Source organism: Nostoc sp., from assembly GCF_036917575.1.
Classification (GTDB): Bacteria; Cyanobacteriota; Cyanobacteriia; order Cyanobacteriales; family Nostocaceae; genus Nostoc.
Map to the genome: position 1 here is coordinate 57,672 of NZ_JBALDC010000006.1, position 57,671 is coordinate 115,342.

47 protein-coding genes, 1 tRNA gene and 1 pseudogene (2 of these 49 cut by a window edge) are annotated in these 57,671 nt (G+C 40.8%); 24 read left to right on the forward strand and 25 right to left on the reverse strand.

The window, feature by feature from the left end; all coding sequences use genetic code 11:
• Together cax and V7K79_RS01285 are read left to right on the forward strand one after the other, a co-directional pair.
• A protein-coding gene (cax, locus tag V7K79_RS01280) for a calcium/proton exchanger (RefSeq protein ID WP_335043962.1) crosses the window boundary here: on the forward strand, nt 1–712 show its 3' portion. It extends 386 nt beyond the left edge of the window; the window shows 712 of its 1,098 coding nt (coding positions 387–1,098); the start codon falls outside the window, past its left edge; the stop codon is at nt 710–712.
• Between the two features lie 130 nt (nt 713–842).
• Complete coding sequence (locus tag V7K79_RS01285; RefSeq protein WP_335043964.1) at nt 843–1,979, forward strand: serine/threonine-protein kinase; 1,137 nt, start codon at nt 843–845, stop codon at nt 1,977–1,979.
• 215 nt (nt 1,980–2,194) lie between these two features.
• Here V7K79_RS01285 and gndA read toward each other — a convergent pair whose 3' ends face one another.
• Complete coding sequence (gene gndA / locus V7K79_RS01290) at nt 2,195–3,679, reverse strand: NADP-dependent phosphogluconate dehydrogenase (protein WP_335043966.1); 1,485 nt, start codon at nt 3,677–3,679, stop codon at nt 2,195–2,197.
• Nucleotides 3,680–4,044: 365 nt separating this feature from the next.
• Between gndA and V7K79_RS01295 the strand changes: the two genes are divergently transcribed.
• Entirely contained in the window at nt 4,045–4,782 is a 738-nt protein-coding gene (locus V7K79_RS01295) for a Ycf66 family protein (RefSeq protein WP_335043968.1), read from the forward strand.
• A 135-nt stretch (nt 4,783–4,917) separates the two neighbouring features.
• On the opposite strand, the gene V7K79_RS01300 is transcribed toward V7K79_RS01295, so the two are convergent.
• The 4 genes from V7K79_RS01300 to V7K79_RS01310 form a co-directional block, all read right to left on the reverse strand.
• Nucleotides 4,918–5,298: a nuclease gene (locus tag V7K79_RS01300; RefSeq protein WP_335043970.1), complete on the reverse strand. Its 381-nt coding sequence runs from the start codon at nt 5,296–5,298 to the stop codon at nt 4,918–4,920.
• A complete protein-coding gene (locus V7K79_RS01305) occupies nt 5,295–5,579 on the reverse strand; it encodes a hypothetical protein (RefSeq protein WP_335043972.1) in 285 nt (94 codons plus the stop codon). The genes V7K79_RS01300 and V7K79_RS01305 overlap by 4 nt, the downstream gene beginning before the upstream one ends.
• Before the next feature lie 90 nt (nt 5,580–5,669).
• A complete protein-coding gene (locus tag V7K79_RS29890) occupies nt 5,670–6,005 on the reverse strand; it encodes an HNH endonuclease signature motif containing protein (RefSeq protein ID WP_442938881.1) in 336 nt (111 codons plus the stop codon).
• A gap of 269 nt (nt 6,006–6,274) precedes the next feature.
• Nucleotides 6,275–7,300, reverse strand: coding sequence for a GGDEF domain-containing protein (locus V7K79_RS01310; protein WP_335043974.1), 1,026 nt, complete (start codon nt 7,298–7,300; stop codon nt 6,275–6,277).
• Between the two features lie 1,445 nt (nt 7,301–8,745).
• Here V7K79_RS01310 and alaS point away from each other — a divergent pair.
• The 7 genes from alaS to V7K79_RS01345 all read left to right on the forward strand — a co-directional run bounded on the left by alaS (nt 8,746) and on the right by V7K79_RS01345 (nt 17,191).
• Nucleotides 8,746–11,388: an alanine--tRNA ligase gene (gene alaS, locus V7K79_RS01315; RefSeq protein ID WP_335043976.1), complete on the forward strand. Its 2,643-nt coding sequence runs from the start codon at nt 8,746–8,748 to the stop codon at nt 11,386–11,388.
• A 176-nt stretch (nt 11,389–11,564) separates the two neighbouring features.
• Nucleotides 11,565–12,800 carry a tryptophan synthase subunit beta gene (gene trpB / locus V7K79_RS01320; protein WP_335043978.1) on the forward strand — a complete coding sequence of 412 codons (1,236 nt, stop codon included), beginning with the start codon at nt 11,565–11,567 and terminating at the stop codon, nt 12,798–12,800.
• A 31-nt stretch (nt 12,801–12,831) separates the two neighbouring features.
• Nucleotides 12,832–13,989: a class I SAM-dependent methyltransferase gene (locus V7K79_RS01325; protein WP_335043980.1), complete on the forward strand. Its 1,158-nt coding sequence runs from the start codon at nt 12,832–12,834 to the stop codon at nt 13,987–13,989.
• A 134-nt stretch (nt 13,990–14,123) separates the two neighbouring features.
• Nucleotides 14,124–14,411: a hypothetical protein gene (locus tag V7K79_RS01330; RefSeq protein ID WP_335043982.1), complete on the forward strand. Its 288-nt coding sequence runs from the start codon at nt 14,124–14,126 to the stop codon at nt 14,409–14,411.
• A gap of 429 nt (nt 14,412–14,840) precedes the next feature.
• Nucleotides 14,841–15,371 (forward strand): CAP domain-containing protein, encoded by a 531-nt coding sequence (locus V7K79_RS01335; RefSeq protein WP_335043984.1) that lies wholly within the window; start codon nt 14,841–14,843, stop codon nt 15,369–15,371.
• A gap of 553 nt (nt 15,372–15,924) precedes the next feature.
• Nucleotides 15,925–16,473: a CAP domain-containing protein gene (locus V7K79_RS01340; RefSeq protein WP_335043985.1), complete on the forward strand. Its 549-nt coding sequence runs from the start codon at nt 15,925–15,927 to the stop codon at nt 16,471–16,473.
• An 88-nt stretch (nt 16,474–16,561) separates the two neighbouring features.
• Nucleotides 16,562–17,191 (forward strand): ribonuclease H-like domain-containing protein, encoded by a 630-nt coding sequence (locus V7K79_RS01345; protein WP_335043987.1) that lies wholly within the window; start codon nt 16,562–16,564, stop codon nt 17,189–17,191.
• A gap of 667 nt (nt 17,192–17,858) precedes the next feature.
• Here the strand turns inward: V7K79_RS01345 and V7K79_RS01350 are convergent.
• A pseudogene (locus tag V7K79_RS01350) lies at nt 17,859–18,305 on the reverse strand (rhodanese-like domain-containing protein); the annotation flags it as partial.
• Nucleotides 18,306–19,526: 1,221 nt separating this feature from the next.
• Here V7K79_RS01350 and V7K79_RS01355 point away from each other — a divergent pair.
• On the forward strand, nt 19,527–20,246 hold the full coding sequence (locus V7K79_RS01355) for a response regulator transcription factor (protein WP_335043989.1): 720 nt from the start codon (nt 19,527–19,529) through the stop codon (nt 20,244–20,246).
• A 148-nt stretch (nt 20,247–20,394) separates the two neighbouring features.
• On the forward strand, nt 20,395–21,381 hold the full coding sequence (locus V7K79_RS01360) for a protein rep (RefSeq protein ID WP_335043991.1): 987 nt from the start codon (nt 20,395–20,397) through the stop codon (nt 21,379–21,381).
• Between the two features lie 55 nt (nt 21,382–21,436).
• Here the strand turns inward: V7K79_RS01360 and V7K79_RS01365 are convergent, their stop codons facing one another.
• Nucleotides 21,437–21,928 carry a hypothetical protein gene (locus V7K79_RS01365; protein ID WP_335043993.1) on the reverse strand — a complete coding sequence of 164 codons (492 nt, stop codon included), beginning with the start codon at nt 21,926–21,928 and terminating at the stop codon, nt 21,437–21,439.
• 397 nt (nt 21,929–22,325) lie between these two features.
• The gene (pdxA, locus tag V7K79_RS01370; protein WP_335043995.1) at nt 22,326–23,414 is read right to left on the reverse strand and encodes a 4-hydroxythreonine-4-phosphate dehydrogenase PdxA; all 1,089 of its coding nucleotides are present in this window, start codon (nt 23,412–23,414) and stop codon (nt 22,326–22,328) included.
• 206 nt (nt 23,415–23,620) lie between these two features.
• On the opposite strand from pdxA, the gene petM reads away from it, so the two are divergent.
• From petM to V7K79_RS01400, 6 genes are all read left to right on the forward strand, one after another.
• Nucleotides 23,621–23,725 (forward strand): cytochrome b6-f complex subunit PetM, encoded by a 105-nt coding sequence (gene petM, locus V7K79_RS01375; protein WP_118167852.1) that lies wholly within the window; start codon nt 23,621–23,623, stop codon nt 23,723–23,725.
• 293 nt (nt 23,726–24,018) lie between these two features.
• On the forward strand, nt 24,019–25,017 hold the full coding sequence (locus V7K79_RS01380; protein ID WP_335043997.1) for an SDR family oxidoreductase: 999 nt from the start codon (nt 24,019–24,021) through the stop codon (nt 25,015–25,017).
• A 256-nt stretch (nt 25,018–25,273) separates the two neighbouring features.
• Entirely contained in the window at nt 25,274–26,191 is a 918-nt protein-coding gene (locus V7K79_RS01385) for an NAD(+) kinase (protein WP_335043999.1), read from the forward strand.
• Nucleotides 26,192–26,535: 344 nt separating this feature from the next.
• Nucleotides 26,536–27,222, forward strand: coding sequence for a response regulator transcription factor NblR (gene nblR / locus V7K79_RS01390; protein WP_292858355.1), 687 nt, complete (start codon nt 26,536–26,538; stop codon nt 27,220–27,222).
• Nucleotides 27,223–27,374: 152 nt separating this feature from the next.
• Nucleotides 27,375–27,881 carry a DUF192 domain-containing protein gene (locus tag V7K79_RS01395; protein WP_335044002.1) on the forward strand — a complete coding sequence of 169 codons (507 nt, stop codon included), beginning with the start codon at nt 27,375–27,377 and terminating at the stop codon, nt 27,879–27,881.
• 510 nt (nt 27,882–28,391) lie between these two features.
• Nucleotides 28,392–28,619: a DUF2949 domain-containing protein gene (locus tag V7K79_RS01400; protein WP_335044004.1), complete on the forward strand. Its 228-nt coding sequence runs from the start codon at nt 28,392–28,394 to the stop codon at nt 28,617–28,619.
• A 340-nt stretch (nt 28,620–28,959) separates the two neighbouring features.
• On the opposite strand, the gene V7K79_RS01405 is transcribed toward V7K79_RS01400, so the two are convergent.
• From V7K79_RS01405 to V7K79_RS01420, 4 genes are all read right to left on the reverse strand, one after another.
• Nucleotides 28,960–30,114, reverse strand: a complete 1,155-nt coding sequence (locus tag V7K79_RS01405) for a pyridoxal-phosphate-dependent aminotransferase family protein (protein ID WP_335044006.1) — start codon at nt 30,112–30,114, stop codon at nt 28,960–28,962.
• Between the two features lie 645 nt (nt 30,115–30,759).
• On the reverse strand, nt 30,760–31,794 hold the full coding sequence (locus tag V7K79_RS01410; RefSeq protein ID WP_335044007.1) for an aspartate carbamoyltransferase catalytic subunit: 1,035 nt from the start codon (nt 31,792–31,794) through the stop codon (nt 30,760–30,762).
• A 154-nt stretch (nt 31,795–31,948) separates the two neighbouring features.
• Nucleotides 31,949–33,301 (reverse strand): magnesium transporter, encoded by a 1,353-nt coding sequence (mgtE, locus tag V7K79_RS01415; RefSeq protein WP_335044009.1) that lies wholly within the window; start codon nt 33,299–33,301, stop codon nt 31,949–31,951.
• Between the two features lie 430 nt (nt 33,302–33,731).
• Nucleotides 33,732–34,853 (reverse strand): glycosyltransferase, encoded by a 1,122-nt coding sequence (locus V7K79_RS01420; protein WP_335044011.1) that lies wholly within the window; start codon nt 34,851–34,853, stop codon nt 33,732–33,734.
• A 1,151-nt stretch (nt 34,854–36,004) separates the two neighbouring features.
• Between V7K79_RS01420 and V7K79_RS01425 the strand changes: the two genes are divergently transcribed.
• Entirely contained in the window at nt 36,005–39,211 is a 3,207-nt protein-coding gene (locus tag V7K79_RS01425; protein WP_335044012.1) for a glycoside hydrolase family 15 protein, read from the forward strand.
• A gap of 41 nt (nt 39,212–39,252) precedes the next feature.
• Complete coding sequence (locus V7K79_RS01430) at nt 39,253–39,630, forward strand: GxxExxY protein (RefSeq protein ID WP_335044014.1); 378 nt, start codon at nt 39,253–39,255, stop codon at nt 39,628–39,630.
• 98 nt (nt 39,631–39,728) lie between these two features.
• On the opposite strand, the gene V7K79_RS01435 is transcribed toward V7K79_RS01430, so the two are convergent.
• From V7K79_RS01435 to V7K79_RS01445, 3 genes are all read right to left on the reverse strand, one after another.
• The gene (locus V7K79_RS01435; RefSeq protein WP_335044016.1) at nt 39,729–40,043 is read right to left on the reverse strand and encodes a YkvA family protein; all 315 of its coding nucleotides are present in this window, start codon (nt 40,041–40,043) and stop codon (nt 39,729–39,731) included.
• Between the two features lie 167 nt (nt 40,044–40,210).
• Entirely contained in the window at nt 40,211–42,031 is a 1,821-nt protein-coding gene (locus tag V7K79_RS01440) for a serine/threonine-protein kinase (protein WP_335044017.1), read from the reverse strand.
• Nucleotides 42,032–42,290: 259 nt separating this feature from the next.
• Nucleotides 42,291–43,139, reverse strand: coding sequence for an alpha/beta fold hydrolase (locus V7K79_RS01445; protein ID WP_335044020.1), 849 nt, complete (start codon nt 43,137–43,139; stop codon nt 42,291–42,293).
• Between the two features lie 251 nt (nt 43,140–43,390).
• Here V7K79_RS01445 and V7K79_RS01450 point away from each other — a divergent pair, with 251 nt between their 5' ends.
• Nucleotides 43,391–44,923, forward strand: a complete 1,533-nt coding sequence (locus V7K79_RS01450; protein ID WP_335044136.1) for a SagB/ThcOx family dehydrogenase — start codon at nt 43,391–43,393, stop codon at nt 44,921–44,923.
• A gap of 793 nt (nt 44,924–45,716) precedes the next feature.
• Here the strand turns inward: V7K79_RS01450 and V7K79_RS01455 are convergent.
• The 7 genes from V7K79_RS01455 to V7K79_RS01485 form a co-directional block, all read right to left on the reverse strand.
• Entirely contained in the window at nt 45,717–46,445 is a 729-nt protein-coding gene (locus V7K79_RS01455; protein WP_335044021.1) for an ABC transporter ATP-binding protein, read from the reverse strand.
• A 77-nt stretch (nt 46,446–46,522) separates the two neighbouring features.
• Nucleotides 46,523–46,747, reverse strand: coding sequence for an indolepyruvate ferredoxin oxidoreductase subunit alpha (locus V7K79_RS01460; RefSeq protein ID WP_104907250.1), 225 nt, complete (start codon nt 46,745–46,747; stop codon nt 46,523–46,525).
• A 163-nt stretch (nt 46,748–46,910) separates the two neighbouring features.
• A complete protein-coding gene (locus V7K79_RS01465; RefSeq protein ID WP_335044023.1) occupies nt 46,911–48,125 on the reverse strand; it encodes an ATP phosphoribosyltransferase regulatory subunit in 1,215 nt (404 codons plus the stop codon).
• Nucleotides 48,125–49,078, reverse strand: a complete 954-nt coding sequence (locus tag V7K79_RS01470; RefSeq protein WP_335044025.1) for a J domain-containing protein — start codon at nt 49,076–49,078, stop codon at nt 48,125–48,127. Before V7K79_RS01470 ends, V7K79_RS01465 begins: the two co-directional genes overlap by 1 nt.
• A gap of 73 nt (nt 49,079–49,151) precedes the next feature.
• Entirely contained in the window at nt 49,152–49,964 is an 813-nt protein-coding gene (locus V7K79_RS01475; protein WP_335044026.1) for an inositol monophosphatase family protein, read from the reverse strand.
• Nucleotides 49,965–50,110: 146 nt separating this feature from the next.
• The gene (locus V7K79_RS01480) at nt 50,111–50,656 is read right to left on the reverse strand and encodes a thermonuclease family protein (protein ID WP_335044029.1); all 546 of its coding nucleotides are present in this window, start codon (nt 50,654–50,656) and stop codon (nt 50,111–50,113) included.
• Nucleotides 50,657–50,747: 91 nt separating this feature from the next.
• Nucleotides 50,748–51,116, reverse strand: a complete 369-nt coding sequence (locus V7K79_RS01485; RefSeq protein ID WP_335044030.1) for a 2Fe-2S iron-sulfur cluster-binding protein — start codon at nt 51,114–51,116, stop codon at nt 50,748–50,750.
• 106 nt (nt 51,117–51,222) lie between these two features.
• On the opposite strand from V7K79_RS01485, the gene V7K79_RS01490 reads away from it, so the two are divergent.
• A tRNA-Ser gene (locus V7K79_RS01490) sits at nt 51,223–51,307 on the forward strand.
• Between the two features lie 546 nt (nt 51,308–51,853).
• Here V7K79_RS01490 and V7K79_RS01495 read toward each other — a convergent pair.
• The 3 genes from V7K79_RS01495 to V7K79_RS01505 form a co-directional block, all read right to left on the reverse strand.
• A complete protein-coding gene (locus tag V7K79_RS01495; protein WP_335044032.1) occupies nt 51,854–53,332 on the reverse strand; it encodes an alpha-amylase in 1,479 nt (492 codons plus the stop codon).
• A 112-nt stretch (nt 53,333–53,444) separates the two neighbouring features.
• Nucleotides 53,445–54,071 (reverse strand): DUF1003 domain-containing protein, encoded by a 627-nt coding sequence (locus V7K79_RS01500; protein WP_335044034.1) that lies wholly within the window; start codon nt 54,069–54,071, stop codon nt 53,445–53,447.
• A 422-nt stretch (nt 54,072–54,493) separates the two neighbouring features.
• Nucleotides 54,494–55,939, reverse strand: a complete 1,446-nt coding sequence (locus V7K79_RS01505; RefSeq protein WP_335044036.1) for a DHA2 family efflux MFS transporter permease subunit — start codon at nt 55,937–55,939, stop codon at nt 54,494–54,496.
• A gap of 606 nt (nt 55,940–56,545) precedes the next feature.
• On the opposite strand from V7K79_RS01505, the gene V7K79_RS01510 reads away from it, so the two are divergent.
• Both V7K79_RS01510 and V7K79_RS01515 read left to right on the forward strand, forming a co-directional pair.
• Nucleotides 56,546–57,580 (forward strand): Npun_R2821/Npun_R2822 family protein, encoded by a 1,035-nt coding sequence (locus tag V7K79_RS01510; RefSeq protein WP_335044038.1) that lies wholly within the window; start codon nt 56,546–56,548, stop codon nt 57,578–57,580.
• A 65-nt stretch (nt 57,581–57,645) separates the two neighbouring features.
• Nucleotides 57,646–57,671: the 5' portion of a glycosyltransferase family 2 protein gene (locus V7K79_RS01515; RefSeq protein ID WP_335044040.1), read on the forward strand. It continues 922 nt past the right edge of the window; 26 of the gene's 948 nt are visible here — the first part of the coding sequence; the start codon lies at nt 57,646–57,648; the stop codon falls past the right edge of the window.

The following is a 57,671-nucleotide window of genomic DNA, read 5'->3' on the forward strand; positions in this document are numbered from 1 at the left end:
GAATGCTGCTTCGATGAATTTGGCAGTGATTGCCATTTTGATGCCAACGGCGATGAATTACACGTCTCTTGGTGTTAACCAACAAACACTGCAAAATCTTTCTATTGCTGTTGCTGTAGTATTAATCTTGGTTTATGCCCTAACACTGCTATTTTCGATGAAAACTCACTCTTATCTTTATGATGTGGGTGTAGCGGAGGCAGAAGCAGAAGTTGAGGAAATATCTCATAGTAAACCAAATATGACTTTATGGGTTGGCGTGCTGTTAGTATGTACCTTGCTAGTGGCAATTGAATCAGAAATGTTGGTTGATTCTCTGGAAGTGGCAACATCTCAGCTACATTTAACGGCGCTGTTTACAGGGGTAATTTTGGTTCCCATCGTCGGTAACGCGGCTGAACACGCCACAGCAGTCACCGTGGCGATGAAAAATAAGATGGATCTTTCCCTGTCGGTAGCTGTAGGATCGAGTATGCAGATTGCTCTATTTGTTGCACCCGTGTTAGTTATAGCAGGGCGAGTATTGGGTCAACCAATGGATTTGGATTTTAAACCCTTTGAATTAGTCGCTGTAGTTGTGTCAGTGTTAATTGCCAACAGTATCAGTTCCGATGGTAAATCCAATTGGCTAGAAGGTACTTTGTTATTAGCTGCTTATACAGTCTTAGGATTCGCCTTCTACTTTCATCCAGTGATCGAAGGTATGGGGTAGTTAGCAGTGCTATGGGTGATGACTCGTCTAATTAGCTATTTCACCAGTTTAATAGTGCATAATTGGCAAATCTAAACCCGCTTTTGCCTGGGACAAGAGAAAATAAAGACATATAAGAGCGATCGCCTATATGAGCTACTGCCTTAATCCCCATTGTCCCAAGCCTGAAAATCCCGTTCATGTCAAGTTTTGCGTGACTTGCGGTTCTAAGTTACTCCTCAAAGAACGTTACCGTGCGATTAAACCAATCGGACAAGGTGGTTTTGGCAAAACCTTCTTAGCTGTGGATGAGGATAAACCCTCAAAACCACGCTGTGTAATTAAGCAATTTTATCCCCAATCCCAAGGCACTAACACCCTTGCCAAAGCCGTAGAGTTATTTAACCAAGAAGCGGTGCAGTTGGATGAATTGGGCAAACATCCCCAAATTCCCGAACTACTGGCATATTTTACCCAAGAAGCTCGGCAGTATCTTGTACAAGAATTTATCGACGGGCAAAACTTAGCGCAGGAGTTGGCACATAGAGGTGCTTTTAGTGAAACGCAAATTTGGCAACTATTAAACGATTTATTGTCAGTTTTGCAATTTTGTCATACTAGATACGTAATTCACCGCGATATCAAGCCAGAAAATATTATTCGTGAAAGCAATGCTCAAGGCAAACTCGTATTAGTAGATTTTGGTGCTGCTAAATCTGCTACTGGCGCTGCCTTAAATAAAACTGGTACTAGTATTGGCAGTCCAGAATATGTTGCGCCTGAACAAATGAGAGGTAGGGCTGTTTTTGCCAGCGATATTTATAGTTTGGGTGCGACTTGTATTAATTTATTAACTGGGCGATCGCCCTTCGATTCTTATGATACCAACAACGATACTTGGGTTTGGCAGCAATACTTGCAAACTCCCGTCAGTAATCAGTTGAGTCTCATTCTCAACAAGATGTTAGAAAGTATTCCAATTCGGCGTTATCAAACAGTAGATGAAGTTCTAAAAGACTTAAATCAACAGCCGAAAGTAGCACCAGCGAATACGCCAAAACCTATCTCTCAATCACCACCAAATTCTTCACCCACTTTTGTATCGAAATCTCCTAGTCAACTCGAGCGGGAATTAGAAGAAATGAAAACCCAATTTATGGGTAACAGCAAACCTCAACTAAATAAAATACAGCCACCAAATCCTACATCTGGGCCTAGTAGTAAAAGCAAAATAGATGAGGAATTAGAAGAATTAAAAGCTAAATATCTTGGTAATAGCAATCCTTAATATTAAATTTTTTGGAACGATATAAGCTTTTATACCTCTAAAAAAGTACATTTAGGCAGCATACGAGCAGAGGAACAGGAAAGAAAGATTAATACCTTTTCTCTAAAATGAAAATATACAATTTAAATGTGCATTAGCTTAACAATAAACAATCATAACTGAACAAAAAAAGTGGCTCTTACGGAGCCACTTTCAAATTTAGAATTTAAGACTTTCTAATTTGTAGGTGTAGTTGGTTCTGTAGCTTGTAGCTCTCTTGGTGTGGAAGTTTGCACTGATGCTTCAGAAATCGGTGTCCATTCAGTGTGGAAGGCTCCGGGCTTATCAAGTCGCTCGTAGGTGTGCGCTCCGAAGTAGTCGCGTTGAGCTTGAGTGAGGTTTTGGGGCAAGCGATCGCGTCGATAGCTGTCAAAATAATCTAATGACGCACTAAATGCTGGCACTGGAATTCCCAGTTTTGCTGCTGTTGCCAACACTTCGCGCCAAGCTGTTTGTCTATCGAGAATCGTCTGCTTGAATTCAGGAGCCAACAGCAGGTTAGGTGGCGCTGGATTTTCGTTAAATGCCTTCTTAATCTTGTTCAAAAATCCAGCACGAATAATACAGCCACCCTTCCAAATCCGCGCCATTTCACCTAAATTCAGGTTAAAATTATAGGTTTTTGAAGCTGTAGCTAGCAGTGCCATGCCCTGAGCGTAAGAACAGATTTTCGAGCAATACAGCGCATCTCGCACCATATTAATAAAGGCTTTGGTATCTCCCTCATACTTGCCAGAAGGACCTGTGAGTATCTTGGATGCTTCTACCCGCTCTTTTTTGAAGGAAGACATTATTCGGGCGTTCACCGCTGCAATGATTGTTGGTACAGCAACTCCCAAATCCATTGCAGTTTGTACTGTCCAGCGTCCGGTTCCCTTTTGTCCTGCGGCATCAACAATCAAATCGACTAAGGGTAGATTTGTTTCTGGGTCAATGTAGGGGAAAATCTTTGCTGTAATTTCAATCAAAAACGAATTGAGTTCGTCGGTGGTGTTCCATTCAGTAAAAACTTCGTGTAGCTGATTATGGTCTAGTCCAGCAACATTTTTCAGCAAGTCGTATGCTTCAGCAATCAGCTGCATATCGCCATACTCAATGCCGTTGTGTACCATTTTGACGTAGTGACCAGCACCACCAGGACCGCAATAGGTTACGCAAGGGCCATCATCAACTTGGGCAGCAATTTTATTAAAAATTGGTGAGAGATATTCGTAGGAGCTTTCTGTACCTCCTGGCATCAGTGAAGGGCCATTTAGCGCACCTTCTTCACCACCGCTAACACCCATCCCGATAAACCGAAGTCCAGCGGGTTCTAATTCCTGAGTGCGTCGCTCTGTATCTTCAAACCAAGAGTTGCCACCGTCGATAATGATATCGCCTTCGTCTAACAAGGGTTTGAGTTGAGAAATCACCGCATCTACTGGCTTACCAGCTTGCACCATCACTAAGATTTTGCGAGGACGTTCCAATGCAGCAACAAATTCTTCCAGAGTAAAGGCGGCTTTGACGTTCCGTCCTGGCGCACGCTCTGCCATGAATTTGTCGGTTTTATCGCGCGAGCGGTTGTATACTGCGATTGGAAAGCCATTACGTTCGACGTTTAGAGCGATGTTCTCACCCATAACGGCTAATCCAATCACACCAAAGCTTTGTAGTGTCATAAAAAATTTCTGGCTAACTCTTGCAGATCCTTTTACTTTAAGGGTAGTCCGATATTTTCCCTTCTCTCCTAAAGAAGACCTTAAGACTTAATCTAAACGACAAAAATCCACAACTAACATGGATAATTAATTTTAAATTGTATCTAAATCAACTATTAACTGGCAAAATTTGCAAAATTGTTAGTGAAGGTACTGGGGACTGGGGACTGGGGACTGGGGACTGGGGACTGGGGACTGGGGACTAGGAAGAAATTTAATTCATTAAATTAGTTTTTCTTTCTAATAGCCAATACCCAGTACCTAATACCCAATCCCCAATACCTCATCCCCAGTACCCAATCCCTAGTCAAAGGAGTAACCAAATAATGCTGGCATTTGTCCTAGCTTTGGTGGTCGGTCTTGGTAGTTTAGCCATTTATGTAGCAGCTTTCTTTTTTCCAGAAATCCACCGTAAGAATGACTTTATTTGGAGTGGCGTAGGATTGTTCTATGCTTTAGTCTTATGGGTGTTTGCACCACGCATTACTGGGGGTTTGTTGCTGGGTCATGTGGCTAGTGTGGCTCTTTTAGTCTGGTTTGGCTGGCAAACTTTATCATTACGTCGGCAATTGACCCCGCAGGTGCAACAAACTCAAGTACCCAGTGCTGAGACGGTAAAAACTGGCATTCAAGAACAGGTGAATAAGTTGTCTCTTCAGGAACGGCTGGGCCAGTTGCAAAAAGGTCTGGGTAGTACCTTCAGTGGCGCAAAAGACAAGGTGCAGCAGACTGTAAGCAAAAAGACACCCACAACCCCCAAACCTGAAGATATTACTTCTGTACTGTCAAAGAAACCTGCTGTTGAGATTATTGACAAAACTATTGGCATACCAGAACAACCAGCAGAAAAGACAGTTACTACCGACACCGAAGCAAAAACTGAGAGTGTACCGGAAGCGATTCCCCCACATCCCCCATCTCCTGAATTGGTGGAAGCAGCGCAACCAGATTTTGAAATTGAGGATAAGCAACCGATTACCGTAGAAGAAATTGCGCCGGATGCGGTACTTGCTCCCCCAGCAGAAACGCCACCTGAGCAAATACCACCTAATCAAGGTAGTTGAATGCTATGAAACCCAGCGTTAACCTAATATAATGTTGGGTTTCACTCAACTTACTTTAATGTTTTGCCACAAATCGGCTGCAACAAATCTAGATAAATGACCAACATTAGTTGTTGCGATGCCTACGGCGGCAAGCTACGCAACATCTGCACCGATAATAGTTACAGCTTGCGCTACTAAAATTATGTCACCGTCAATTGTCTTATCACCAGCTGTTGGTTGTCCTTGTTGACGAGCTTGTGCCCAGAATAATGCAGCTTGACGCATTGCAGCTGTTGTGATAGATAAATATTCTAAAAGTTGACTTAATTCATCTAAGCGAGCAATACCTTTAACTTTGTTTGCCCGTAATAATTCCCGTCGCACTTCATAATCGGCGATTTCAGGAATTCTAACTCGACTGCCAGAGGAAACGAGTAGTTGCAACCATTGAGTACAAGCAAGGCTTTCAGCAGACAACTTTGGATTTGTGACTAAACCTAGTGGCCCTGAATCTAATAGAATAACTTGACTCACCAAGTTATACCTTTTAACTCAACAGGGAATAATTTACGATCGGATAAACGATCCTCATCTAAGGCATGAATTAAGTACTCTCCTGTTTTTTGCTGCTCATCAGCGTCACCTTCATCAATCCAAGACTGAAGTACATTAACTAACTTAGACTGTTTGTCTTTTGGCAAAATATATTCTTGCAAAATCTGCAAAGTATATGTCTCAACAGAAAGTCCTTGCTGTTTAGCTTGTTGTGCAAGATATTGTTCTAATTCTGGTGGCAAGTTCAGGGTTAAGGTCATAAGTCTCTCTTGAGTGACACCATATATTTTAAACCTGCCAAACCAGAAAGATTTAGATTAACTACGGATATAAAGATATCCTCTAAAATATTATCGTCTTATATTGTCTCTACGGGTTTTCTCTACATGGGCTTTACGTGTCAGCAATTGCAGATTATCTATGGTAGTTAAACCACCCTGAGACATAGGTTTAATGTGATCAATTTGAAAATCTCTCCACATCTGACTTTTAACTCCACTGGTTGCACAAGATATAAACCCTTTTGCATCTGTGTGCTTGGTGAATACAGCATTTTTAATTTTTCTATACTCAACAATATCTCGCTCTTTAATTTCGTATAGAGATAACTTCTCTATTGGTACGGTGTCAGGAATTACAATTGGTATTGATCCGATTATATAATCACTATAGCAATCCGATTTGATTTCTGAATCATTCGTAGAGGTAAGGGACTGGGGACTGGGGACTGGGGACTGGGGACTCTTAAGAAGGAATAAAGGTGTACTGAGTTTTGTTCAAAAATCAAATATGAGTCCTATATAATGTCTAACTATTTACTAGTATATTTACATATAATGTGTATAAATAAACATTCTATTTTAGACGATTGCACTTTTAAAAGTATGATTAGTATCCAAAGAATTGAGAATCTGAGACGTTCATGACTCAATATCTGATTAGACACTTTTTACTTTCACAAAGAAACAGCTTTCAAATGTGAACCATGATGAGATAAGTAGTTGGAGTTAATCACCCGATTACGCCCAGAAGTTTTAGCCTGTAACAGACATTGATCGGCACGATGCAGCAAACTTTCTCCTTTCTCATCATCCTCAGCTTGTAGAGAGGCTGTACCCAGGCTAATGGTGACATTAATTGTTAGTTTATCGTTGAGTGCAAATGGTTCATCGCTGACTACGCGATTGAGACGACGGGCTACTATTAGTGCTTCCTCATCGGTAGTGTTAGCCAGAATAATCACAAATTCTTCGCCACCATAGCGAAATGCTGTATCTTGACAGCGCAGATTGTGGCGCAAACGCTGACATAATACTTGCAAAATGCGATCGCCTACTAAATGCCCATGAGTATCGTTAACTTTCTTGAAATGATCTACATCCAGAATAATCAAACTTAAAGAAGTTTTTTGAGTCCTGGCTCTTTGAATTTGTCTGGGCAAGTCCCATTCTAAAGCACGACGATTATTTAATTCTGTCAATGAATCTGCTAAAGCGATCGCAGATAACATATCATTTGTCCGAATCAAATCTCGGTATTTTTGTGCTTTCCGCAAACCAACTGTCAATTGAGCAAGTATTAGTCCATGATTAGCAGTCAACTCTGCCAAGCTATATTCCGTTTTTTCTTCAATAAGATGCCAAATATATGCATCGGCTCCTTGCTTTAGGGCGGCAGCACTTATCTCCAATTCCCTGTGCCAACCCTTATTTCTATCAGCGAGTTGTTCTGAGCGATCCTCAAAGAGAATACAATGTATCCACGATAGTTTCGTCTGATCTTTCAACCAACCGCAGAGTTCCATACTACCATCTAAGCTAGCCTGCACCAGGATTATATCAGGGGGTGTTGTTTTAATCCGCGATACTGCTTGATCCAAATTGTCTATAACTTCTACACTAAAAGCAGTCGCATAACGGATCTGATCTGGAAGTGTAGCGATAAAATTATTTTTTCCAAAGATCAGAATAGAAATATTCATTGCTTTATTTTTTATCCTATCTAAATTTTAAATAAATTCACTTGGGTAACTACTGCGTTTAACGTCTAATCCTAAATATTATGTTTTAGGCTAAATTATATTTTTGGACATTTTTTTAAGCATCAATTAGATAGTAAACTTTCACACTTAATCTCATTTTAAAAATTTACATTTCCTACTATGTTTTTGGAAATATTTATTTCTAACAACTAATGTCTTCTTTACCAGTTATTTTTAAAACAGTAAAAATACTGAATATTTTTTGAATACGTAAAAATCACTATTTTGAGTTATTAAGTACTATTTAACTGGTATAAATAACGAAAAAATAGTTTGTAATAACTATTACATTAGTAAGCTAAATTTATTTTGAAATACAAAATAAAGAAAATATAAAACTTTTTCATTAAATCATTAAAATAGAAATTTGTTATGCAGTTAAAAATACTGCTTTCCATAATAATCTTTAGCTTTTTATTTATAAGCTAGGCTTGTTTCAAATATTAAAAAGTATTTTAATTATATAAGTTATACAGCTAAATTACTTACTAGTATATACTACAGGAGCTTTTCGGGGCTTACCTACCCTCTAAAAAAGACATAAGTTATCGGATATAAATTTATAATTTCAGTTAAATTACGCTAAAAAAACAATGCATTACTAGCAGAAAAAATAAAATATTTCTGCCTACACTTTATCTAGAATTGTCTGTTTACTTAATTTACGCCTTTTTTATTTGCTGTAACAGCAAAAGTTTGGAAAAAAAAGCTAAAAAATTTATGTCAAAACCTAGCCGTAATTTTGGTAAATTATTTATATTCCGCCCTTATATAGGTGGAAAATATAAAAAACTTTGTTAACGTCGCCTGAGATATTCAAGTCTAAACTTATTCTGTGAAAAGCTGGAATCCGATCAATAACCTTCTACAGTATAACCAGCAGCAACAATTACCTATTTAATTGATTCCTGAGAAGTTTCGGACTCCACCGTGATAGTTTTGGCGTTAATATCAACAATCCACTTTGACCTCAGGTTCCATAATGTGGATAGACTCAGTAATTATTTCTACACATCATTCCTCACAAGCAATATTTAATACTTTTTAGTTTTAGTACCATTTGTTACCTCAGTATGGGAATTTTAAAGTATTTCTTAATGATTAATTTTAAGCGTGGAAATACAATGTGTACGATGGTCACTGAGCGTTTGTCGCTGGCGCAGCCTATTGTAGAGAAGTGCTGGCTACGCCTACACGCATCTTGCCAGAGTCAGATTATGTTGTAAAAGCATCCTAATCAATGCATTTTGCTCACCCACTGGCAGAATTCGCTGGCAGTAATATGAAACAAAATGCAAGAATATATAAAGCTATTTATGAAAATACACCTATCTAGTGCCGCTACGCCCAAGTCGAAATTCTAAAGTATAAAGTTAAAAACACCTATGTCTTCAAATCCCCAGTACCTAAGCGGTAACGAAATTCGCAACATATTTCTCGACTTCTTTGCTCAACGGGAACACCAAATTCTCCCAAGTGCCTCCCTCGTGCCAGAAGACCCAACCGTGCTGCTGACGATCGCGGGGATGCTACCATTTAAACCGATATTCTTGGGGCAGCGCACACCAGAATTTAAACGGGCTACGACTTCGCAAAAGTGTATCCGCACCAATGACATCGAAAATGTCGGACGCACCAAACGGCATCACACGTTTTTTGAGATGCTGGGCAATTTCAGCTTTGGTGATTATTTTAAAGAACAAGCGATCGCTTGGGGTTGGGAAATCTCCACACAAGTCTTTGGCTTTTCCCCCCAAAATCTTGTCGTTAGCGTTTTTGAAGATGATGATGAAGCTTTTGCAATTTGGCGCGATCAAATTGGTGTGCCGATAGCGAGAATTAAACGCTTGGGTGAAGATGATAACTTTTGGGTATCTGGGCCGACTGGCCCTTGTGGCCCTTGTTCCGAAATTTATTACGACTTCCACCCTGAACGCGGTGACGAAAATATAGATTTAGAAGATGATTCCCGATTCATCGAGTTTTACAACCTCGTCTTCATGCAATATAACCGGGATGCTGACGGTAATTTAACGCCACTGCAAAATAAGAACATCGACACTGGCATGGGTTTGGAGAGAATGGCGCAAATTCTCCAAAAAGTGCCGAATAACTATGAAACTGACCTGATTTTCCCAATTATTCAAACAGCCGCTCAAATTGCTGGCATTGACTACCACAGCAGCGATGAAAAAACCAAAGTTTCTCTGAAAGTCATTGGCGATCACGTTCGTTCTGTTGTCCACATGATTGCTGATGAAATTCGCGCTTCCAATGTGGGAAGAGGTTATGTACTGCGGCGGTTAATTCGGCGGGTGGTGCGTCATGGGCGATTAATTGGAATTTCTAGCGAATTTACTACCCAAGTCGCGGAAACTGCGATCGCTCTTTCCGAATCAGCTTACCCCAATGTGCGCCAACGAGAAGCAGCAATTAAAGCTGAGTTGCAACGAGAAGAATCCAATTTCCTCAGAACTCTGGATAGAGGCGAAAAACTCCTAGAAGAAATCATTCAAGAGGTGAAACAGCGAGGGGAAACTCAAATTAGTGGTGAAAGTGCATTTACCCTTTATGACACCTACGGGTTTCCCCTCGAACTTACTCAAGAAGTTGCCGAGGAAAATAATCTGACAGTAGATGACGCGGGATTCAATATCGAAATGCAAAAGCAGGTGGAACGTGCCAAAGCAGCACATGAAACCATCGATTTAACTGTGCAAGGTTCTCTCGACAAATTGGCAGAACACATCCAAGTCACCGAGTTTTTAGGCTATACCCAATCGGCGGCGACGGCAAAAGTTGAAGCGATTTTGGTAGAAGGTGTTTTTCAAGAGGAAGCAGAAGCAGGGACACAGGTGCAAATAGTCCTTGACAAAACACCATTTTATGGTGAATCCGGGGGACAAATCGGCGATCGCGGTTATATCTCTGGTGATGGTATCGTAATTCGCGTAGAAGACGTGAAGAAAGAATCTGATTTCTTTGTTCACTTCGGACGCATCGAACGCGGTACACTGCGCGTAGGCGATCGCGTCAGCGCCCAAATCGATCCGGCTTGTCGCCGTCGCTCTCAAGCTAACCATACCGCAACGCACCTATTGCAAGCTGCATTGAAAAAAATTGTTGATGAGGGCATATCTCAAGCAGGTTCTCTGGTTTCCTTTGATAGGTTGCGCTTTGACTTCAACTGTCCCCGCGCTTTGACAGCAGAGGAAGTTCAACAAGTTGAAGAACAGGTGAACACTTGGATTGCTGAGGCTCATGCTGCAAAAGTGGAAGTATTACCTTTAGCAGAAGCAAAAGCTAGGGGTGCTGTTGCCATGTTCGGAGAAAAATACGGTGAGGAAGTACGCGTGATTGACTTTCCTAGCGTATCAATGGAACTATGCGGGGGGACTCACGTAAGCAATACTGCTGAAATTGGCGTGTTCAAGATTATCTCAGAAGTTGGTGTAGCTTCTGGGGTGCGACGCATTGAAGCTGTTTCGGGGCCCGCAATCCTAGATTATCTCAACCTGCGGGATAAAGTAGTTAAAGATTTGAGCGATCGCTTTAAAGTCAAACCTGAAGAATTACCAGACAGAATCACAAGTCTGCAAAGCGAACTAAGAAATAGCCAAAAGGAATTAGAAACCTTAAAGGTACAGTTAGCGATCGCTAAATCAGACAGCTTGCTACAAACAGCCCAAACCGTAGGCGATCATAAAATTATTGTCGCCCAATTAGAAGATGTCGATCCAGAATCATTGAAAACCGCAGCCGAACGCTTGTTGCAAAAAATTGCTAACGGTGCAGTGGTACTGGGTTCTATTCCCGAAGAGGGAAAAGTGAGTATAGTTGCAGCTTTTAGTTCAGAAGTGAACAAAAAAGGTTTGCAAGCTGGTAAATTTGTGGGTGCGATCGCTAAAATTTGCGGCGGCGGCGGCGGTGGAAGACCGAACTTAGCCCAAGCTGGCGGACGCGATGCAAGTAAATTACCAGATGCGTTGGCACAAGCGGAAAGTGAGTTAAAGTCCGCGTTGGGTTAACCAAGCCGAAGGGAAACTCTTAAATAGGGGAAGAATTTTAGGCGTTGCATATTTACGGGATAATTTAGCACTTCCAAAATTCCCCCTGCTTCCCCTGCCCCCTGCGTCCTCTCCATTTCCCAGATATGCTTCAGACTTTTCTATAATTAAGTGATTCCCGTCATCATAAATAGCCTGTGACTACCACTCCCCTATCTCCAATTACAACTGCTCAGGTTCCAGATACGCTAGGCCGCTTTGGACGCTTTGGCGGTAAGTATGTACCTGAAACGCTCATGCCTGCCTTGGCTGAATTAGAAACAGCTTATCAGCAATACCGTAATGACCCTGGTTTTCAAGCAGAACTACAACAGTTGTTACGAGACTATGTAGGACGTGCAACACCATTGTATTTTGCTGAACGCCTGACTGCTCATTATGCCCGACCTGATCGCACTGGGGCACAAATTTACTTGAAACGTGAAGATTTAAATCATACTGGCGCTCACAAAATCAATAATGCCCTTGGTCAGGTATTGTTGGCGAAACGCATGGGTAAGCAGCGGATTATTGCCGAAACGGGCGCTGGACAACATGGAGTTGCTACAGCCACAGTTTGCGCTCGTTTTGGGCTGGAATGCGTAATTTACATGGGTGTTCAGGACATGGAACGCCAAGCTTTGAATGTTTTTAGAATGCGGCTGATGGGGGCAGAAGTACGTCCAGTAGAGGCGGGAACCGGAACTTTGAAAGATGCTACTTCCGAAGCAATCCGAGATTGGGTGACAAATGTCGAAACTACTCACTACATCCTGGGTTCAGTAGCAGGGCCTCATCCTTACCCAATGATGGTGCGTGATTTCCATGCAGTAATCGGCGAAGAAACCCGCGCCCAAGCAATGGAAAAATGGGGTGGATTACCTGATATTCTCTTGGCTTGTGTAGGTGGTGGTTCCAATGCAATGGGACTATTCTATGAGTTTATGAATGAGCTTTCTATACGCTTCATTGGGATTGAGGCAGCCGGAGAAGGTGTTAATACCGAAAGACACGCAGCCACCTTGACAAAAGGACAAATCGGTGTGTTGCACGGAGCCATGAGCTACCTACTGCAAGATGAAGATGGGCAAATCATTGAAGCACACTCAATTAGTGCAGGGTTAGATTATCCCGGCGTGGGGCCAGAACATAGCTATTTAAAGGATACTGGTCGCGCTGAATACTATAGTGTGACAGATGCAGATGCATTGGCGGCATTTCAGCGATTATCGAAATTGGAAGGGATTATCCCGGCATTGGAAACAGCCCATGCGATCGCTTATCTCGAAACTCTCTGTCCTCAACTAACCGGCAGTCCTCGAATTGTAATTAACTGCTCTGGACGTGGTGACAAAGATGTACAAACGGTAGCCAAATTATTATATCCAGCGTAAATCTACATAAAATATTTGGGAGAAAACAATAATGGGTCAACAATTCCAACACGCTATGCTACCGCAACCCACTCACGACGAGTTGGCACGCCAAAGCTTTGTGCAAAGTATGAAAATGCACATTTTCAAGAATGTCCTTCCTGGTAATAAAGAAGTTTATGAAAAAGTAGGCAAGCCGAAGTTTGAACAAGAACATCAGCGTTCTCCCCAGAATCGTTATGAAATTCGGGAAGTAATGCAGCACGAACCTTATTACCACTGGACTAGTGCCCTCAAACGCATCAACCAGGAAATGCTATGGGATGCTGTAAATGCCAACGTTGACAGACAACTGCCAGAGTTAATAGAGCGTGCTAAAGACAAAGGTGGTGAATTGGGTACTTTAACCATCGATCCAAATTTTCAAATACCTACTTATCAAAAGGCTGTAGACATTCACTGTATGCCCGGAGGATATCACAGTGAATTAACTGCTGATGATGTCGCAGCCGGTGCAACCTACGATCGGGGCGCTTACGTTTATGGATTAGGTTGGTTGGGGCCGCTCAACGATGATATGGGGCTATCTATAGTCCAAAACTACCTTTTAGCAGAGTATCCCGACTTTAAACCGAAAAAAATCCTCGATATGGGATGTTCTATCGGCAATAGCACGTTACCTTATGTAGATGGTTTCCCAGAAGCAGAAGTCTATGGCATAGATGTAGGCGCACCCATGCTGCGTTACGCTCATGCAAGAGCTGAAAACTTGGGAAAACGGGTACACTTTTCTCAGCAAAATGCCGAACACACTAATTTCCCAGATGAATCATTTGACTTAGTGGTTTCTCACATTTTGCTGCATGAAATCCCCCCGCCATCTGTGCGTAAAGTTATGCAAGAGTCTTATCGTCTACTGGCTCCCGGTGGCATGATGATTCATCTAGAAGCACCTCTATATCGGCACATGGATGTTTATAGACAGTTTATTTCTGATTGGGAAACCGCTAACAACAACGAACCCTTCTGGAGTGCTGTACGCGATTTAGATTTGGTGCCGCTAGTTACTGAAGCTGGTTTTGCAGCAGATAAGACATTTGAGAAATTTGTCCCCAATGGAGCATGGAAAGCAAAAGAAACTAATCCTATGTTTCAAAATCGGAACTCAACCACCCAAGGCACTTGGTTTGCGGTTACTGCAATTAAGTAGGCTGAGGAAGTTATAGCAATTCCTAATGGGCTATGGCCTGCTACGCTAACATAATTCGTAATTGAGAAAGTCAGATTTTATCTGGCTTTCCTCGTTTTTTTGTCTAGTCTTATTTTTGGAGAATTGGTATTAGGATGACAAAAATAGCCAAGGGTAAACGACCTGTTTACTTAGAAAATCCGCAAACTGATAAATTGTTAGCGATCGTTATGGCTTTGACTGGTGAGGTGTCCGTGCTGCATGAGCGGCTAGACACCATTGAACGGTTACTAAAGGTGAAAGGTATTTTATCAGCTAGTGAGATAGAAGCTTACGAGCCGGATGTCAAAGTAACTAAAGAACGGGAACAGTGGCGTGCAGAATACATTGCACGGGTGTTACGCGTGGTACAGGAAGAGTTAGAAACCCTCAACAAAAGCTAGTTGAAATCACGCAGATGTTTTGCTGAATAAATCTAGCCTATTTATCTTATACATTCCGTATATTCAACTTTTACAATCGGTTTATACTGATTTATATACATGTTTTATGGTATTAAATATACTTAAGGCTAGTAAAAAACCTGGACTATTGATATAAACAAGCATAATATAAAACTAAAAAGTTCCAAAAAATTCAGTAATTATACTAGTATATAATACTTAGGTAATGGATGTAAATATAAATAATCATACTAATGGTAGAAGACGATTATTGATTAAACAACACTATTTTGCCGTAAGATCATGAATTTAAACGTTTGCTGGTAGTTTTTGAACAAAAAAGCCTATAAAAAGAGCTATATAGACTTATAAGCAATTTGTCACATTGATATTAGTTGGTTACATTGTCTAAAACTTTACTTTTAGCAAATGATTAAATCAATAATTTATAGCGTTGCTTTAGGCACTATAATTCTCAGTAGTGGAGCGATCGCTACTCCTGTAACAAATCCAGCTTTCACGCCAATGGCTTCAAATGTATCAAATGGTACTCTACAAATTGCAGCATCTAGCATCGACACTACCGCTCTAGAACAGTCGATTTTTAACCAAATTAATAAATACAGAATTTCCCAAGGGTTACCAGCACTGACTCGTAATGCTGCCATCGATAATCAAGTGAGGATTCACAGTCAAAACATGGCTAATGGTACTGTTTCCTTTGGACATACTGGATTTTCAGAACGTGTTAAAGCAACCCGTATTTCTTACAAAGCAGCTGGTGAAAATGTCGCTTACAACCAGGGATATAGCGATCCTGCCACAATAGCTGTTCAAGGCTGGCTCAAAAGTCCAGGGCATCTTGCCAACATCAGAGGTAATTATAATCTGACGGGGATTGGTGTCGCCAAAAACAGTCAAGGCGCAATCTACTTCACACAAATGTTCATCCGCTCATAAGTTTGACGCAATGTGCAATTTAATATTCTGACCTCACTTTTATTCTTTTCTTCGGTAAAAAGAAAGGGTTTGAAAGCAAAGGACTGAGAAATGAAGTTTGAGTAAAAATTGCACGCAGCGTTAAGTAGAACGGCGTAAATATTTGTAGTTGGGATGAGGCAGGATAGCGCAGCGTTAGCAAGTCCGCGAGCGTCGGCAGAATTGAAGAGGGTTTTAGCCTTATTTATCTTTATTAAGATAGTTGTGTTTTTTCCTACCAACTTACTTAAATTTAGTAAACTTTGGGTTTTTCTCAAATTCCCCAGACTTCAACCTGTCAGCAAAGCTTTTGCGATGTATTTCATGAAAATCTTAAATTATCAGCAAAATTAACCGTGATTTTCATGAAGCTAACCTATTGAAATACTGACAATCGGATGATTGTTTGTGTTACTTGTAAAGGATGTAGCCAAATTGCCGAAATTCATCATTACTTAACAGTATTGTGGTATATATTCTCGGAACAATAGGGTAAAGTAGAAGTCTTATATCTCTACACATTACGCAATTCTCCATGTTCCGACAAACTGCTTTTGGCATCGCTTTAAGTGCGCTTGTCCTTGCTAGTGGATTAACGACTGCTCCGATACCAAATCATACTTCTACAAATACATCCACCCGTAATAAGCTGTTGTCGCTTTTTTCTAGTCAGGTTGCAATATCGACTCCTACTTTTAAAACAACTGAGCTAGAAAAATCAGTATTTAACCAAATTAATCGATATCGGGCTTCTAAAGGGCTGCCAAAGTTGACCTTAAATGCAAATTTAACTCGACAGGCAAGAATTCATAGTCAAAATATGGCTAAAGGCAAAATCCCATTTAGCCATCAGGGATTTGAAGGGCGAGTCAAAGCTATCCCGATTCGCTATAACAGTGCAGCAGAAAATGTTGCTTTCAATCGGGGATATAGCAACCCCGTAGAGGAAGCTGTTACTGGTTGGATCAATAGTCCCGGACACCTAAAGAATCTTAAAGGAAATTACAACCTGACTGGAATTGGCGTTGCTACTAATAATCAAGGCGAAGTCTACCTGACACAGATGTTTTTTCGTACTAGGTAGATTTAATTTTTGATTTTTTTGCACAATAATAATGTAGTGTCTAACAAGATTTTGTCTGCTGGACACTGCTATTATTTTTGAACGATTAATGACATTACCAGATTTTCAGGTGAGCGATCGCGACCTCAGTGACGCAGCCCTTAGCCAGTATTTAGAATCTACAGCGATCGCAGTTGATACAGAAACGATGGGATTGTTGCCGTTGCGCGATCGCTTGTGTCTCGTCCAGCTTTGCAATCTTGAAGGGAAAGTGACTGCAATCCGTATAGCCAAAGGACAAGCTGATGCTCCCAACTTAAAAAAACTTTTAGAAGCAGTCAATGTTGTGAAAGTGTTTCACTTTGCTCGATTTGACCTTGCCACTTTGCGAGCCAATCTAGGTATTCAAGTAAAGCCAGTTTTTTGCACCAAAATTGCCAGTAAGTTAGCCCGTACTTACACAAATCGCCACGGACTCAAAGATGTGGTGCAAGAGTTAGAACAAGTGGAACTAGATAAAAGCTCTCAAAGTTCTGATTGGGGTAACGCCGTTAGTTTATCTGAAGCTCAACTAAGTTATGCTGCCGATGATGTGCGCTACTTACTTAGTGTGCAGCAGAAGCTAATACAAATGCTCAAACGAGAAGAACGCTGGCAAATTGCTCAAGAATGTTTTGAATTTCTACCAACGATAGTTTCTTTAGATTTATTGCAATTTAAGGATTTGTTTGAACACTGATCAAACTGTGAACCTATTGCAAAAGTTATTGAACTGGAGGATAAATATCATTACATACAATATTCTGTTTTCTGATCGTAGCTTCAGAGTCTCCGGCTGCATTTGTGAATTGTAATTTTTTGCTGATGAAAAATAGAGATTAGACCTCTTGGAAAATTTTTTAACACCCCACCTCTAACCTTTCTTCGCTATCAAAGAGGGAGAAACTTTGACGTTATTCAAAGGTAGAGTGGGATTCTTATGCTTGATTTATACAAGAGGTCTATTCACTAACTTTCTAAGTTATTTTTCCTAAGCTCCAATCTTGGAATTATTCAGTGTCTCTAGGAGTTTTAGATTCATTAATGCCTTCTTTAACATTATTGGCTCCCTCTTGAACGTTTTCTTTGAGGTTACTGGCTCCCTCTTGAACATTTTCTTTGAGGTTACTGGCTCCCTCTTGAACATTTTCTTTGAGGTTACTGGCTCCCTCTTGAACATTTTCTTTGAGGTTACTGGCTCCCTCTTGAACGTTTTCTTTGAGGTTACTAGCTCCCTGTTGAACATTTTCTTTGAGGTTACTGGCTCCCTGTTGAATGTTTTCTTTGAGGTTACTGGCTCCCTCTTTGATGCCTTCCTTAAGGTTAGTGGCTCCCTGTTTAATAGATTCCGTGGCGCTAGTGCCTCCCTTTTGCAGATTTTCTTGGTGATTTTTTAGCCGATCTACCACGTTGTAGTCGTCTGCACCTGCGGGAGTTTTTGATTCAACAATGCCTTCTGTTGGGCCACCGATCTCCTTCCATGCGTCAAGACCACCTTTGAGTTGGGAGACATGCTCAAATCCATTAGAACGCAGTTGTTGTGCGGCTTGAGCGGAGTCTTGTTCATTGGCACCGTAAATGTAAATATCACGGTTTTTATCCAAAGAAGATACCGCACGCTCTACCAATTCATCTGCTGGCATGGGCATCGCTCCCATAATGTGACCTTCATTGTAGGTGAAGCGATCGCGCACATCCAGGATTGTAAAAGCTGGTTCACCCCATTCCAGACGAGTCTTTAGGGTATGAGCTTCAGTTTGTGATTCTATTGGTGGTTGTGGGGGAATGATGCCGCCTACTAAATTATTAACCATAATTTTTCCTTACTGAGGATATTAATAGTAATTTAGCGAACTGAAGATATTTAATTGCTCTTTCTCTGGTATGAACGTCCTCAAACTCTCTCCTCAGATAGACTGAGCTATTTCCAGGATTTCTACCAATTCATAAATTGCAATTAATGCCATTTAATAGTATGTAAATATAACTTTTCCGATAAATTTAATTGAATAATTTAAAGTTTATGTTTTTGATATTTTAGTCATTTAGATATTTTTCATTTTAGAAAATTCCTCATAAATCGAGAAAAATATAAGTTTAAGCTGAAAAATATTTATCAATAAATATAGTAATTGATACCTTTTTAATATCAGCGTAGGCGTAGCCCGCCGTAGGCATCGCTAATATAGCAGTCCGAAATCATTTCTGAAATGTTTGCAAAGTTGGCTGTCATTAGTCATTTGTAATTACAAAGCGCAAAGTCGAGCCAGTCGCTTGGGGGTTTCCCGACTTGGGCGAACTAGCCTTGAGCGCTAGTTTTTGGCGTTGGCACAGCCTGCCGTAGGTATCAGAGGGCAGTTCCTTTCAGCAATTTATTGACATCATAATAATATTGCTATAGCAATATTATTATGATGTTATTTTTGTGTGTTAAAGCTGGTTTTGCTACCCTATATACTTTCTGGGGATGCTTTCAGTCCTTGACTTGTCATAGTCTCAGGCTGAAACTTGTAGTATAGTATATGCTTAAGAGGGCAACTACATGTAAATGCACCAGGGTAGATTTTCGTAGACCTTCTTCAAGAGAACATACCTAATGGTTATAGTACAGTCGAGTAAGTAGGAGTTAAGAATCTAGATTGGCTGATAAATTAGTTTGTGAGCTTTTGTAGAGACTTAATTAATTAAGGAGTGCGTTACTCTTTTAAAATTGTAGGAATTGTTGTCGCTTCTGGATGTGTCTTTTAACTATTTGCGGTTACAGAGATGGGTTTTAATTACACTTATCCAAATGCAAAAATAATTAATATTATACAATGCAAATTTAAAATTATGCAATAATCATGCGATAATTAGGAATTTTATCGGCATGACAAATAACTGAAGTTGTCATAAGCTTCATAGAAATTAAATGTATACAAGTACTACAGTAGCAATGGTACTCAGCAGAGGAGCGCGTAAATAAACTCTCAAGAAAAACACGTAAAGTACAACTGGCGCAATAGTAAATCGCCCAATCTACAATAGACAGTATTATGGTTATGGTTACTGCTACTACTCCCAAAATTCTGATCGTTGATGACGACTTCAGCGTCCGAAATCTCGTCTATCGTTTTTTAAGCCGGAAATATCAAATAGAGTCAGCAGCAGATGGTAGGACAGCCTTATCGTTGTTTGAGCAATTCAACCCAGCTTTAGTAATTCTGGATTGGAATTTGCCGGATGTTACTGGTTATAGTCTTTGCCAAGAAATGCAGAGTCGTACTAATGTTTTGGTGTTGATACTGACTAGTAGGACTGACGAGGCTGATAAAATTAAAATCTTAAGCGCAGGTGCTGATGATTTCATGACTAAACCATTTAGTCTTGCAGAAGTTGAAGTTAGAGTAGAAGCTCTTTTGAGGCGGATACGCTACATCAATCCCTCCCCAACACAACGTATCGTTTTCAAGCAGCTAGTAATTAATCCAGAGGGCCGGGAGGTAACACTTAATGATAAAATCCTTACCTTAACAGCGTTGGAATTTAATATATTACATTTTTTAGCAAGTCATCCTAATCAGGCTTGGAGTCGTCCACAACTAATCCAACAAATCTGGGGTTGTGACTACATAGGAGATGGCCGGGTGGTTGATGTGCATATTGGTCAGCTTCGCAAGAAGATGGAAGTTGATCCCAGCATACCGGAGTTTATTAAAACTGTGCGGGGCTATGGTTACAAGTTTGAAGCACCTGACGAAAATATTAATTCCTGAGCTTTCCGATTTCAGGAGTACTTCATAACCAAGAATGACTCAGATGAGTCAGCATTAGTTTTATTGTTTACCTAAATAGTTTTACTGAGGCTTGACCGTATAACTTGCGTTAATTTGGGACGTTGATACAAACTGATTTGGTGATTTCGTGTCTGCTCAAGCCTCAGATAATAACTTTATTGCTTTTAATCTATCGTCTCAAGATAAGTTTCAACAAAATCAAAATGTACAGAGCTTAACCGAAGTTTCACCTATAGGTAAAATTTGGGACAAGCACAGAGCTAATACTGATAAAGTCCTGCATTATTACGCCAAAGCAGACGAACATTATTTTCAGCAGTATGCTTGGCGGATAAGAACCTGTTCCGAGTTGCTCAAATTTCAATTAGTACCAGATGAATCGGAAGCTATTCTCAAGTTAAAACTATCAGATGCCCGATTCTGTAGGGTTCGTCATTGTCCAGTTTGTCAGTGGCGGCGATCGCTCATGTGGAAAGCAAGAGCTTACAAAATTCTCCCACAGGTTGTCACTGATTACCCCAACCACCGTTGGCTGTTTATTACCTTGACAGTAAGGAATTGCCAGATTAAGGAACTCAGGGAAAACTTGGATTCGATGAATAAAGCTTTTAAGCGATTCACTGAATTGAAAGCATGGCCTGCGAAAGGTTGGGTGAAGTCCACAGAAGTAACCAAAGGTAGAGATGGAATCTCAGCACACCCGCATTTACATATTTTGGCAATGGTGCCGTCTTCGTATTTCAGTCATGGCTATCTTTCTCATGCCAAATGGGTAGCGTTGTGGCAGCAGTGCTTACGAATTGATTACCACCCAATGATTTATATTAGTGCGATCGCTAAACATCATAACCTGTCACTACTTATCCCAGAAATTCTCAAGTATCAGGTGAAAGAATCAGATTTGGTGGCTGATAGAGAATGGTTTTTAGAGTTAACGCGTCAACTGCATAAAACCAGAGCGATCGCTGTTGGGGGTATACTCAGGCAGTATATGCGTGAATTAGAAGAAAAAAACCAAGACCTCATTGATGAAAGTGAAGAGATAGATGAGGTGGATGAAGAAAGTTTGTATTTCCGATGGGAGCGCAAGTTACAAAGATTTAATATAGAGTGACATCAGCGATGCGACCAAAGTCACGTAATCCTTACAGGAAAAAGATTATAGGAATTTAGAACCGTAGATCCTGTGGCTTAATCCGGCGAAAGGATAAAGACCATCGGTCAGATACAACCGGAAGTAGTTCATGGGGAATACTAGAATCAAACTTGATAACCTGACCATCTTCAAGGTGATGTTCCTGATTATTGATGCACAAAGTAGCACGTCCAATATTGACTAATACTACCAGAGGTTCAAAAACAGAGTGGTCACGGTGTCGTTTCATGCCACCACCTGGACAATAATGGCTAAGTAAGGCACAATTCCATCCTGGAAAAATGCGATCGCCAAGTCGATTAACCCTCTCATCCCAATTGCCTGGATTAATTTTCGCATTAGGCTTTAGTAGTATTACTTCGTATCCAAACCATTTGTGAGTTTGATTAAAAGCAATCCGACTAGAAGACATTGACTTCATCCTAGATTGATGATCACACCAGTTATGAAGACTTTGAAGATCGCGACGAACGTATCCAATGGTTTTAGTTTCAACTAAATTCATTATTAACTCCTAAAAATTTAAATTATGAAAATAAAACTAATTACACCTTTCCTTCACGCGAAGCGTTCAAGAAAAAATATTTAAAGACGTATTGACACTACGACTATTGGAGTAAAACTCTTTATTAAAAAGAAAAAATATTTAAAGGCGTATTGACATCACGACTATTGGAGTAAAACTCTTTATTCATTGCAATCACGATAGAGAAAAAAACAAGTCCTATAATTAAGCGAGTAGATCAATGCATACTTCAAAATTATTAGGCGTTAGCCTATCTTTCCTAGAATCCAAAAAGCACAAAAAAATAAATACCAGTCGCCCGAAAAACGGATGGCTGGCATTTATAAATTGCCTTTACTTGAAGCTAGTAAATACCTTCGATAATTAAGTTATAAAATTAATTTTTATTAGCCAACCTTTGACTAACCAACTCCGCCGCTAAATGTATTGCTGCTTTCATACTCGTAGCATCAGCAATTCCCTTACCCGCAATATCAAACGCTGTCCCATGATCGGGTGAAGTCCGAACAAAAGGAAGACCAATAGAAGTATTAACTGCCCGATCAAATGCCATCAGCTTCACAGGAATTAAGCCTTGGTCGTGGTAAAGTGCCAAGTAGGCATCAGCTGGATTTTGCACTAAAGAATTTCCATACCAAGCTTGACCAGGTTTAACCCACATCGTATCTGGCGGTATCGGGCCATCTAGTTGCAATTGTGGACGATTTTGCCGCTCTTGCTCCAACCAGGGAATTAACCAATCCTGTTCTTCATGTCCAAGTTGTCCCTGTTCGCCACTGTGGGGATTTAACCCGGCGATCGCAATTCTTCCTCTATATATACCAAAATCTTTCTCTAAACACTCCACCAGCAAATCCAGTTTTTGTGTCAACAACTGCGGTGTCAACACATCGGCTACTTGACGCAGGGGAATATGTGTGGTAGCCAGCAAAGCGCGGAGCGTCCAACCAGTATGAGGCGATCGCGCTACGAATAACATCCCAAAACGCTCAACACCTGATTTTTGGGCTAAAAGTTCCGTTTGCCCTGGATAATTGTACCCTGCGGCTTTCCAAGCAGATTTAGCGATTGGCCCTGTAACAATACCATCAAATTTACCAGCCAGTGTTTGAGCGATCGCATATTCCATATACGCAAAACTAGCCGCACCACTCGCTGCATTACCTATTCCTGGAATAATTTGATCTTTAATTTTCCCATCCAACTGCACATCGCTAACTGACAAATCATCTGGATTTGCCAAAGCGACTAAATTCTTAGTTAAATTCAGTTTGCGATAAGTCTGTGCCAGCAAATCCCCGTTACCCACCACTGTAACGTCATATTTTTGACTAATTTCTGGATCTGCTAAAGCTTTCAAAATCACTTCCGGGCCGATACCCGCAGGATCTCCCAGTGTCAATGCTAAACGCGGACGATTTTCTTTTACAAAATTTCTTAAACTATCTTGATTATTTAGATACATAAAATCTCTTCATAATTATTATCATCAAAGTTTCCTAATTTCCCCATCTTCCTTCTGGAAAGAGTAGGAGTTGCCCCCCGAATCAGTAGGGATTACCTGCTAAACTAGTTTAAAATTATTTACACAGGTCTAATCCTACAGCAACTATTGAAAAGCTTCTGGTAGACCTAGTTTACACACCACTTTGCATAAGGAGAATCACACTAATGGGCGGCGAACTTTTGAATGCAGCTCTATTATCTTTCGGTTTAATCTTCGTAGGCTGGGGCTTAGGCGCGTTGTTACTGAAAATTCAGGGCACAGAAGAATAATTAGTGCTGAGTTAGGAGTTAAGAGTAGAGACGTGATTAATCGCGTCTGTACAAGAGTTATTATTTTCCCCACTCCTCATTACCCTTTATCCCCAGAGGGGGCCCCATCTTCCCCATTCCCTAGTAACTTTTTCATCGAAATGAGAAAAAAGCTTGTCCGTTAACCGGATAGCTTTTTTCTCATAACTCTATCCATATAAATTGATTTTCTGAGAAAAGATGTAAACTTTTGTTTGCATAGGTTATTCTGATAACATTATTTTCATAAAACATTAAAATTTATTACAACCCTCATGACATTATTAATCGTCGGTGCCACTGGCACCTTAGGAAGACAAGTGGCTCGTCGTGCGATCGATGAGGGATATAAAGTACGCTGTCTTGTCCGCAGCAGTAAAAAAGCAGCTTTTCTTAAAGAATGGGGTGCAGAACTTGTCCCTGGAAATTTGCGTTACGCCGATACCTTAGCGGAAGCATTGGAAGGTGTAACCCAAGTTATTGATGCTTCAACATCTCGCCCAACAGATTCATTGAGTATTAAACAAGTGGACTGGGAAGGCAAAGTAGCATTAATTCAAGCTGCAAAAACAGCTGGTGTAGAGCGTTTTATCTTCTTTTCTATTTTAGATGCTGATAAATATCCAGGAGTGCCGCTAATGGAAATTAAGCGGTGTACAGAACTATTCTTGGCTGAGTCAGGCTTGAATTATACCATCTTGCAGCTAGCTGGGTTTATGCAAGGGTTAATTGGTCAGTATGGAATTCCCATTTTGGAAGGACAGCCAGTTTGGGTAACAGGTAATTCTTCTCCCATCGCCTATATGGACACTCAGGACATTGCTAAGTTTGCAATCCGAGCATTGAGTGTACCAGAAACGGAAAACCAAGCTTTTCCTGTAGTCGGTACTCGTGCATGGAGTGCAGAAGAAATTATTAACCTGTGCGAACGCTTATCTGGAAAAGATGCCAGAGTAACGCGGATGCCAATAACCTTGCTGCGTGCTGTGCGGGGCATAATGCGTTTCTTTCAGTGGGGATGGAACGTAGCAGACAGGCTGGCGTTTACAGAAGTATTGGCTAGTGGTAAACAGTTAAATGCTTCAATGGATGAAGTGTATACAGTGTTTGGTTTAGATCAACAGCAAACCACAACCCTAGAAAGCTATCTACAAGAGTACTTCAGCCGAATAATGAAGAAGCTCAAAGAAGTAGACTACCTGAAAAATAAAAATAAAAAGCAGAAACCGAAAAAAACTCCTTTCAAACAGTCTTCAAAAGCCAATAGTCAATAGTAATTACAAAACAAACATTAACGCGATGTGTGACTTTTTTTATTCTTGTGGGATGGACATCTTGTCCGTCCTTTCTGGTATGGCAAGATGCCTACCCCACAATGGAATCAAGGTTTAAAAAATTAAGTTGCACACTGCGTACATTAGTCATTAAACTCTAGACTCTGGATATTTGACTCTAGATTAGTGACTACATGACCAAAAATGTGTAACGATTACATAATATAAAGCATCGCCTAAACTTGGATATTTGAGTGTGCCGAAAGCAGGCATTATCTACAATGACGTTAAACCGATAGCGGGCCGTGTCGCTATCGAGTTGAAAGACAAGCTAACCGCAGCCGGTTGGAGTGTATGTATCACATCGAGTATTGGTGGCATACTGGGCTACCCTAACCCGGATAGTCCTGTGTGCCACACCCCCGTTGACGGTCTGACACCCCCTGGTTTTGACTCAGATATGAAGTTTGCAGTGGTATTAGGGGGAGACGGCACTGTTCTAGCAGCATCTCGTCAAGTAGCCCCTTGTGGTATTCCACTTCTAACAGTGAATACCGGCCACATGGGATTTTTAACGGAAACTTTCCTGAATCAATTGCCCCAAGTACTAGAACAGGTGATGGCAGGTGAGTATGAAATAGAAGAACGAGCTATGCTCACCGTCAAAGTGTTTCGGGATGATTCAGTGCTATGGGAAGCCCTATGCCTAAATGAAATGGTGCTACACCGCGAACCTTTGACCTCTATGTGCCATTTTGAAATTGCCATAGGGCATCATGCGCCAGTAGATATTGCCGCAGATGGTGTAATTGTTTCTACACCTACTGGTTCTACAGCATACTCATTAAGTGCTGGTGGTCCAGTGGTAACTCCAGGTGTACCTGCTTTACAGCTAATACCAATTTGTCCCCATTCCCTAGCTTCTAGAGCATTGGTGTTTCCAGATACTGAATCTGTCAATATCTACCCAGTCAATATTCCTCGGCTGGTGATGGTAGTAGATGGTAATGGAGGGTGCTATATCCTACCAGAAGATCGAGTATATATGGAGCGATCGCAATATAGTGCCAGATTTATTCGCCTACAACGGCCTGAGTTTTTCCGAATTTTGCGAGAAAAATTAGGTTGGGGTTTGCCACATATCGCTAAACCAACCTCAGTAGAATTGCCGTAGGGATTGGGGATTGGGGATTGGGGATTGGGCATAAAAAGCAAAAGGGAAAAACTTACTGTAACTTCTCCCCTGCTCCTCTGTTCCCATGCCCTATTATCCATGCCCCATGCCCAACTTAGTAATTTACTTCCAGAATTACTGGTATAGAGATGGTATTTGGAGTTAGTTATTAAGATTGCATCCAAGAATTCGATGGCTGACACCTGAACGTGCTAAAACATTTTTTAGCAGCGTGTCAAATTAGATTGCTCCATCACTAAAAACTCGTAATTGCACTTTATAACTGATGTAAAGATTTTCTTTGGAATATCTTTACAATCCCAAATCCAATATCCAAAATTGTTATGACAGTTGCTCAAAGTCCCTGCGTTTTGGTGATTGAAACCGATGAGAGCCTTGCAAATCAGCTTTCTTGTGATTTGCAAGAAGCCGGCTATGAATCAATTTTGGCTCATGATACGACGAGTGGTTTACAACACTGTCGCGATCGCCAGCCTGCTTTAATTGTTTTAGACCGGATGCTAGCAGGAGAATCAGGACTTTCATTGTGTAAAAATCTTAGAAGCACTGGTATGCGATCGCCTGTATTGATTTTAATGGCAAGGGATACAGTTGACGATCGTGTAGCTTGTCTAGAAGCTGGAGCGGATGATTATATTCTCAAGCCTTACCGCTCAGAAGACTTTTTGAAGTTGATTCGCCTCTACTTAAAACCTGATGTGGATACCACGGAGCAATTACGCTTTGGGGATCTAATTTTAGACATAGCAACTCGCCGTGCCATACACAACGGGCGACCAATTGACTTGACAATGAAGGAATTTGAACTATTAAAATTCTTAATGGAACATCCCCGTGAGGTGTTAACTCGCGAGCAAATTCTAGAAAATGTTTGGGGTTACGACTTTCTGGGTGAGTCAAATGTAATTGAAGTGTACATCCGTTACTTGCGGTTAAAAATCGAAGATGAAGGTCAAAAGCGCCTCATTCAAACAGTGCGAGGCGTAGGCTACGTTTTAAGAGAATCTTAGTAGACTGTAGCGGGAGTTTGCCTATCTCCTTGCTTTATTCCCAGTTTCAGATTGGGAATGCTTTTTTTGGGTGCTGTTGCCTCTCACGCCAAGGGTTTTTCTGCCTACAACACTGTAAAATTGAAGTCTAAATTACAAAATCGAAAAGCTATATGACTCTTCGGCTAAGTTTGCTCTCGATATTGCTGAGTATTTTTCTGATGGGTTGTTCTGTGCCAACAACAGCTAAATCTCCTAGCCTCACCTCTGATTCTAAAACTCCAGCACCAGAGAGTTTAGGTCAGAAACTACCAATTTCTGCGAAAGCCATTGTGCCTAATGGTACAACGATTCAATTAGAAGTAGCGCAGACGCCACAACAGCAAGCGATGGGGTTGATGTATCGACCAGCTTTGCCAGATGACCGAGGGATGCTGTTTGGGTTCCCTTCAGCACAACCAGTCAGTTTCTGGATGAAGAATGTGCCTGTACCTCTGGACATGGTATTTCTACATAAAGGTGTAGTTAAATATATTCAGGTTGCTGCACCTCCTTGTGCAAGTGAGCCTTGTCCTACCTATGGCCCTAATACACCAATTGATAAGGTGATTGAACTTCGCTCTAGGAGAGCAACCGAATTGAAGTTGAAAGTGGGCGATACAATCAAAATTGAACCTTGAAACTCCGGTGCTTTGCACCGATAAAAACTTAAGTAATTACTTGGTTGAGAGCCTATACGGTCGAAGTATATGTTTTTTTTGTAAAAAATGTCACTTTATATGGTCAAACAGCACTTGTAACGCTACTATTTAAAAACTGTGGTGATAATGTAAAATTCTACTGTATCAAACCTGAAATCGCAGTCTTCAGGTTTGGTCTCAAAAATATTCCCTTGGGCGTAAGTGTTAATAGTCGCCAATAAGAGAGTATAGGCTATGGAATCTTTATCACTACCTGTGTAATTAAATAAAATACAAAGGTAAATAAGATGAAGCCAATTTAATTAGGTAAAAATACTGCTTAAAAATTTAGCAGATGATTTGTATGAAAATTTTTATTTCTCAGATCCTTTATAGTCAACCTCTCTTGAAGGCAGATTAACGAAAACTGTGTTGGGGTGTATGGCTGAGAACAGCACAGTGACAAATAAAATACTGGCTACTGTCTACCGAATAATAGTGAACTGATATATGACAATACATTCTACACAAGGAGGTGAGATACAAATGTCACCATCAAAATATTCTCGAATGATTCATTTTTTGCAAGAAGATTTGGCAATTTCCACAGCATCATTAGCGGTGGCACTTCGACATCGGGAGCAAGACCCAGGTCCTTTGGCAATGATTCTTTGGCAATATGGATTAGTTACTCTAGAGCAATTAGAACAAATTTATGATTGGCTGGAGAAGGCGTAGGTTGTACAATTTTTGGATTGTAGATTTTAGACTTTGGCTTAAAAGTTTCTACCAAATGCATATTTGCAGAATCTCAAATAATACTATTGATGCCAATTTTGGATGATACTAAGTTGCCAAAGTTAGTCTTGTTTGGTGTCAAAGATACACTTCGACTTTCTTCAAAGCAAATAATACTATCTAGGGCAACCTGGTGTTATTTAGGAGAATTGAGGTATGTTACATTAACTCTACCTTATACAAAGGTTGATGTATAGCTCTCTTGACTCTGACGGTTTCTACTCTATATACAAATTAAAAGAGCGAGTTAAATTATCAACTCGCTCTTTTGATTTAGTACTCAGGACTGATTAAACACTTTAACTGCTGCTGCTATACCAGATCCAGGGGTAAAGTCTTCGTAGCCAAGTTCTCTTAGGGTAACTTCTAAGGATGCTATGCAGCTAAGGATATCGCGATCGCTTACAAAACCCAAATGACCAATACGGAAAATTTTATTACTCAAATGATCTTGACCGCCGGCTAAAGCAATATCAAAGCGTTTTTTCATCAATGACCGAATCTTATCCGGTTCAATTCCCTGTGGTGCTACAGCCGTAATCGCCGGACTAGCAGAATTATCTGCTGCAAGTAAGGGTAAATTTAATCCTTTAATGGAGGCGCGGGTAGCATTTTTGAGCCGTTCATGTCGAGCAAATATTGATTCCAAGCCTTCCTCTTTCATGATTCGCAACGTAGTGTGTAATGCTACGATCAAGTTCACAGGCGGAGTAAATGGAGTTGTATTTTTGGCTGTGGCTTTGCGATATTTGCCTAAATCCAAATAGTATTTCGGTAGCTTCGCAGTTTTGTAAGCTTCCCAAGCTTTGGGACTAACAGAGACAAAACCCAATCCTGGCGGAATCATATAACCTTTTTGGGAACCGGAGGCGACAATATCTAAACCCCAAGCATCCACGGGTAGATTAAACGCACCCAAGCTAGTGACGGCATCAACGATAATTAAAGCTTCACCGTGTTCTTTAACGTGGCGGTTGATGGTTTCTAAGTCATTCAACACACCCGTCGAGGTTTCGCTGTGGGTAATGATTACGGCTTTGATTTGCTTTTGGGTATCTGCTTGAAGTTTTTCGGCAAATACAGCAGGGTCTAGGGGTTTTCCCCATTCCACTTTAACTTCTTCTACATTCAAACCGTAGGCCTGACCAACCTCTACCCAGCGTTCGCCAAATTTACCATTAGAGCCAACTAAAATGCGATCGCCTGGAGAGAGAAAATTAATTATTCCCGCTTCGACAGCACCCGTACCACTGACATTCAGCATCAGCACATCACTTTGAGTTTGGTGCAGCCACTTGAGGTTTTCTGTTACCTCTGCCAAGATGTTGCTAAATTCATTAGTACGGTGCCCAATTGGATGCTTGGCTAATGCCAGTAAGGCAGCTTCTGGCACCGGTGTAGGGCCTGGAATCATCAGCATCAGCTTATCGTTCATGTGTCTATCCTAAAAGTCAAATAAAAATCAAAATTGTGGGAAGTTGGTTAAGTCTGATAGCAAATCCTAGATATTAATTCACAAATTCCACTCAGATTGTCACCAGCATTGTTGTATATTTTCCAAATTCATAGGAAAAGTATCGTGGGAGTTAATAATCGGTCAGCTTGATCTTTGCAATTTATACCAGACTCAAACTCAGATAAAACCTTTGTTCTAGGCAATCTTACCACACACCTAGACGCCAGGTTAAGGTGTCTGCTCATAGGCAAATGGCTATTTTAGCAAAAGATGAAACATCTATCTAGATGAGGCATAGACCTCTTGTGTCACTTTCTGAGTATTCTTAATAAAAGGATTAAAAGAAAAAACTCTCTTCAAGTAAACAGGGCAATGGATGTAGAATTACAAATCCTGAAACATTTGGCTAGAGACGCCCACCCAACAGTTGCGATAGCGAAGCGCAGATTGTAGATGAATGTTGTGCAGAGTATCAAGATTTATTTAAGAGGATGTCTGAAAAGTTTTATAGAAGTTTCAGCTAACGATATAATTATGGTTTCAGCTTATCCCGAACTCAGATTATTCAGAAAGTTCTCTCTAATAACAGTTCTCTTTTTAGCCCTAGTTGAGCAATTACCGATATTAAGCCTTCCCGCTACCTAATAGGTATAAAAGTGCCATCCGAACAGCAACACCGCTGGTAACTTGTGATTGAATGAGACTAAATTCTGGGTCATCCATCAATTCAGAACTAATTTCAACACCACGATTGACTGGACCTGGATGCAAAACTTTGACGTTAGGTTTACAAAGTTGCAGTTTTGTGTGTGTAATACCAAATAGCTGATGATATTCTCGCAAACTTGGCAATAAATAAGCCGTCATCCGTTCCTTTTGTAGGCGTAAAGTCATGACAAAATCAGCATTTTGCAAAGCTGGTTCTAATTGCCAATGTAAAAAAAGTTGGGGATTAGAAGAATAACTTTTGACTTTTAACTCCTGATTCTTATCTTCTACTTCCTCCGAGATAAACTCAGCAAAGAATTTAGGTAAAAGGGTTGGTGGAGCTGCCAGATGCACTTCGGCACCACTGGCAATTAAACTCCAAATATTTGAGCGCGCCACGCGAGAATGGAGAATATCCCCAACAATGGCAATCTTTTTCCCCTTTAAAAGTTCCAGTCGGGGACGATCTGGGTTAATTAGAGTAGTTATGGTAAATAAATCTAGCAGTGCTTGGGAAGGATGCTCGTGTTGACCATCACCAGCATTGAGGACGCTAACTCGTACACCAAGGCGATCCATTTCAGCGGCGATCGCATTCGGTACTCCTGCTTCTCGATGGCGGACTACCATAATATCAGTTCCCATAGCTAAGTAGGTTTTCGCCGTATCGAGAATTGTTTCTCCCTTAGTCATAGAAGATGTGGCGGCGGCGAAGTTCAACGTATCCGCACTTAAGCGTTTGGCTGCGAGTTCAAAACTGCTGCGAGTGCGGGTAGACGATTCAAAAAATAAATTCGCTACCACTTGTCCCTGCAAGGTTGGTACTTTCTTCGTCCGCCGTGATAGCACCTCTTGAAAAGAGGCAGCAGTTTGCAAAACTGTATCGTATTCAGCGGCAGTAAAGTCAGCTAGGGAAAGAACGTGACGATGATTCCAGGTAGTAGTAGGCATAAAATTTGTGGAGGGACAAGGGGACAAGGAGACAAGGGAAGTAACCCAATGACGCCACTTGCTCCACTTAGGGAGACCCCATCGCCCTTGGCGTCTCCCCTTGGGAGAAGACCGCAGTGGCTCCCCAATACCCTGTACCCAATGCCCATTTCCTTCATGTTGGTAAATGGAAAACGTTTAAAGCTAAAGAAATTAGGCTGAGGAACGTTAAAAACCCAATTGTATCTAGCATTGTAGTCACTAATGGGCCACTAACCAAAGCAGGGTCAAGCTTGAGGCGTGTCAAACCCATTGGCAGTAAAGTACCGAGTGTAACAGCCACAATTGTATTAGTTGCCATTACCATTCCGGCAATTAAAGCCACCCATCGTTCTTGGGGTTGTGCCCAAATTAAAGAAAGTAAAATCATGGTTGTGGATAAAGCTAGAGCTGTACCTAAACCAGCTAGAAGTTCCTTGCGAAGAATTTTTAAGGTATCTTTGGGTGTTACCTCTCCCACTCCCAAGCCGCGAATTGTCACCGTTAATGATTGAATCCCAACAGTACCACCTGTGTTAGAAAAAATCGGCATGATTACTGCTAAAACTGGCACTGCGGCAATTACAGATTGAAAAGGGGCGATCGCACTGGCTGCACCAATATACAGAGCCATGATGCCCAACAGCCAAGGTAAGCGGTTACGGATGGTTAACAGAGGAGAGGATAAAGCTGCTTCATCACCACTCACACCCGCCAGTTTTTGGATATCTTCTGTAGCTTCCTCTTCCAAAATATCCATGACATCATCAATGGTGACAATGCCCACCAATCGGTCTTCCCGATCGACTACGGGGATCGCGATTAAGTCGTAACGCTGCATGATTCGCGCTACTTCTTCTTGAGGGGTTTCAGTTTTCACCTTAATGACGCGATCGCTAGAAATATCTTTAATAAAAACATCGGGAAAGGTAAACAGCAACTGGCGTAGTGAAACTACTCTCACTAGCGTCCGGTTGTCATCTGTAACGTATGCATAGTAAATCGACTCCTTGTCTTCATCCTGACGGCGGATTTTGCTCAAGGCTTCGCCTACAGTCAATCCTTGCCGTAACCGGACATATTCGGTTGTCATCACCCGTCCAGCAGTTCCTTCTGGATAGCCGAGAATCGTTGCTGTTGCTTGCCTTTGTTCTGGACTCAGTTCTTGCAATAACCGTTTGATTACCCCAGCAGGTAGTTCATCAAACAATTCTGCTCGTTCGTCGGGACTCATCTCTTCTACAAGGTGCACTACCTGGACATCATGCAGAGAATTAATTAATTCTTCCTGTATCTCTGTCGGCAGATATTCAAATACATCAATTGCCTGACCTTTGTTGAGTAAACGGAATGCGATCGCCCGTTGTTGTTCAGGCAATTGTGTAATGTATTCTCCCACATCCACAGGTTGCAAGCGATTTAAATCCCATTTCAACTGGTTTAAATCGGTAGTATCACTCAACAAATCACGAATATCTTCTGTGAGCATAATATATATCTCCTAAGTCTCCCCCGCGCTGGGAGACTTCCTCACCACAGCTCAGAGGAGGTTGATACTGCCATCTTGTGGACTATGGTCCATAAAATTTCAACAATTCAATATCCATAGCTAAATCAAAGCATTGCTAGTCATCATCCTAACCTGGAATAGCACTCTCCGGTAGATACTGAGAAATTTTTAGATTTTTAGTAGCTTTATGTACTTTTTTAGCTTACTACCAGGATTTTGGGGAATCTGCGAGCGTAGTAAATTTTGCTACTTATATAATCTGTGAGAACTGGCGATCACCAATAAATAATCAATACGGATGGCTAAAAAAAGCAGAGTTATCTCCAAGCTAAGGATAAGAAAACCTTTGTGTATTAACAAATGCCTAAGGTTCAGTAATCTAAATTGAGATATTCTTATTTGAGTGCCGTTAACTAATTACTGAATCATAAATAGCTTCTAGCTTGGCAGTTTGCTTGCGAATATCAAAATTTTCGCAAATAAACTCTCGTCCTTTTTTACCCATACTTTTAGCTAAAGCCCGGTCAGACAAAAGAATATCTAATTTTTCCGCCAGAGAGCGATCGTCTTTTTCATCAACTAAAAAGCCAGTTTCTCCATCTAAAATAGCATCAGGGATAGCGCTATGCCAGGTAGAAGCTATTGGTAAACCAGAAGCGGCGGCTTCCAATATTGAAAGCGGTAAACCTTCGCTATCACCGTTCTTTGCTGTTTGACTGGGTAGAGAAAATATTTCTGCATTTCTCATGGTTTTTTGAATTACTTCATAAGGTTTTGCACCCATAAAATTTACTCTATTACTAATACCTAGCTCATTTGCTAAAGTTTTGAATTTTTCAGTCATTGTGCCATTTCCAATTTGGATAATTGACACATCTGGATGCTTATCAGCAATCTGAGAAAAGGCTTTTAATAAAGTATCAATTCCTTTTTTTTCAGTATGTCTGCCTACACATAAAATATATCTTTCATCTTTTGATTCATTCGCTGGGGCAAACTTTTCTAAATCTATACCACTATTTAGTTTAATAATTTTATCTTCAGGATAACCATATTCAATCATCTTTTTATACAAAAAACTAGAAAAAGCAATAAATTTAGATGCTTTTTGTTTTAATTCTTCTTCATGCAAAAGAAATTGATAAAATGCCGGATTAGCTGATAGCCACATAGATAAACGTGAAACTGTAATATCAAACCCGTAAAATGTAACGATGAAAGGAATATTTAATTTTTCTGCCAATCGCATTGCGTAAATACCATCTGGTCCAAAATGTCCGTGAATTAATTTTAGATTTTTTAGTTCAGCTTCTTTTCCAAACATATTTGGTGAAGCAGTAATTATATGAAATAATTGCTTAATTTTCAATTGATCATTATTACTAACAGCAATACTGTTAAAAGGAATTTCTTCTAATAGTTTGCAAGTAAGAAATAATGGTTTGTATGTTTGTAAATTATGCGCTTGCTCTCCAATAAAAGTTTCTGATACTCTCGGATACGCTCGACGATACATCCCAACTGTTTTCATTGTATTACTCCTTTTAAGATTAATGTTTCTCTTCGCAAAAAATGAACAAGATATTTATTGGCTCAAAAAAATTAAGTTTTTTATACATTTACGCCTTTGGTTCTATCTGCTGCTATGTTGCGTAAAATACTAATTATTTTATTTATTCAGAACAGCAGGAAGAGTAATAACTTTAGTTTTTTAAAGCCAATATTATTCTAAATTAGGGTTTCAACTATTTATATTTTTATATAAAATATAAATAGTTGAAACTATTATTGAGAAAATATTTTAGAGTGTAATAAAGCAAACTAATATATTTATTACGTAAACAGACCGATTAATTTTTTATGACTTACGCATTAACAAAAAAGTCAAAATAGCAATTATACTTTTCAAGGCTTATAGCTAGATTTTTGCTAGCCTACACAACTAACAAAATATGGTTTGTAAAAGGCTAAACCAATGTATTTATGTGAGGCACAAAATGATTTATTTGTACAGTGCATAAGCCCTATTTTTATAAAACTTGATTGGGTTGAGGATAGCCTCCCTTTGTTTACTGCAATTATTTACTGGATGTCTAACACAAACATATCAATTTTAAAACATATCTACATTAAAATTATATTTATTTAATAAATATTTATGCAAAAAAGTGTTTAGTTTATACCAGTATAAGCATAATCTCGGAGTTAGGCACTCTTAATTTTTTGACATCATCCCGCTACTGATATTATGTCCGGCTAATTAGGTATAATTCCCGAATCTATGTAGAAAGCCCAAAAATCCCTCACTTAGCGATCCTAATGCTAAGTTTTTAGCCGGACACGATATGATTTAGTTCACCGAATCAATAGAGGATTGCCAAAACCACTGTTGAGAGTTCCTCGACAAGGTACTCGAAAAAAGCTAAAAATAGTATCAATTTTAAATAAAGTTATAATCAGCACTTATATTTCAGATAGACAATAGTCCCAATGGTACTAGCTCAATTTTGCCGTTAACTTGAACTTGGGAATATATTTAGATTATCTATTAACAGGAGATAATAAATTCACACGCCCTTAGCTGTTGTCCCATCAACCATTACAGAACTTATTCTGGCTTGGTTTAGGTAATTCATTAGACAGTCATAGGGTCAAATTTTGCAAATTGTTCTAAACCAAACTATGAAAACATCTACCAAATTGTTATCTCGCCTGGAGTATTACTACCAGCAAATTAAAACGATCATACTGACTCGTCAAAATCCAATTACGGGTTTGTTACCTGCAAGCACAGCGATTACAGCCCACGGCGATTATACAGATGCCTGGGTGCGAGACAACGTTTACAGCATTTTGGCAGTTTGGGGTTTAGGACTTGCGTACCGCAAGATTGACGACGATGAAGGACGCACCTATGAACTAGAACATAGCGTTATCAAACTGATGCGCGGATTATTGTTTGCAATGATGCGACAGGCTCATAAAGTAGAGACATTTAAACATACTCAGTCGCTACTAGATGGACTGCACGCCAAATATAATACCGCGACTGGTGACATTGTTGTTGGTGATAATGAATGGGGACATTTGCAACTTGATGCCACATCTATATTTTTACTGATATTGGCGCAAATGACGGCAGCAGGATTGCAAATAATTTATACGATTGATGAAGTGAATTTCGTCCAAAATTTAGTTTACTATATTGGACGAGCTTACCGCACACCAGATTACGGCATTTGGGAACGTGGTAATAAAATTAATCGTGGTAGTGCTGAGTTAAACGCCAGTTCTGTAGGCATGGCAAAAGCTGCTTTAGAAGCTATCAATGGACTGGATTTGTTTGGTGTACATGGTAGTCAAGCATCGGTAATTCATGTGCTACCAGATGAAATCGCCCGTGCCCGGATTACTTTAGAATCTCTATTACCGAGAGAATCTGGTTCCAAAGAAATTGACGCAGCGCTGTTAAGTATTATTAGTTATCCTGCCTTTGCGGTAGAAGATTTAGAGTTACGCGAGCGCACTTTAAACGATATTATCAATAAACTTGCTGGTAAATACGGCTGCAAACGTTTTCTACGTGATGGACACCAAACCGTTTTAGAAGATCATCAGCGCTTGCACTACGAACCGTGGGAACTCAAGCAATTTGAGCATATTGAATGCGAATGGCCGTTATTTTTCACTTATTTAGTTCTAGATGGATTATTTCGCGGCGAACAAGAACAAGTTAAAAAATACCAAAATCTTTTAGAATCATTACTCATAGAACAAGATGGTTTGCGTTTATTGCCAGAACTTTATTATGTTAGCGCAGAAAATATCGAGGCAGAAAAGTTAGCACCTCAAACGCAACCACGTTTGCCTAATGAAAATATTCCCTTAGTATGGGCGCAGAGTTTATATTTTATCAGTGAAATGTTGAGTGAAGGTTTAATAGCAGTTGGTGATATCGACCCTTTGGGAAGACATTTGTGTGTGGGCAAACAGCGCGAGGCATTGGTACAAATTGCCTTATTAGCAGAAGATGAAGATTTACAAACAAAACTAGAAGTTCACGGAATTGAAGCGCAAACACCCGCCCAAGTAGAACCGATTCAAGTGAGAAAAGCGGGAGAATTTTCTACTATTTATACCCAAATTGGACGTAACAATAAACTTGGTTTAACTGGGCGGCCAGTGCGGCGTTTGCGGAGTTTAACAACATCTAGAATCTTTCGGATTAGCGGTGAAACAATTGTATTTTTGCCTTCATTCTCAGACTCTCAACAGTTTTACTTAACCCTTGATTACCATTTTTTGCTGGATCAAATTAGAAGCGAACTAGCTTATATTCAAAAATATTGGAGCGATTTAGGTCGTCCTACCTTAACTTTAATGTTAACGCACACTATGTTAGAAGCAGGTTCGGAAGCATTACTGGAATTGATGCAAGAACTGAAAGATGGTGTTTGTAACGGTGTGCGGGTGAAATTAGGGCGGCTAAATCAGCTAATGCTAACAGCCGGAATCCAAAGAATTGATTTTTTGCCAAATGCAGAATTCTCGCGATCGCCAGTCAAAAATGCCAGCCCACATTGCTATTATCTAGCTCATTATCCTGATAAAAATTGGCGCTTAGGACATACCCAAGAATTTCAAATGGAGTATGAAACTAACTTGGGATTATTACTTTCTTATTTGCGTTCATCAGAGAATATCTACGAGCAAATTGAGTTATTGCAAACTTTAACTCGCTTGCAGGGAATGAAATTTGATACTGGGTATGGTGGCCCAGGATATCCTGTCACCGTAACCAATTTACTAGATGAAGTTTACACCAAAGCCGGAGATTTAGGCATTTGGGCAGTTGTACGTCGGGCTGCGGGGTTACGGCAAATGGTTGATATCAGTTTATCAGATGCAGTAACGAGTATTTTGGTGCGAGGTAAGCAAATTGCTGTGGGTAAAGCTTACAGTGAAGCGTCCTTGATTACCGTACCCATGTCTCACGACGAAATTGCTGATAAAATTAATCATTTTTGTCGTGAGGATATACGCGATCGCGTCCTCACTCAAGAGATTTTAATCTATCTTGGCATTTTAATTCGCTCAGAACCCAAACTATTCCAAGGACTACTAACGCTGAGAGTCGGCTATCTCATCTTATTGATAACCAGCGAACTAGCGCGGGAATTGCATGTTACTCAAGATGAAGCTTATGATCGCTTAATGCAACTTTCTCCCTTTGAAGTGAAAGTGCGCTTGCGTCAGGTATTAACTGGATATAATGGCATGAGTAACTTGTTACGCCAGCAAGAATCACTGCACGTCAAGCAAAAAGAAAGTGATATTGCTTGGGTGGTTTTACCAAGAATCGCCGAAGAAATAGAAGTTCCGTCGGGTGGTTGGCGGCGGTTTCGCCAAGCCGAGGGTGCGACGGGGCGCGTACCAAAAGAGTTTTTTAAGCAAGTTTGGCTATTAATGCAACATTGCAAGGGTTTAGTAATTGGCGATAAATTAGAGCGCCGCAATCGTTTAGATAGTGAGATAATGCTGTCGGAAATGACAGCAGGGGAGAGAAATTTTGCTTTGTTAGTTGAGCATTTGCTGAATAAAATCGAAGCTCCAGAATATCGCCAAGTTAATATTGAAGCATTGAGCGAATTGGGAGCGATCGCAGCTAATAATCCCAAACTGCAAATCGAAGAATATATTGTGTTGGATGTATTAATTGGCCATGCAGTGCGATTGGCATGGTTAGAGAATCATAATCAAAGTAGCGATCACTATGATGAGGATAAGGCGAGTGCGTGGCGATCGTTCTACAACACCTCTCCCAGAGATTGCGCTAGTTATATTTTGAAGGCTTTCCGTTTCTTAACAGAGTTTGTGAAAGATTTTTAAACGCAAAGGGGCGCAGAGGGAAACGCAGAGGAGCGCAGAGGATGAGAGAGAATGAGTTGAGTGGGGTGATTATTGGTTGTGCGATGAGGGTGCATACTGCTTTGGGGCCTGGTTTGTTGGAATCGGCTTATGAGGAGTGTTTGGATTATGAGTTGAAGAAAGCTGGATTAAATGTTGGTAAGCAAATCCCATTGCCCTTAGTTTATCAAGATGTGCAATTGGAATGTGTTTATCGATTAGATTTGATTGTCGAAAACCAAGTAATTGTAGAGATTAAATCTGTAGAATCCTTCCACCCAATTCATTTTGTTCAACTCCTAACCTATCTCAAACTAGCAAACTGCAAATTAGGTCTTCTCCTCAACTTTAACGTCCTCCACCTCAAAGAAGGCATTAAACGCGTAGCCAACAACCTCTAACTCCTCCTCTGCGAATCTCTGCGCTTCCCTTTGCGCCCCTTTGCGTTGAAAAAAAATATCCCCCACCTCAGATTCTAAAAGCAGGGGTTTTATTAAAACTACTTAACTGAAACAGCATCAACATCAATAGTGCTTGCAGTGGAAGTAGAACCCTCTGGAGTATTAGGTACTTCAGTACCCACCTCACCCTTACGAGCTTTCCAGCCTTCAATCACTAGCCCAGACACCTCACCAACTAACAGAGTCAAGAGGAAAACATCATCAATCTGTCCCACAACGGGTATAAAATCTGGGAGAACATCAAATGGGCTGACCAAATAGACTAACGTTCCCAAAATTACCCACCAACGGTATTTGGGGTTACGAAGTACACTGCGATACCAGGTGTAAAGTGATTGGATTGAAAATTTCATATTTTGAACCTCCAGTTATCTTTTATTTTGACAAATTATGCTCAAAACTCACGGTGCGAATAACCGTCCTAGTTAGTTGGGAAGATGCTACTAACCCAAGTTGCTAGTTAGGGCTTGCTGAAAAAGTCATAAAAAAGCAATATACTGATTGTACTTTGCTAGAGATTTTATAAATTACTCGGTATAGTCTTGAACTTTTGTGCAGATCCCAAAGAATAATCTTCTAATTTAAAATCAGCAAAAGGCTTCTTTTCTAACCTATTCCGTAGCGCCTCGTCAAGAATAACACCTGATGATTCTCTTTTAACACCAATAATTATCACACTTGTCTGATATGTCGTTAAATCTTGATTTGGCTGACAATTATTCCGTTGGAATTGACCCAAATTCAATAAGCGATAACTTTTGACACTTGGCGAATTAATAAACAAATTTTTAACCAAAAGTTGTATTTGTTTAGAACGTTCTAAAGCTACACGTTCTTGAATCGATCTATCACCTTTACAAGAAGCTGTGCCAACAGAGATAATCTCATCGGGAGCTTCCATTATCTTCTCTATCCCTTCTTGTTCTAAGTTCAACTTCAAAAGGTCAACACTAATAATTTCATCATTATATTTAATTTGAAAGTTGCTAGCTGACAGCCATTTATATTTTAGTGATAAAATCGCTATATTAAACTCAGCTATCCTTCCCTGGCTATCCCTACCTTCTTGATAAGGAAAATAATCGATATTACCTTTTTTTACTGGATATTGTCTGTAATAAGATGTTTCCAAAAAACTTGATGCTTGCGTTGCTAAAGCCAATATACTAAGCAATCCTAATAATACTAATAAAATAGCAAAAAATGCCAAAAGCGGTACTTTTTCTAACTGCTTATTTTGAGGTAATGAGTTATTATTAATATTTTTAGATAAATGTTCAAGAGTAGAATCTTTTTGTATATCACTATTTGTTGGTACTTTTTTTAACTGCTTATTTTGAGGCAATGAGTTACTATTAATATTTTTAGATAAATGTTCAAGAGTAGAATCTTTTTGTATATCACTATTTGTCGGAGTAGTGTCTGTTAATTGGATTTTGATTTCTTCTAATGAATGTAAAATTTCTTGAGTACTGGTAGGACGTTTTTCTATATTTGACGCTGTTAGCCAATCAATTAAATTCAATAGTAAGGGTGAAATATGAGTAGCATGATTTTGCCAGTGCAACAAATTTTGCTGGACATCATACATCTCCAAAGGATGATATCCTGTCAACAAAAATACAAAAGTGCGTCCCAAAGCAAAGAAATCTGACTGCGGTACTGCTTGACCATTCATTTGTTCTGGGGCGCTATAACCAGATGACATAAGTGCTGGCATCTTGTCGCCATTGCTTAGTTGGTCTTGGTAGGTTTTATCAATTTCACTGGCGGTGCCAAAATCAATTAGTACTAGATTCCCCCAATCTTTCTCAAGGGGGGATCTAATCATGATATTAGATGGCTTAATATCTCGATGTAAGTACTGTTTGCTATGAACTACATCCAAAATTTCTGTCAATTGTCTTAACCAGTCTATGGCTTGTTCTTGGGATATGGGGCTATTTTGCTGCTGTAGCCATTGTTCTAAGTTGTAGCCATCGATTTTTTCCATTGCAATGCAATGTAGCACTAAACCATTTCGGGTTTGATACTGAAAGTAACTATCTTCTTTGGGAATTCCAGGATGCTTAAATTGTCCCAACACCGTTATTTCTTGCTGAAATAGTTCTACTGCTTTGGCGTCGCCTGATAAATCTTCTTTGAGTATTTTGAGAATTTTGGGGGTATCTTGCTCGTATGCCTCATAAACTTTACTAAAACCTGTTTTGTCACTCAATAGGCACGTCACCCGATAACGTCCTAGCAATTCTAGATGGGAACCACAACTTTGACAAAAGCGGTTTTGCTGATTATTCGGGTGATTTGGTTTAGGGCAAACAGGGTTGATACAAAGGCTCATGACAGGGGAGTGGGGAATGGGGGAGCAGGGGAGCATACTTCGATTACGCTCAGTAACTGGAGGAGCTGGGGAGCAGAGGAGCAGGGGGGACAAGGGGACAAGGTGATTGAAGTTAGAACTTGCAACAAGTCTTTCCCTTCCCCTTATCCCCAATTCTCAAGAGTCCCCAAGTCTCTTCCCAATGCCCTGTTTGGCCAATCCCCCTAGACATCGCTCCTATTAATTCTTCTGTTGTTGTATGACTAATCCCGTCCAATAATCATGATATTTTTGATCTGTGTTTTGCCAAGAAAGCTGCTACAGTTTGGTTAAATGTCTCTGGTTGTGTCAAAAATGGCCAATGATTACCAGGAACTTGGCAGACACATAAGTTTTGAAGATAAGTTTTGTAAGGTTGAATTTGCCAATTTTGGCGGTTCAGTCCTTGTTGTGGTTGGACGAATAAGGCAGGGGTGTCAAGGGGAATTGTAAAACCAGGCACTTGCATGACTGCCTCAAAAATTCCGTCACGGGCGGCTATGGTAAATTTGCTGCCCCAACTCTCATCGGGTTTTTGTTCTATTCCTGCTTGAAAGACTTGCTGCTGTAAAGAAGTCCATCCTTGATATTGCTTTAATTGCCGTGCTTGTTGTTCGGCTTCTTCTTGACTGGCAAAGGGCCCCATGCTTTTAAGAAAAGGTAAAAAGCGATATAACATTGGGAAAGTTACCCTGAAAAGACTGGGCATTTTCCAGATAAAAATTGGATCGACAAGAATTATACTTCGTAAACGCTTTGGGTTTTGTCTTGCCCAGATGGCGGCTAATTTACCTGTCCAAGAGTGACTTACAATGTGGGCAAAAGTCCATCCAAGACTATCCATGAGTGCTTCAAGGTCTGCGATCGCACTCTCAAAGCTATAATCTATCTCTGGTTTACTACTTTGGCCATGTCCGCGCATATCTGGCGCAACTATGTGGTAATCCGCCGCCAAGTAATCTCCCAAACTAGACCATACCAGAGCATGATCGCCTAAGCCATGTAACAGCAGTAAAGGTTCTTGACCTTGATTCCATTCTAAATAAGAAAGTTGGATATCAGGCTTTGATAAAGTTTGACGTACAGGCATCTTGCACATCCAAGCTTAGATAGTTTGCGTTTATATGGTACAGCGAAAGAAGATAGGGAGCAGAGGAGCAAGGGAGCAGGAGAGAAATTGCAGTAAGTTTTTCCCCTCTGCCTCTTATGCCCTGTTTGGCCAATTCAATTGTTATCCTTTACCACTTTATGACTCTGAGGATTGTACCAATTGATACGAAACAATGAGGCTAATGAATGCCAAGATCAAGAAAAGGATGCCCCAAGGATATTAAAACTACTATGCCAGAATTACACCAATCGATTGCCCAGCATTATCACGAACGGACTAAATACAACCCTGAGACTCTCGCTTCCAAAAATCAGCGGTTAGACTGGACTAAACAGCCAGTGCCTTTTAAAGAGTACAAAATTGGCTCTACTTTTGATCTCAAACCCTATATCCAAGAAAAAACAGAGGTTTATGCGAATAACCCAGATGCTCAATGGTGGCAAAGACTTTCACGGCTATTGTTTCGTAGTTATGGATTGACGGCGAAAATGCCTTCTATGGGTAGTGCAGTGTATTTACGCGCTGCTCCCAGTGCAGGCGGACTATACCCTGCTGAGGTGTATGTGGTTTCCCGTGGTACGTCGTTATTGCCGCCTGGTCTATATAACTACCAGTGTCGAACTCATTCTCTCATGCATTATTGGGAAAGTGATGTTTGGCAAACTCTGCAAGCGGCTTGTTTCTGGCATCCTTCTTTAGAAAATACCCAATTAGCAATTATTGTGACTGCGGTATTTTATCGTTCTGCGTGGCGCTATGAAGATCGGGCTTACCGTCGGATTTTTCTGGATACAGGACATCTGTTGGGTAATATCGAGTTAGCTGGTGCGGTTACTGATTATCGCCCCCATTTAATCGGCGGTTTTGTGGATGAATCAGTCAACGATTTGCTTTATGTCGATCCGCAACAAGAAGGTGCGATCGCTGTCTTACCTTTGGCAGACTTGTTAGATGTTAATCAAAATTTACCATTGGGATGTACTGCTTTACCTTCTGCCACCGAAACCAGTTATCCTCAAATCCCCGATGGCGAGCTACTAACATATTTCCATCGATACACCCAAATCCAATCAAGTGTAACGGGTAATCTTAATCTACCAACTATTAAACAAGAAAAATCTTTAGAGGATAAATACAATTTTCCTTTCTGTTTAAAAATTCCCACCACTACCGTACCGATAAACTGGGGACAAAAACTATCAGAACTAGAAAGCACTATGTATAAGCGACGCTCTACCCGCGCTTACAATGGTGATGACTTAAGCTTGGATGAATTGAAAAGTTTACTCGATTTCACTTACCAACCGCAAAATTACATCGACCAAAACTTAGATATTTCTCCAGACTACTTCGACCTAAATTTAATTGAAACATTCATTGCTGTTTGCGGAGTCAAAGGACTGGAGGCGGGTTGTTATTATTACGCGCCCAAAGCCCAAGAATTACGCCAAATTCGGTTTAAAAACTTTCGGCGAGAGTTACATTTTCTCTGTTTAGGACAAGAATTAGGGCGAGATGCCGCAGCGGTGTTATTTCATACAGCCGATTTGAAAGCTGCGATCGCCCAATATGGCGATCGCGTTTACCGTTACTTGCACATGGATGCAGGTCATTTGGGACAACGCTTGAATTTAGCTGCAATGCACCTGAATGTAGGGGTCAGTGGTATCGGTGGATTCTTTGACGATCAAGTAAATGAAGTTTTGGGTATTCCTGCTGATGAAGCTGTTTTATATATTACTACATTGGGACGCCCAAGATAAAAATAATTCCAGAGACGCAAAGAATCCAGAGAATTTCTTTGTGTGTCCTTTACGTCTCTGTGCAAGCTTACGGGGTTACAAAAAGGGCTAGGATGGAGAGAAAATAAGCCTTATCGCCCTTTCTCCTTGTTGGTATAGCCGTAGCCACTAATGTTAGGATACTGTTGATTGCTAAAAGCCTTGATTTCACGCTTATTTATACTCAGCAGTGGCTCAACCTTAGCTATCCGCTAACAGCACGGGCTAAACGCCCCGCTAACAGCACTTTGTTATAGTACTTGCGCTTGTTATGATTTAGTGTCAATAATTTGACAACTAACTCGTGGGAATCTTCCATAAAATTGACTCAATTAGATCCATATAATCCCATATAAAAACTGCTATAACAGCGAATAATCCGTCAAGATTTTTTAATTCAACCAACGTATTTTTGTATACTCATACATTTAATTTCTGGTTGGGGTCTAAATGCCCATCCATGACGTAATTCGGAATTGTGAATTGCGAGTAGGGATTTTGATAAATCCGGGTAATTTAGGTTTTGTCAGTTTTTCCTGAATGAATGTCCTGTTTTGCATCTCGACTAGCTGTAGATGTGATTGGAAACGGATTATTAGGGAGAATTCTTTGAGCATCGAAAACGACGGTCGCGGCAGTGGCAGGTAGTGTTATAGCTTATTGTATTAGTTATGGATAGCGTCGGCGCAGCCCAATCTAGTCATCGCTATAGACTGGTGAAGCTCTAATATGAAGCTGGTGTTATGTTGAATGGGGCAAGAGTGATTAAAAAGGGTTAATGTCTCTTACCTGCTCCCAGATATAGCTCACCCACTTTCGGGTCATTCAACAATTCTTCACCAAGGCCGGAGATCGCATCACGTCCTGATTCTAATACATATCCACGATTAGCCATCTCTAAAGCTTTACGAGCATTTTGTTCTACTAATACGATCGCAGTACCTGCCTGATTAATTTGCTTAATCTGCTCGAACACTTGTGTCACCAAAATCGGCGACAAAGCAGCAGATGGTTCATCTAAAATCAGCAAACCAGGTTCCAACATCAAAGCTTTGCCCATCGCTAGCATCTGGCGTTCTCCTCCAGAAAGAGTACCAGCGCGTTGACGACGGCGATCGCTTAATCTGGGAAACATAGTAAATATTTTATCTTTAATTGGTTTCAAAGGAATGTTAAGCACAAAAGCACCCATCTCCAAATTTTCTTCAACACTCAAAGAAGGGAAAACATTGGCGATTTGCGGTACATAGCACATTCCTCGTTGGACAATTTGATTGGACTTTAGCCCCACGATATTTTCACCTTTAAAGGTAATTGTGCCTGTGTGGGGGAGCAAAAGCCCAAAAATTGCTTTTGCCAAAGTAGATTTACCCGCACCATTGGGGCCAATCACTGTCACCAATTCCCCTGGTGCAACCCGAAAATTCACACCTTGCAGGATATCTACATCTTTGATGTATCCAGCGTGAACATTTTGAACTTCTAATAAATAATCATTTGTCATTGGTCACTTGTCATTGGTCATTAGTCAATAGTCAAGTCAAGCATAACTATTAACTATTGACTGTTGACTATGGACTATTACGGGGTTTTTTGCAACTCCGGTCGTTCTTCTGGAAGAATCGCCCCTTCTACTGGGCAAACTTGGAGACAGATGCCACAGTCGATGCAAGTGGCAAAATCAATCCAGTACCAATCAGTTCCCTTAGCATTTTTGCCTGGGCCATCATGAATACAAGCTACTGGACAGGCATCTACGCAGTCTGCAACGCCTTCACAGACTTCTGTAACAATTGTGTGCGGCATGTTCTCGATTCCCTCTTTTCTGTATCGGCTTATTTCTAGACTAGCAGGGGAGCAGAGGGGCAGGGAAGACAAGGGGACAAGGGGGAATTATTGAACAAGTCTTTTCCTTGTCCACCTTGTCTGTTCTCCATGCCCAACGCCTAATGCCTTGTTTGGCGAATGACTAACGCAATGGTTCTATTTTTGGTGAGCCATCAGCTTTGATCCAGGCAATTTGGGCTATGCCGCGATCGCTTGCATATTGGCGAATCGCCTCTGCATCCCTTCCGCCCAAATCAATTTCTACCCGCACCAAATCAGTAGAATTTCTGAGTTTTTGCGCGTAGACAAAGGCGGCGGCGTTAGCGTTAGCTGTCTCTGGTGCTACCAACCACTCACTGGCTGGAGTTTCTTGTGGTAATTGCTGAGTAGACAACAGAACTTGGTATAAATCTTCAATACTTAGTCCAAAACCTATTCCAGGAATGTTTTCACCTTGAGGATGATATAGCCCCAAAAGCTGGTCATAGCGACCACCACGCCCTAAAACTCTGGCTTGGGATTCGGTATCACTGACAACTTCAAAGACGATACCAGTGTAGTAATCTATAGTTTGGATCAGGCTGAGGTCGAGGATTAACGGAATTTCTTTCTCTGATTCTAGTAATTCTACTAGGGATTTGAGGTTATTCACTGCCTCTCGCTGTTCTTCATCTAGATCCAAACTACTGACTTTTTGTAATACATCTGCACTAGACCCGCGTAAATCCAGGATGATTTGGGCGCGATCGCGCAGTTTGTCACTTAGGGGTAAATTATCTATGGTGATGCGGTCAAGATGAGCGATCGCACTGCGAACTTGATTTTGGAGATTATCAGGAAAAGCACTCAGGAGCGATCGGGTAATTCCCGCCTCACCTAAAATTAAATGCCATCCCTGCAAACTCAATGCTGCCAAACAATCTGCTACCAATAGCAGTACTTCGGCATTCGCCAGCAATCCGCCAGCACCTAACAACTCCACGCCAGCTTGATAAAACTCTTGCTGGCGGTTGTGCCTACTTTCCCAAGTGCGGCGAAACACATTGGCGTTATAATACAACCGTTGTGGATAAGTGACACCAGCCATCCGAGTCACAACAGTACGAGCAATAGATGCTGTTAATTCTGGACGTAGTCCTAATTCATCATCTTCGCCATTTTGTTGTAGTTGAATCACCATCTGACGCTGGATTGCTTCCCCTGCCATTAGGGTATCCATGCGCTCTAAAGTCGAGGTGATTATCCTGTGATATCCCCAACGATCAAACACCTGCTGTAACCGATCTTCAATCCAGCGTTTTTTCTCCACATCCAAGGGTAATAAATCCCTGGCTCCCGCTGCTGGTTGATACACCATTATTTTTTCTTCCCACCAAACAAACCACCGAACAAACCACTACCAGATTTCTCTGGTTGCTTATCTCCATTATTGAAGGATGAAGTCACCTTCTGATCGCTAGGTTGTTGTCCTAAAGCCTTATCTATTTTAGGTTTCCATTGCAGAGCCGTTTCGTCACTGGGGTCTAATTTTAAAGCGTTGTCAAAGTGGATTTTAGCCATTTTTAGCTGATTTTGCTTCAAATACACCATTGCAATTAAGCTATGACAGCGACTATTTTTCGGTTCTAGCTTCAGGGCATCTTGCAACTCTACTTTGGCTTGGGCAAATTGATTTTTGTCAATCAAAGATTGAGCGCGACGAATATACTGTTCTACAATCAAGTCTTCTTTTGGTGGCGCTGTTGCTGGTGCTGTATTTTTTGGTGTATTTGCCTGAGGTGTACCTGATTGGGCTTTGGATTGAGCAGGTGGTGGCGGCGCTACGGATACTTTACCTGCACTCCGCATTAAATACACTAAATTCAACTCACTAGCTTGGGCAGTGACTTGCAGCGCTTGTTCTAAAGAATCATATTGGGTTTGGGCTAGTTTCGCGATCGCAGTTTTATAGAAATGATCGATATTAGCCGCCTCAACTAACTTTTTAGCCAAGTCGGTGTTTAGAGTTACCGAAGCAGACTCTTGTATCAGACGCTTGCCAATTTGCGACAAAATTATAATATATTCAGTGCGAGTGCGATCGCCAGAGAGTTTTTCGTAAGCTGGGTTAACCAACTTTGATAACAATTCATTACCAAGATGTTTTTCAGCAATAGTTTCACTAAGACTACTGTCTGGGTGCAAACGACGGGCGACTTGGAGATAGCGTTTGCGAATCTCTTTGACATCGGCATCAACTGGAACGCACAACACTGCGTGATGATCTATGAAATCATATTTAAATAGTCCACGATCTATTTTGAAAGACATATAGAGTTTTTGCACCAAGGGAGCAGTTAGATTGCTTTTAGTTTACCCAAAGTCTGGGGGAAAGCCCCATCTGCTATACCCAAGCTGACAGTGGTGGAACCTGTAAAAGTTCGTTACTCATAGAGTCGTGAATATAACTATTTGTGGCAAGAATTCTACCTGACTCAATTTTGACAGTAGTGCCATCGTAGGCGGTGACTTTGCCTCCGGCTTCTTTTACCAAAATTATCCCAGCAGCAATATCCCAAGGAGAAAGTCCCCGTTCCCAGTAACCATCGACACGTCCACAGGCAACATAAGCCAAATCTAGCGATGCCGAACCGCTACGTCTAACTCCTTGGCTAAGATGGGTAAAGTGACTAAATTCTGCATAGTTGTTATCAGAGGTTTCGCGGCGATCATAGGCAAACCCTGTTACTAGTAAGCTTTTACTCAATTGAGATGTTGCCGAAACCTTGATGGGCTGACGGTTACGCGTTGCTCCTAAGCCAGCAGCAGCACGGAATAGCTCATTATGGAATGGGTCATAAATTACACCAACTTGGGGAACGCCATTAATTAACAGCCCGATGGAAACGGCAAAAAATGGGTATTGATGAGCGTAGTTAGTTGTGCCATCGAGAGGATCTATTGCCCAGAGGTACTCATTCTGTTGATTACCTAATTTCCCTGATTCTTCAGCGAGGATCGAGTGCTGGGGAAAGTGGCGGCGCAAAATTTCTAAAATCAACTCCTCTGAGGCTTTATCAGCAGCAGTGACTAAATCACCAGGGCGTCCTTTTTCAATAATTGCGTCTTCTAACTTACCCAAGTAACCTTGCAAAATAGCACCAGCATTCAAGGCCGCTTCTGTAGCAATATCGAGAAAAATTTGTAGATTTGTCATTTGTCATTTGTCATTTGTCATTTGTCATTTGTCATTTGTCATTTGTCATTTGTCATTTGTCATTTGTCATTTGTCATTTGTTATTGGGCATGGGGCATTGGTTCATTTCCCCTAGTCCCCAGTCCCCAATCCCTAATCCCCAGTCCTCAAAGATTTTGGCGGCGAAACTCGGCGGGAGTGAGGCGCATCGGTTTTTCTGGGTTCCAGATTCCTTGCCCCATGAGTCTAGCCCATTGTTGGGCACGTTCTAAACGCAGGTCATACTTATGGTTAGGCGATCGCCCCACAAACATTGCATTCCCTTGTTTGACTAGTTCTTCATTCAATAACACCTTATTTTTCCACACATAAGCTAGAGTTCGCCCGATTTTGTCTTTTGCTTCTAAATCAAACTCCAGCGTTACCGATTGTTCTACACCACCAATTAGATTCTCTAGCTGTTCTTTCGCTGCTTCCCCCCAAGGGCGCTGTCGCAAATCTGGTGCATCAATACCCACTAACCGCACTTGAGAAATCAAATTTGGTTGTTCAGCCATGCCTAAAACTTCCAAACTTTGCCCACTAACTACCCGCGCTACTTTCACCTGAGCCTCATTGTTTGGCAGCTGGTTTTTACCTTGGCAACTCACCAAGAGTAATAAGCAAGCCAAAATAGCTATTTTACGCACCCAATGACCTAGATACACAGGCATTATAAATTTTCCTATGGTTGCTGCTGCGCGTAGCAAGCAGAACCTTCTGCCTCCTGCCTCCTGCCCCCTGCCTCCTGCCTGCTTCAATTGTTTATTCCTCATCTAAGGGTAAACCCGCTTTAATTTTTCCCCTAGCAAAATAGCGTCCAAACTGGAGTTCGTAGACTTCATCTTCATCTTGCGTCTCCACTTCTAAGTCAGAACGGGGGTAACTCACACACAACAAGGCATAACCTTGGCGACGTAAATCGGGCGACAAGCCGATCGCCTCTGGTTGGTAAATTTCTCCTGACAATACTTTCACAGCACAAGCAGTACAAGCTCCGTTGCGACAGGAAAACGGTAGTTCCACCCCTTGTTTTTCGCCAGTGTGCAGGATGTAGCGGTCTTCTGGCACTTGTAGGGTGTATGTTTTGCCAGTAGCGCGATCGCGAACTTTAATTGTGTATATACAGGACATCTGGATTTGCGTTTTAGGATTGGGACTTTCAGATTCAATTTAAAATATCTTTCTTTATCTTTGCATTTTCTGGGATTGTATAGTATAATCATAAACTGTGGCACCTGGAGAGGTGGCCGAGCGGTTTAAGGCGCAGACCTGGAAAGTCTGTTTAGGGAAACTTAACGAGGGTTCGAATCCCTCCCTCTCCGTTGAATATATACAGTAAAGGGTTTTAAACTTAAATGTTTGCCATTTTACTGTTTTATACACTGACTTGTAGTTTAGTAAAATGGTTTAATATGTTTAATGAATTGGCTGAATAAATAACATCTATTACTATTACTTATACTACTAGCAAGCATAATAAATTGTCATTTATGTTAAGTAATAATGGTTTTGCTTATAAATAATGACTGATAAGTGAAATACCTGCAAAACCAAAGCCGTCAAAATTAACTTACAGCAGATTGCAAGTTAATGAAGCCCAAAAATAACCCCTTTAACCCTCTTCTTTAATAAGGGGAACCACTGCGTTACTTAGGTTCCCTCCGTTGTAGCAAGTGGCATGGAATTAAGGGGGGTAATTCGACTTGTATATATATCTGCCTTTCTTGGTATAGCCGTAGTCACACTCTTTAGGACATAAGGATGGGGTGAAAGAAGAGAGTTAGTAATAGTTTTACCTCCAGCAAGAACTGCCCTCTGCCTCCTGCCTCCTGCTATAACTTTCTGCCTGACTGCTACTAAAACCCCAACTACGACTGTGGAACCCACACAGAAACAGAACCAGCATTGCAGCGAAAATCAGCCCAGCCCTCATCATTGGTTGTGACAGGTTCGCTGATATGTTCGGTAATGTCAATGTAAGTGCTGTTGGGTTGCCCAACTTCCATCCACTTAGTCCCCTCTCCTCCATTACTCAGAACAACTGCCATACCGCCAGGGTGTTCTTCATCTCCTGGGCGTGTCCAGCCTATTGTATTAGGGTGATCGAAATAATCGTATTGGTCGCCAAAGGCATAGGTTTGACGAGCGTGCAAAAATTTATCAATTATCCATTGATGACTGTCGAGCCAAATCTCGTACTCATTGCCATCTGGGCCCTTATCCTTGTAATTAGCACCATAGTAATCGGCATAGAAGATACAGGGATAACCCTCACTTCGCAGTAAGATCAACGCATAAGCCAACGGTTTAAACCAGCTTTCTACCACAGACTCCAACGACTGCAAAGGTTGAGAATCATGATTCTCTACTAAGGTGACGGCTAAAGTAGGTTGCTGTTGCACCAAGGTGTTATCAAATATCTGCCGCATATCATAGTCATTGCCTTGGCTACTGGCAGCGCTAAAGTTATAGTGCAATGGCGCATCAAACAACATCACATTGCCTTCAGTTATGTTAAGGAAATGGTGCAGCGCTTCAACTTCATAAGACCAATATTCACCAACGGCAAAGAGATCGCGACCTGCCTTTTGGCGACAGTGAATTAGCCATTCTGGGAAAAAGCCAGCTCTAACGTGTTTAACGGCATCAAAACGAAAGCCATCTATATCAGTGGTTTCTACAAACCATTCACCCCAGCGATTCAACTCCTCACGCACTTCTGGACTCTCCATATCCAGATCGCATCCCATGAGATAGTCGAAAGCGCCTTTTTCCAAGTCAACGTTGTCGTCAAAATGTTTATCTTTGAACAGATAAACTGCATTTTCACCTTCGTTGTAAACGTTGTAATCAACTGCATCGAAGTGCCACCAGTGCCATTCCATGTCGGAGTATTTGCCCTTACGACCTGGGAAGGTAAAGTGAGTCCACACTTTAATCTTTTGCATTTCACCGATCGCCTGGTTGCGATCGTCTGGACTATAGGGCGTTGCTTCCACCTCTTCTTCTAAGTCTGCACCTAACTTGTGGTTGAGGACAACATCAGCATATACTCGAATACCAGCAGCTTTTGCCGCTTTGACAGCAGAGATATACTCGTCTTTTGTACCGTATTTTGTGCGAACCGAGCCTTTCTGGTCAAACTCGCCTAGATCGTACATATCGTAGACCCCGTAGCCGACATCGTAGCCACCCCCTGTTCCTTTGTAAGCTGGGGGTAGCCAAACAGATGTAACACCTGCATCAGCTAACTCTTTGACTTTCTCTTTAAACTCATTCCAAAGATTGCCATCTGGAGGGATATACCAATGGAAGTACTGCATCATTACACCATTCAGTTGAGCCATGTGTATCCCTCTAGTCAAATATTACGATGATTTGTTATTGCCGACACAAAAATTATACTTTAATTTTTGTTTGATGTTTTTAAATAGAAAAAAATCTATTAAAAAACTGCGATTAACTCATATTGTTTTCTTCTGCGGATGAAAGTTCTTCAGCCAGGTTTTTCTGGAGTGCTTCCAATACCGCGATTGGGTCAGCAGCTTGCCGCATCAATTCAGCTTCTAAATCATGCCGATTTATGACATTAGGCAAATCGGTACGGAGTTCTTCTAGTAAAGAAATGATCTTGGCAATTTTTTGCTCTGAGAGCAGGTTAAGCTGTAGCATCAGTTGCGCGCGCTGTTCGGCAAAGTTTTCTTGGCGACTTTGTCGCACCAGTACTCCGGTTGAAATCACCAATGCAGCCGCGTCTAAGCCTTGACCTGACCAGCTAAACGAGGGCAGGTCAAATGGCAAAAAGGGATCAAAAAAACTGCCAAAAATCCATAGAGCCAGTATGATTAGCAAACTATACAAAAATATCGCTCGCCCAAAGAATGTAGCGATCGCTTCTAGTATGCGTTGGTGGGCGGGAATATCTCGAACTTCCTGACTATGAAGTAAACTAATCGCTTCAATATTTTTTGCGATCGGGTCTGGTAATGGAGCCGTGAGCACTTGATTTCGAGAAGCTTTCTCCTTGAGTTTGTTAACAGTTGAACTGAAGTATCTGTTGGTTGTGTTGTCTGCGTTATCGGTCATGCACCAACTCCTGAATCTCAATGTTATTCGATTATTGCTTATCTTCCAGTGACGATGGCGTTTTAACCCACCGCAGGCGATCGCACAGCTAATAGTGCTCGATTAAAAATATGCGACTTACGCACTGTACAAATTAACCATAATATGAGTTATGGTTTTTGATTGTTTCAGGCGCTTTGTATAACCTCGATTTATTCATATCATGTGCTAACCACAGTTGCCAGGTCATTAATGGCAACAAGTCACTCCACTGCTCATACTGTTCTAGAGTACTCAGTTTGAATAGAGTCCAATATAACCGTTGTTTCGCAAATCTATATCAGTGGTCAATTTCAACCGATGCTTAAATCCTGAAACGACCAAACCACGTTAAATAGTTGAGAAAACTCTCAACTATTTGCGAGATTCTAAAAAACCTACTCTTAAAAGCCCTGCCCCCCTACCCCCCACCTCTTACCGATCCTCAAAACAGATGCAACTGCTGCCCCACATAGTATTAGGGCTGCAAAGCGAAAAGTTCCTTGAAACCCCGCAACGATCGCATCAGGAGGGGCAACAGAGACATCTGCACCGTTAGATATGCTCGCGATTAAGGCTCCAAATACTGCCCCAATTAGAGAAACTCCTACGGTGTTCCCTGATGTACGTGATAAAGACAATAGCCCAGAAGCAATCCCTAGCCGCTCTCTCGGTACCGATCCCATAACAGTGCTGTTGTTGGGCGATTGAAATAAACCTAAACCAATGCCGTAAATAAAATAGCGCGATACATAACCTAACTCAGTAATTTGAGCATCAAAAGTGCTAATCCCCAGACAGCCGCCAATCATCAACCCCAGCCCAATTGAACTAATTAGTCGAGCGCCAAAACGGTCTGAAAGTATTCCAGCTAGTGGGGCAATCAACCCACTTAGTACAGGCGATACTGCTAGTAACAGTCCTACTTTTACCGTTGGATAATGCTTGACGCTCTCTAGAAAGAAAGGGACGATCAGTAGCGAACCGCCAATAACAATGAATGCTAACCAGCCACTTAGCAAACCCATACTCAACTGAAGATTGCGAAATAGCTTTAGCTCTAGTAGTGGCTGCTTTAGAATCGTTTCAACTATCAAAAAAGTTGTGAAACTCACGGCGGCGATCGCTAATAATACTAATGCATTAGTACTGCTAAAGCCCTGACTTTGCCCTAGCGTCATACCTAAACCAAAACTACCCAGAGTCAATAAAGCCAATATGGCTCCCAAAAAGTCAAACTTCTGTTTGCCCTGAATGCGTGCAGAAGGTGGCACCACACGAGCTATTAAAAAACTAGCAATAATTCCCAAGGGTACATTGATAAAGAATATACTATGCCAGCCTGACGAACTTAAAAGCAATCCGCCAGCAGAAGGGCCAAAAGCAATTCCTAGTGACACTACACTACCGATGATGCCAACAGCCCGACCTCGTTCAGAAGAGGGAAAAACTTCTGTGATAATTGCTAAACCAAGCCCAGAAATGAACACAGCACCTAATCCTTGAAGTGCCCGAAAGGCGATCAACCACTCAATACTAGATGCAAAACCACACAACAGCGAACTGAAAGTGAACAGAACAAGTCCCCCCTGGTATAAGGACTTCTTGCCCCACATATCCCCCAAACGAGTTGCTCCCAACACTAAACCGGAACTGACCAACTGGTAACTCAAGACAGCCCATTGGGTGGTAGGAAAACTGGTGTTAAAGGTTTTCACCAATGTGGGCAAAGCAACATTAATGATGCCCACATCTAGGGTAGACATGAACACCCCAAGTCCAACACCAAATAAGACCCAATTTTTTTGAGAGCCTGATAAACCCAGAGGTTCTGCTTGGAATTGTGCCAACGTTTAGCCTCCACCTTTGACTTTACGGTTGTGAATAGTTTGCATACGTATATTCATTGTAGGGTGCTATCCTTGCTACCAAGACAATTCTTAAAAAGCAAGCTCTAGAAATAATCGGCAATAGTAAATAAGAAATGTCAATTATTAAAGTCACATCTGCAACTGTAAATAAGTAAGTTTTTGTATAATTAATGACTTAAAAAGCTATCTTATCTCGATTTGCTTTCGGACTTATTGCAGGCTTTGTGTCTGTTTTGCTATTTCACAAGGTATGTTGATGCTATATGCAGTAAATTTTACACCTCGCGCCCCTGATTCAACTTCTAAATAGGTGGGTAATGTTAATATTATCCAAACTAACCAAAATGGTTTGCTCCTTATTTTCAGCATCAAGTTGAAAATGTGTATATTATTATTTGAGAATAATCGGTCAAAAAATAGCGATCGTATTATTCACGTTAGAGCAATTCTGTATAAAGATGTGTAGAAACAACCCCACTACCTGCGGTACTTTCCGCCAGTTCGGGAAAGTTGATAGGGGTGGAAATGATGTGCAGCTTCACAAAGAATTGACTTGACTGAGTAAATCAAAGATCAAAATAATTTATGACAATGGATAGTTTTGGGATTTACACACTTGCTAATGACGTAGTATTTGACCAACTAGTAGCTTTGCTAAACAGCATTGAGGTGAATGTTAGTCCAGATATTCCGATTTGCATTATTCCCTATGATGACCGCTTAAAACGAGTTAAGCAAGAGATGCGTTCTCGACCCAATGTCACCCTATTTGACGATAAAAGCTCGCTCAAAAAATGGGAGAATTTTGCTATTCAAGTTTGGGACGCTTATCCAAGAACTAACCGAAAAAATAAAAATTCTATCGAATGGAACAAAAAAAATAATTTAATCAGAAAAATGTCTGCTTTTGATGGAAAGTTTGAAAAATTTGTATTTTATGATGCTGATAGTTTGGCAATGAATAAACTGGACAAGGTTTTAGAAAAACTAGACCAATACGACTTTGTGTTTGATGATTGGGAACACGCAAAACAAACTTCAGTTGCAGCTTTCGACTTGCCAAAGTTAGAACAAAAAATGTCTTTGCCTGAATCTGAAATCAGACGAGAAATCCACTGTTCTAGTTTTTTTGGTTCAAAAAAAGGTATTTTAGGCATTGAAGAATTAAAAATACTGAAAAAACGATTGATAGAAGATAATGAAGTTGAATTGATTAACGAAATTGCTTGGTGGTGTGACGCAGATTTATTTAGTTACATGACTTTCAGAATTGCTCGACCACTATTTAACTTTACACTTAGTCCCGATGGTGAAGAGAGAACTGGCAACTGTGCTAATGCAAATCTATTTGTAAATATTGATAATGTTCTTTATAACCAACAGGGATTAAAACCAATTCATCGCCTTCACTATATGGGTTATTCTGCTATTGGATTTGCCCGCTTGTGTAAAGGTGAAGATGTTGATATTCGTTACAAAAATGAATTTTTACACTATCGCTTTCTGAAGCAACCAGAGCAAAAACCGAAGCAATTAAAGCCACCCACAATAGCAGTTAGAAGCAATCGATTTATCAAAAAACTTTGGAATAAAATTAATCAAACTATTTCCTACACTTAGCTTTTGCCCAGCCTTGCTCATTATGCGTTTAGTTTGTAAGCAATGTCCACTCTCATCTTGCAAAAATGCCTAAAGTTAGTGTTTCCATTCC

What these genes read in the sequence shown, in the direction of transcription:
- V7K79_RS01285 (WP_335043964.1), top strand. Translation starts at nt 843, where the DNA reads ATGAGCTACTGCCTTAATCCCCATTGTCCCAAGCCTGAAAATCCCGTT.
- gndA (WP_335043966.1), bottom strand. Translation starts at nt 3,679, where the DNA reads ATGACACTACAAAGCTTTGGTGTGATTGGATTAGCCGTTATGGGTGAG.
- V7K79_RS01295 (WP_335043968.1), top strand. Translation starts at nt 4,045, where the DNA reads ATGCTGGCATTTGTCCTAGCTTTGGTGGTCGGTCTTGGTAGTTTAGCC.
- V7K79_RS01305 (WP_335043972.1), bottom strand. Translation starts at nt 5,579, where the DNA reads ATGACCTTAACCCTGAACTTGCCACCAGAATTAGAACAATATCTTGCA.
- V7K79_RS01310 (WP_335043974.1), bottom strand. Translation starts at nt 7,300, where the DNA reads ATGAATATTTCTATTCTGATCTTTGGAAAAAATAATTTTATCGCTACA.
- alaS (WP_335043976.1), top strand. Translation starts at nt 8,746, where the DNA reads ATGTCTTCAAATCCCCAGTACCTAAGCGGTAACGAAATTCGCAACATA.
- V7K79_RS01325 (WP_335043980.1), top strand. Translation starts at nt 12,832, where the DNA reads ATGGGTCAACAATTCCAACACGCTATGCTACCGCAACCCACTCACGAC.
- V7K79_RS01330 (WP_335043982.1), top strand. Translation starts at nt 14,124, where the DNA reads ATGACAAAAATAGCCAAGGGTAAACGACCTGTTTACTTAGAAAATCCG.
- V7K79_RS01335 (WP_335043984.1), top strand. Translation starts at nt 14,841, where the DNA reads ATGATTAAATCAATAATTTATAGCGTTGCTTTAGGCACTATAATTCTC.
- V7K79_RS01340 (WP_335043985.1), top strand. Translation starts at nt 15,925, where the DNA reads ATGTTCCGACAAACTGCTTTTGGCATCGCTTTAAGTGCGCTTGTCCTT.
- V7K79_RS01345 (WP_335043987.1), top strand. Translation starts at nt 16,562, where the DNA reads ATGACATTACCAGATTTTCAGGTGAGCGATCGCGACCTCAGTGACGCA.
- V7K79_RS01355 (WP_335043989.1), top strand. Translation starts at nt 19,527, where the DNA reads ATGGTTATGGTTACTGCTACTACTCCCAAAATTCTGATCGTTGATGAC.
- V7K79_RS01365 (WP_335043993.1), bottom strand. Translation starts at nt 21,928, where the DNA reads ATGAATTTAGTTGAAACTAAAACCATTGGATACGTTCGTCGCGATCTT.
- pdxA (WP_335043995.1), bottom strand. Translation starts at nt 23,414, where the DNA reads ATGTATCTAAATAATCAAGATAGTTTAAGAAATTTTGTAAAAGAAAAT.
- petM (WP_118167852.1), top strand. Translation starts at nt 23,621, where the DNA reads ATGGGCGGCGAACTTTTGAATGCAGCTCTATTATCTTTCGGTTTAATC.
- V7K79_RS01380 (WP_335043997.1), top strand. Translation starts at nt 24,019, where the DNA reads ATGACATTATTAATCGTCGGTGCCACTGGCACCTTAGGAAGACAAGTG.
- nblR (WP_292858355.1), top strand. Translation starts at nt 26,536, where the DNA reads ATGACAGTTGCTCAAAGTCCCTGCGTTTTGGTGATTGAAACCGATGAG.
- V7K79_RS01395 (WP_335044002.1), top strand. Translation starts at nt 27,375, where the DNA reads ATGACTCTTCGGCTAAGTTTGCTCTCGATATTGCTGAGTATTTTTCTG.
- V7K79_RS01400 (WP_335044004.1), top strand. Translation starts at nt 28,392, where the DNA reads ATGACAATACATTCTACACAAGGAGGTGAGATACAAATGTCACCATCA.
- V7K79_RS01405 (WP_335044006.1), bottom strand. Translation starts at nt 30,114, where the DNA reads ATGAACGATAAGCTGATGCTGATGATTCCAGGCCCTACACCGGTGCCA.
- V7K79_RS01410 (WP_335044007.1), bottom strand. Translation starts at nt 31,794, where the DNA reads ATGCCTACTACTACCTGGAATCATCGTCACGTTCTTTCCCTAGCTGAC.
- mgtE (WP_335044009.1), bottom strand. Translation starts at nt 33,301, where the DNA reads ATGCTCACAGAAGATATTCGTGATTTGTTGAGTGATACTACCGATTTA.
- V7K79_RS01420 (WP_335044011.1), bottom strand. Translation starts at nt 34,853, where the DNA reads ATGAAAACAGTTGGGATGTATCGTCGAGCGTATCCGAGAGTATCAGAA.
- V7K79_RS01425 (WP_335044012.1), top strand. Translation starts at nt 36,005, where the DNA reads ATGAAAACATCTACCAAATTGTTATCTCGCCTGGAGTATTACTACCAG.
- V7K79_RS01430 (WP_335044014.1), top strand. Translation starts at nt 39,253, where the DNA reads ATGAGAGAGAATGAGTTGAGTGGGGTGATTATTGGTTGTGCGATGAGG.
- V7K79_RS01435 (WP_335044016.1), bottom strand. Translation starts at nt 40,043, where the DNA reads ATGAAATTTTCAATCCAATCACTTTACACCTGGTATCGCAGTGTACTT.
- V7K79_RS01440 (WP_335044017.1), bottom strand. Translation starts at nt 42,031, where the DNA reads ATGAGCCTTTGTATCAACCCTGTTTGCCCTAAACCAAATCACCCGAAT.
- V7K79_RS01445 (WP_335044020.1), bottom strand. Translation starts at nt 43,139, where the DNA reads ATGCCTGTACGTCAAACTTTATCAAAGCCTGATATCCAACTTTCTTAT.
- V7K79_RS01450 (WP_335044136.1), top strand. Translation starts at nt 43,391, where the DNA reads ATGCCAGAATTACACCAATCGATTGCCCAGCATTATCACGAACGGACT.
- V7K79_RS01455 (WP_335044021.1), bottom strand. Translation starts at nt 46,445, where the DNA reads ATGACAAATGATTATTTATTAGAAGTTCAAAATGTTCACGCTGGATAC.
- V7K79_RS01460 (WP_104907250.1), bottom strand. Translation starts at nt 46,747, where the DNA reads ATGCCGCACACAATTGTTACAGAAGTCTGTGAAGGCGTTGCAGACTGC.
- V7K79_RS01465 (WP_335044023.1), bottom strand. Translation starts at nt 48,125, where the DNA reads ATGGTGTATCAACCAGCAGCGGGAGCCAGGGATTTATTACCCTTGGAT.
- V7K79_RS01470 (WP_335044025.1), bottom strand. Translation starts at nt 49,078, where the DNA reads ATGTCTTTCAAAATAGATCGTGGACTATTTAAATATGATTTCATAGAT.
- V7K79_RS01475 (WP_335044026.1), bottom strand. Translation starts at nt 49,964, where the DNA reads ATGACAAATCTACAAATTTTTCTCGATATTGCTACAGAAGCGGCCTTG.
- V7K79_RS01480 (WP_335044029.1), bottom strand. Translation starts at nt 50,656, where the DNA reads ATGCCTGTGTATCTAGGTCATTGGGTGCGTAAAATAGCTATTTTGGCT.
- V7K79_RS01485 (WP_335044030.1), bottom strand. Translation starts at nt 51,116, where the DNA reads ATGTCCTGTATATACACAATTAAAGTTCGCGATCGCGCTACTGGCAAA.
- V7K79_RS01495 (WP_335044032.1), bottom strand. Translation starts at nt 53,332, where the DNA reads ATGGCTCAACTGAATGGTGTAATGATGCAGTACTTCCATTGGTATATC.
- V7K79_RS01500 (WP_335044034.1), bottom strand. Translation starts at nt 54,071, where the DNA reads ATGACCGATAACGCAGACAACACAACCAACAGATACTTCAGTTCAACT.
- V7K79_RS01510 (WP_335044038.1), top strand. Translation starts at nt 56,546, where the DNA reads ATGACAATGGATAGTTTTGGGATTTACACACTTGCTAATGACGTAGTA.